The 55,293-nt window shown below is 59.6% G+C and carries 62 protein-coding genes and 2 tRNA genes (2 of these 64 cut by a window edge); 28 read left to right on the plus strand and 36 right to left on the minus strand.

What is annotated here, in order from left to right:
• From EV700_RS07705 to EV700_RS07735, 7 genes are all read right to left on the minus strand, one after another.
• Positions 1-77 carry the beginning of a hypothetical protein gene (locus tag EV700_RS07705; protein WP_130412405.1) on the minus strand. Its footprint begins 367 nt before the window's first position, so the window shows 77 of its 444 coding nt (coding positions 1-77); its start codon is at positions 75-77; the stop codon falls past the left edge of the window.
• A gap of 113 nt (positions 78-190) precedes the next feature.
• Positions 191-958, minus strand: coding sequence for an apurinic/apyrimidinic endonuclease family protein (locus EV700_RS16835; protein WP_165391376.1), 768 nt, complete (start codon positions 956-958; stop codon positions 191-193).
• Positions 948-1,292, minus strand: a complete 345-nt coding sequence (locus EV700_RS07715; RefSeq protein WP_130412407.1) for a DUF6878 family protein — start codon at positions 1,290-1,292, stop codon at positions 948-950. Before EV700_RS07715 ends, EV700_RS16835 begins: the two co-directional genes overlap by 11 nt.
• A gap of 218 nt (positions 1,293-1,510) precedes the next feature.
• Entirely contained in the window at positions 1,511-2,470 is a 960-nt protein-coding gene (locus EV700_RS07720; protein ID WP_130412409.1) for a DUF932 domain-containing protein, read from the minus strand.
• Positions 2,471-2,537: 67 nt separating this feature from the next.
• Positions 2,538-2,744, minus strand: coding sequence for a hypothetical protein (locus EV700_RS07725; RefSeq protein ID WP_242610214.1), 207 nt, complete (start codon positions 2,742-2,744; stop codon positions 2,538-2,540).
• A gap of 157 nt (positions 2,745-2,901) precedes the next feature.
• Positions 2,902-3,156, minus strand: coding sequence for a hypothetical protein (locus tag EV700_RS07730; RefSeq protein ID WP_130412412.1), 255 nt, complete (start codon positions 3,154-3,156; stop codon positions 2,902-2,904).
• 18 nt (positions 3,157-3,174) lie between these two features.
• Positions 3,175-3,552, minus strand: coding sequence for a hypothetical protein (locus EV700_RS07735; RefSeq protein WP_130412414.1), 378 nt, complete (start codon positions 3,550-3,552; stop codon positions 3,175-3,177).
• 187 nt (positions 3,553-3,739) lie between these two features.
• Between EV700_RS07735 and EV700_RS07740 the strand changes: the two genes are divergently transcribed.
• Positions 3,740-3,988, plus strand: a complete 249-nt coding sequence (locus EV700_RS07740; protein ID WP_130412416.1) for a helix-turn-helix domain-containing protein — start codon at positions 3,740-3,742, stop codon at positions 3,986-3,988.
• A gap of 111 nt (positions 3,989-4,099) precedes the next feature.
• Positions 4,100-4,438, plus strand: coding sequence for an H-NS histone family protein (locus EV700_RS07745; protein WP_130412418.1), 339 nt, complete (start codon positions 4,100-4,102; stop codon positions 4,436-4,438).
• A gap of 52 nt (positions 4,439-4,490) precedes the next feature.
• On the opposite strand, the gene EV700_RS07750 is transcribed toward EV700_RS07745, so the two are convergent.
• From EV700_RS07750 to EV700_RS07760, 3 genes are all read right to left on the minus strand, one after another.
• The gene (locus EV700_RS07750; RefSeq protein ID WP_130412420.1) at positions 4,491-5,717 is read right to left on the minus strand and encodes a tyrosine-type recombinase/integrase; all 1,227 of its coding nucleotides are present in this window, start codon (positions 5,715-5,717) and stop codon (positions 4,491-4,493) included.
• A gap of 536 nt (positions 5,718-6,253) precedes the next feature.
• A tRNA-Met gene (locus tag EV700_RS07755) sits at positions 6,254-6,330 on the minus strand.
• A 72-nt stretch (positions 6,331-6,402) separates the two neighbouring features.
• Entirely contained in the window at positions 6,403-7,629 is a 1,227-nt protein-coding gene (locus EV700_RS07760) for an alpha/beta hydrolase (RefSeq protein ID WP_130412422.1), read from the minus strand.
• A gap of 149 nt (positions 7,630-7,778) precedes the next feature.
• Between EV700_RS07760 and EV700_RS07765 the strand changes: the two genes are divergently transcribed.
• Genes EV700_RS07765 through EV700_RS07775 form a run of 3 tightly spaced genes read left to right on the plus strand, consistent with a single transcriptional unit; the run spans position 7,779 to position 10,802 of the window.
• Complete coding sequence (locus tag EV700_RS07765; protein WP_165391377.1) at positions 7,779-8,738, plus strand: HlyD family secretion protein; 960 nt, start codon at positions 7,779-7,781, stop codon at positions 8,736-8,738.
• Positions 8,735-9,673: an ABC transporter ATP-binding protein gene (locus tag EV700_RS07770; RefSeq protein WP_130412426.1), complete on the plus strand. Its 939-nt coding sequence runs from the start codon at positions 8,735-8,737 to the stop codon at positions 9,671-9,673. Before EV700_RS07765 ends, EV700_RS07770 begins: the two co-directional genes overlap by 4 nt.
• Entirely contained in the window at positions 9,660-10,802 is a 1,143-nt protein-coding gene (locus EV700_RS07775) for an ABC transporter permease (RefSeq protein ID WP_130412428.1), read from the plus strand. The genes EV700_RS07770 and EV700_RS07775 overlap by 14 nt, the downstream gene beginning before the upstream one ends.
• A gap of 18 nt (positions 10,803-10,820) precedes the next feature.
• Here the strand turns inward: EV700_RS07775 and EV700_RS07780 are convergent, their stop codons facing one another.
• The 6 genes from EV700_RS07780 to EV700_RS07805 are packed head-to-tail and all read right to left on the minus strand — an operon-like array spanning position 10,821 to position 13,451.
• On the minus strand, positions 10,821-11,027 hold the full coding sequence (locus EV700_RS07780) for a hypothetical protein (protein ID WP_130412430.1): 207 nt from the start codon (positions 11,025-11,027) through the stop codon (positions 10,821-10,823).
• A complete protein-coding gene (locus EV700_RS07785; RefSeq protein ID WP_130412432.1) occupies positions 11,024-11,596 on the minus strand; it encodes a sigma-70 family RNA polymerase sigma factor in 573 nt (190 codons plus the stop codon). The genes EV700_RS07780 and EV700_RS07785 overlap by 4 nt, the downstream gene beginning before the upstream one ends.
• 30 nt (positions 11,597-11,626) lie before the next feature.
• Positions 11,627-12,079: a DoxX family protein gene (locus tag EV700_RS07790; protein WP_130412434.1), complete on the minus strand. Its 453-nt coding sequence runs from the start codon at positions 12,077-12,079 to the stop codon at positions 11,627-11,629.
• Positions 12,080-12,083: 4 nt separating this feature from the next.
• Complete coding sequence (locus EV700_RS07795; RefSeq protein WP_130412436.1) at positions 12,084-12,353, minus strand: HvfC/BufC family peptide modification chaperone; 270 nt, start codon at positions 12,351-12,353, stop codon at positions 12,084-12,086.
• A complete protein-coding gene (locus EV700_RS07800) occupies positions 12,329-13,108 on the minus strand; it encodes an MbnB/TglH/ChrH family RiPP precursor modification enzyme (RefSeq protein ID WP_130412438.1) in 780 nt (259 codons plus the stop codon). Before EV700_RS07800 ends, EV700_RS07795 begins: the two co-directional genes overlap by 25 nt.
• A 10-nt stretch (positions 13,109-13,118) precedes the next feature.
• Positions 13,119-13,451: a hypothetical protein gene (locus tag EV700_RS07805; RefSeq protein WP_130412440.1), complete on the minus strand. Its 333-nt coding sequence runs from the start codon at positions 13,449-13,451 to the stop codon at positions 13,119-13,121.
• Between the two features lie 134 nt (positions 13,452-13,585).
• Here EV700_RS07805 and pxpB point away from each other — a divergent pair, with 134 nt between their 5' ends.
• From pxpB to EV700_RS07820, 3 genes are read left to right on the plus strand one after another with little or no spacing between them, the layout of a single operon-like run.
• Positions 13,586-14,251 (plus strand): 5-oxoprolinase subunit PxpB, encoded by a 666-nt coding sequence (gene pxpB, locus EV700_RS07810; RefSeq protein WP_130412442.1) that lies wholly within the window; start codon positions 13,586-13,588, stop codon positions 14,249-14,251.
• Complete coding sequence (locus EV700_RS07815) at positions 14,245-15,192, plus strand: 5-oxoprolinase subunit C family protein (RefSeq protein WP_130412444.1); 948 nt, start codon at positions 14,245-14,247, stop codon at positions 15,190-15,192. The genes pxpB and EV700_RS07815 overlap by 7 nt, the downstream gene beginning before the upstream one ends.
• The gene (locus EV700_RS07820) at positions 15,179-15,937 is read left to right on the plus strand and encodes a 5-oxoprolinase subunit PxpA (RefSeq protein WP_130412446.1); all 759 of its coding nucleotides are present in this window, start codon (positions 15,179-15,181) and stop codon (positions 15,935-15,937) included. The genes EV700_RS07815 and EV700_RS07820 overlap by 14 nt, the downstream gene beginning before the upstream one ends.
• A gap of 75 nt (positions 15,938-16,012) precedes the next feature.
• Here the strand turns inward: EV700_RS07820 and ychF are convergent, their stop codons facing one another.
• A complete protein-coding gene (gene ychF / locus EV700_RS07825; RefSeq protein ID WP_130412448.1) occupies positions 16,013-17,104 on the minus strand; it encodes a redox-regulated ATPase YchF in 1,092 nt (363 codons plus the stop codon).
• Between the two features lie 78 nt (positions 17,105-17,182).
• Between ychF and EV700_RS07830 the strand changes: the two genes are divergently transcribed.
• Positions 17,183-17,935, plus strand: coding sequence for a glutathione S-transferase family protein (locus tag EV700_RS07830; RefSeq protein WP_165391378.1), 753 nt, complete (start codon positions 17,183-17,185; stop codon positions 17,933-17,935).
• A 113-nt stretch (positions 17,936-18,048) separates the two neighbouring features.
• Complete coding sequence (locus EV700_RS07835) at positions 18,049-19,539, plus strand: flavin-containing monooxygenase (protein ID WP_130412452.1); 1,491 nt, start codon at positions 18,049-18,051, stop codon at positions 19,537-19,539.
• Between the two features lie 71 nt (positions 19,540-19,610).
• Here the strand turns inward: EV700_RS07835 and EV700_RS07840 are convergent, their stop codons facing one another.
• The 8 genes from EV700_RS07840 to EV700_RS07875 all read right to left on the minus strand — a co-directional run bounded on the left by EV700_RS07840 (position 19,611) and on the right by EV700_RS07875 (position 26,010).
• Positions 19,611-20,399: an oxygen-binding di-iron domain-containing protein gene (locus EV700_RS07840; protein ID WP_130412454.1), complete on the minus strand. Its 789-nt coding sequence runs from the start codon at positions 20,397-20,399 to the stop codon at positions 19,611-19,613.
• A gap of 117 nt (positions 20,400-20,516) precedes the next feature.
• Positions 20,517-21,101 (minus strand): aminoacyl-tRNA hydrolase, encoded by a 585-nt coding sequence (gene pth / locus EV700_RS07845; RefSeq protein WP_130412456.1) that lies wholly within the window; start codon positions 21,099-21,101, stop codon positions 20,517-20,519.
• An 8-nt stretch (positions 21,102-21,109) separates the two neighbouring features.
• Complete coding sequence (locus EV700_RS07850) at positions 21,110-21,691, minus strand: 50S ribosomal protein L25/general stress protein Ctc (RefSeq protein WP_130412458.1); 582 nt, start codon at positions 21,689-21,691, stop codon at positions 21,110-21,112.
• Between the two features lie 89 nt (positions 21,692-21,780).
• The gene (locus EV700_RS07855; protein WP_130412600.1) at positions 21,781-22,731 is read right to left on the minus strand and encodes a ribose-phosphate pyrophosphokinase; all 951 of its coding nucleotides are present in this window, start codon (positions 22,729-22,731) and stop codon (positions 21,781-21,783) included.
• A 22-nt stretch (positions 22,732-22,753) separates the two neighbouring features.
• Positions 22,754-22,828 (minus strand) — tRNA-Gln (locus tag EV700_RS07860).
• Between the two features lie 23 nt (positions 22,829-22,851).
• Complete coding sequence (gene ispE, locus EV700_RS07865; RefSeq protein WP_130412460.1) at positions 22,852-23,697, minus strand: 4-(cytidine 5'-diphospho)-2-C-methyl-D-erythritol kinase; 846 nt, start codon at positions 23,695-23,697, stop codon at positions 22,852-22,854.
• 7 nt (positions 23,698-23,704) lie between these two features.
• The gene (lolB, locus tag EV700_RS07870; RefSeq protein WP_130412462.1) at positions 23,705-24,334 is read right to left on the minus strand and encodes a lipoprotein insertase outer membrane protein LolB; all 630 of its coding nucleotides are present in this window, start codon (positions 24,332-24,334) and stop codon (positions 23,705-23,707) included.
• On the minus strand, positions 24,331-26,010 hold the full coding sequence (locus EV700_RS07875; protein ID WP_165391379.1) for a tetratricopeptide repeat protein: 1,680 nt from the start codon (positions 26,008-26,010) through the stop codon (positions 24,331-24,333). The genes lolB and EV700_RS07875 overlap by 4 nt, the downstream gene beginning before the upstream one ends.
• Positions 26,011-26,182: 172 nt before the next feature.
• Between EV700_RS07875 and hemA the strand changes: the two genes are divergently transcribed.
• From hemA to EV700_RS16840, 8 genes are all read left to right on the plus strand, one after another.
• The gene (gene hemA, locus EV700_RS07880) at positions 26,183-27,454 is read left to right on the plus strand and encodes a glutamyl-tRNA reductase (protein WP_130412466.1); all 1,272 of its coding nucleotides are present in this window, start codon (positions 26,183-26,185) and stop codon (positions 27,452-27,454) included.
• A complete protein-coding gene (prfA, locus tag EV700_RS07885; protein WP_130412468.1) occupies positions 27,451-28,542 on the plus strand; it encodes a peptide chain release factor 1 in 1,092 nt (363 codons plus the stop codon). Before hemA ends, prfA begins: the two co-directional genes overlap by 4 nt.
• A complete protein-coding gene (gene prmC, locus EV700_RS07890; RefSeq protein ID WP_130412470.1) occupies positions 28,542-29,354 on the plus strand; it encodes a peptide chain release factor N(5)-glutamine methyltransferase in 813 nt (270 codons plus the stop codon). Before prfA ends, prmC begins: the two co-directional genes overlap by 1 nt.
• A gap of 19 nt (positions 29,355-29,373) precedes the next feature.
• Positions 29,374-30,135, plus strand: a complete 762-nt coding sequence (locus tag EV700_RS07895; RefSeq protein ID WP_130412472.1) for a HesA/MoeB/ThiF family protein — start codon at positions 29,374-29,376, stop codon at positions 30,133-30,135.
• Entirely contained in the window at positions 30,132-31,445 is a 1,314-nt protein-coding gene (locus EV700_RS07900; protein WP_130412474.1) for an ABC1 kinase family protein, read from the plus strand. The genes EV700_RS07895 and EV700_RS07900 overlap by 4 nt, the downstream gene beginning before the upstream one ends.
• 231 nt (positions 31,446-31,676) lie before the next feature.
• Entirely contained in the window at positions 31,677-33,029 is a 1,353-nt protein-coding gene (locus EV700_RS07905) for an HD domain-containing phosphohydrolase (RefSeq protein WP_130412476.1), read from the plus strand.
• A gap of 118 nt (positions 33,030-33,147) precedes the next feature.
• Positions 33,148-35,481: a penicillin-binding protein 1B gene (gene mrcB, locus EV700_RS07910; protein WP_130412478.1), complete on the plus strand. Its 2,334-nt coding sequence runs from the start codon at positions 33,148-33,150 to the stop codon at positions 35,479-35,481.
• Positions 35,482-35,702: 221 nt separating this feature from the next.
• Positions 35,703-36,095 carry a tetratricopeptide repeat protein gene (locus tag EV700_RS16840; protein WP_165391380.1) on the plus strand — a complete coding sequence of 131 codons (393 nt, stop codon included), beginning with the start codon at positions 35,703-35,705 and terminating at the stop codon, positions 36,093-36,095.
• A 3-nt stretch (positions 36,096-36,098) separates the two neighbouring features.
• Here the strand turns inward: EV700_RS16840 and EV700_RS07920 are convergent, their stop codons facing one another.
• Genes EV700_RS07920 through ccoN form a run of 9 tightly spaced genes read right to left on the minus strand, consistent with a single transcriptional unit; the run spans position 36,099 to position 44,725 of the window.
• Positions 36,099-36,983, minus strand: coding sequence for a sulfite exporter TauE/SafE family protein (locus EV700_RS07920; RefSeq protein ID WP_130412482.1), 885 nt, complete (start codon positions 36,981-36,983; stop codon positions 36,099-36,101).
• A complete protein-coding gene (gene ccoS / locus EV700_RS07925) occupies positions 36,976-37,155 on the minus strand; it encodes a cbb3-type cytochrome oxidase assembly protein CcoS (RefSeq protein ID WP_130412484.1) in 180 nt (59 codons plus the stop codon). Before ccoS ends, EV700_RS07920 begins: the two co-directional genes overlap by 8 nt.
• A 7-nt stretch (positions 37,156-37,162) precedes the next feature.
• Positions 37,163-39,547, minus strand: coding sequence for a heavy metal translocating P-type ATPase (locus EV700_RS07930; protein ID WP_130412486.1), 2,385 nt, complete (start codon positions 39,545-39,547; stop codon positions 37,163-37,165).
• Between the two features lie 5 nt (positions 39,548-39,552).
• On the minus strand, positions 39,553-40,062 hold the full coding sequence (locus EV700_RS07935) for a FixH family protein (RefSeq protein WP_130412488.1): 510 nt from the start codon (positions 40,060-40,062) through the stop codon (positions 39,553-39,555).
• Between the two features lie 12 nt (positions 40,063-40,074).
• Positions 40,075-41,541 (minus strand): cytochrome c oxidase accessory protein CcoG, encoded by a 1,467-nt coding sequence (ccoG, locus tag EV700_RS07940; protein WP_341272938.1) that lies wholly within the window; start codon positions 41,539-41,541, stop codon positions 40,075-40,077.
• Between the two features lie 25 nt (positions 41,542-41,566).
• Positions 41,567-42,478: a cytochrome-c oxidase, cbb3-type subunit III gene (gene ccoP, locus EV700_RS07945; protein ID WP_130412492.1), complete on the minus strand. Its 912-nt coding sequence runs from the start codon at positions 42,476-42,478 to the stop codon at positions 41,567-41,569.
• The gene (locus EV700_RS07950; RefSeq protein WP_242610216.1) at positions 42,475-42,657 is read right to left on the minus strand and encodes a cbb3-type cytochrome oxidase subunit 3; all 183 of its coding nucleotides are present in this window, start codon (positions 42,655-42,657) and stop codon (positions 42,475-42,477) included. The genes ccoP and EV700_RS07950 overlap by 4 nt, the downstream gene beginning before the upstream one ends.
• Positions 42,658-42,661: 4 nt before the next feature.
• The gene (gene ccoO, locus EV700_RS07955; protein WP_130412494.1) at positions 42,662-43,282 is read right to left on the minus strand and encodes a cytochrome-c oxidase, cbb3-type subunit II; all 621 of its coding nucleotides are present in this window, start codon (positions 43,280-43,282) and stop codon (positions 42,662-42,664) included.
• 15 nt (positions 43,283-43,297) lie between these two features.
• Positions 43,298-44,725 carry a cytochrome-c oxidase, cbb3-type subunit I gene (ccoN, locus tag EV700_RS07960; RefSeq protein WP_130412496.1) on the minus strand — a complete coding sequence of 476 codons (1,428 nt, stop codon included), beginning with the start codon at positions 44,723-44,725 and terminating at the stop codon, positions 43,298-43,300.
• 375 nt (positions 44,726-45,100) lie between these two features.
• Here ccoN and EV700_RS07965 point away from each other — a divergent pair, with 375 nt between their 5' ends.
• The 7 genes from EV700_RS07965 to EV700_RS07995 all read left to right on the plus strand — a co-directional run bounded on the left by EV700_RS07965 (position 45,101) and on the right by EV700_RS07995 (position 50,331).
• Positions 45,101-45,484, plus strand: coding sequence for an SCP2 sterol-binding domain-containing protein (locus tag EV700_RS07965; protein WP_130412498.1), 384 nt, complete (start codon positions 45,101-45,103; stop codon positions 45,482-45,484).
• Positions 45,485-45,639: 155 nt separating this feature from the next.
• The gene (locus EV700_RS17040; RefSeq protein WP_242610217.1) at positions 45,640-46,092 is read left to right on the plus strand and encodes an HvfA family oxazolone/thioamide-modified RiPP metallophore; all 453 of its coding nucleotides are present in this window, start codon (positions 45,640-45,642) and stop codon (positions 46,090-46,092) included.
• Positions 46,093-46,102: 10 nt separating this feature from the next.
• On the plus strand, positions 46,103-46,945 hold the full coding sequence (locus EV700_RS07975) for an HvfB family MNIO-type RiPP peptide maturase (RefSeq protein ID WP_242610218.1): 843 nt from the start codon (positions 46,103-46,105) through the stop codon (positions 46,943-46,945).
• Positions 46,938-47,669, plus strand: a complete 732-nt coding sequence (locus EV700_RS07980) for an HvfC family RiPP maturation protein (RefSeq protein ID WP_165391381.1) — start codon at positions 46,938-46,940, stop codon at positions 47,667-47,669. The genes EV700_RS07975 and EV700_RS07980 overlap by 8 nt, the downstream gene beginning before the upstream one ends.
• A 113-nt stretch (positions 47,670-47,782) precedes the next feature.
• Positions 47,783-48,508 carry an MlaA family lipoprotein gene (locus tag EV700_RS07985; protein WP_130412504.1) on the plus strand — a complete coding sequence of 242 codons (726 nt, stop codon included), beginning with the start codon at positions 47,783-47,785 and terminating at the stop codon, positions 48,506-48,508.
• A 128-nt stretch (positions 48,509-48,636) separates the two neighbouring features.
• On the plus strand, positions 48,637-49,821 hold the full coding sequence (locus EV700_RS07990; RefSeq protein ID WP_130412506.1) for a SpoIIE family protein phosphatase: 1,185 nt from the start codon (positions 48,637-48,639) through the stop codon (positions 49,819-49,821).
• 3 nt (positions 49,822-49,824) lie between these two features.
• Positions 49,825-50,331 (plus strand): STAS domain-containing protein, encoded by a 507-nt coding sequence (locus tag EV700_RS07995; RefSeq protein ID WP_130412508.1) that lies wholly within the window; start codon positions 49,825-49,827, stop codon positions 50,329-50,331.
• A 57-nt stretch (positions 50,332-50,388) separates the two neighbouring features.
• Here the strand turns inward: EV700_RS07995 and tal are convergent, their stop codons facing one another.
• On the minus strand, positions 50,389-51,336 hold the full coding sequence (gene tal, locus EV700_RS08000; protein WP_130412510.1) for a transaldolase: 948 nt from the start codon (positions 51,334-51,336) through the stop codon (positions 50,389-50,391).
• Positions 51,333-52,325, minus strand: coding sequence for a tRNA dihydrouridine(20/20a) synthase DusA (dusA, locus tag EV700_RS08005; protein ID WP_130412512.1), 993 nt, complete (start codon positions 52,323-52,325; stop codon positions 51,333-51,335). Before dusA ends, tal begins: the two co-directional genes overlap by 4 nt.
• Positions 52,326-52,566: 241 nt before the next feature.
• Here dusA and EV700_RS08010 point away from each other — a divergent pair, with 241 nt between their 5' ends.
• The 3 genes from EV700_RS08010 to EV700_RS08020 all read left to right on the plus strand — a co-directional run.
• Entirely contained in the window at positions 52,567-53,010 is a 444-nt protein-coding gene (locus EV700_RS08010; RefSeq protein ID WP_130412515.1) for a hypothetical protein, read from the plus strand.
• Positions 53,011-53,078: 68 nt separating this feature from the next.
• Positions 53,079-54,152, plus strand: a complete 1,074-nt coding sequence (locus EV700_RS08015; RefSeq protein WP_130412517.1) for an efflux RND transporter periplasmic adaptor subunit — start codon at positions 53,079-53,081, stop codon at positions 54,150-54,152.
• Between the two features lies 1 nt (position 54,153).
• Positions 54,154-55,293: the start of an efflux RND transporter permease subunit gene (locus EV700_RS08020; RefSeq protein ID WP_130412519.1), read on the plus strand. The gene runs 1,926 nt beyond the window's last position; only the first 1,140 of its 3,066 coding nucleotides appear in the window; it begins with the start codon at positions 54,154-54,156; the stop codon falls past the right edge of the window.

The raw sequence follows: 55,293 nt of genomic DNA on the forward strand, positions 1-55,293 counted from the left end.
AGAAAGCCGCCCCAGACGGCGGCGACATTCACCGGCAACGGATTACCCGCGACCGGAGTTGATGCAATGCAGACCATGACAGTCTCCTGGGCCGAAAAGGCCATGACTTGAAAGGAAGATGAAATTGGAAATGCCTTAACTAGGGGGAAGGGCGACGTACAAGCAGAGGGCAGGGAGTAGGCTGTAGCTGTCAGTGAAACCCCACCGACTGCTTGCCCTCGTAGAAGATCACCGCGTCCGGATGCGCCTCGGCCAGCAGTGGCAGCCACCAGGCCGGACCCGTCAGCGGCTCATGCCGGTCGGCCGAACCGTCATTGGCGCTGACATGGATTTCCAGACAGTTCGGACTGGCCACCATCTCCCGCAGCAGGCCCCACTCAATCCGCCCGGACTGAACAGCCAGGATGTGCAGGTGCGACAGGTCCAGCGCATATCGGACGCCAGATTCAAACAGGGTCCGGTATTCCGCCCAGCAGCCGAACAGCCAAATCCCGCTCGGCGTCGGATAATGGCCTTCCACCCCGACGGGAATGCCTAGCATCTCCTCGACCTCGCGGGCATGACGCAACACCTGCGCCACCGTCGTCTGATCCCGCCGCCCGGCATGGGCGGTATAGGCCGGAGCCTTCAGCGCCGCCGAAACCCGCGCCAGCCGCTCGAACCAGTCCCGCTCCTGCGGCCAGTGCGCCAGATCCACCACCCGCTGCGCCGACTCCAGCTGCACGTTGGCATGCAGCCGCCACTCGATGCCGGGGTAGGCCTTCACCAGCTCAGAGGCGAAGTCGGCATCCAGCCGTCCCCGTCCTTGCGGGCACAATTGCAGACGTTGCGCCGACAAAAGCCCCAGCACCGGATCGGATGGGGTGTGATGCACCGCCTTCGACACCGCAAGGCCGTGCGGCATCCGGCCGTAGGCTCCCAGCGACACATGCACCGGGCGGTCGCTCTTACAGTTCATGGACATAATCCTGACTCTCCGTGAAATACTCGGTGTGCTCCAGCTTCAGCGTCCCCGCCACGACATCGAGGGTGACGCAGCCGCTGCCGCCCTCGTTGTTCTCCCAGCCGCCGTGCGTATCCCCCACCCAGTCCAGGGTGAATTCGGAGGCGGCCTGGTGCAGGCTCATTGGCTGATCCGCCGTGCGGTACTGATAGCGCCCGTCCTCGAACTCTCCGATCCGGCAACGCAATTCGATCATCTCGGTGCTCAGCGTGGGCAACAGCTCTGGCGGCTCCACTGAGACCTCGCAGATATCCCCGGAGTCACCGCCTCCCTCGTATGCGACTACCACCTGCCGGACACCGAGCCCGGCCAGCGCCCCGAGCAGACGGTCCCGGTTCAAGGTCCGGGAATCCTCCGCCGGTAATTGAAACTCCAGCATGACAAACACTCCCGCCCCGGATACGGGGCATAAAGAAAAAATCCGACGCTGCGAATCGCAGGTCGGGCGAGGGGTTGATGGATAAAGAAGAATGAACTGAAAGAAATTGCGGAATGAATGCAATGCACTCAAGCTACCATCTCCAGCGCCTTGTCCAGGGCGCGCTGCTTGATGGTCGCCCCCTGACCGAACCATGCCGAATCCAGCCGGTAATCGGTACTGCGCGCCCGACGCTCGTGATCCACGAACTGCGTGACCGCGTTGAGCAAACCGAAGGCTGTTCCCCGCGACGACTCCAGGTTCGACCCCATGCCGTTGCCTTCGAACAGTTCCATGGCCTTCGCCATCGCCCGTTCGTTGGTCGCCGCTCCGGGCTTGCTGTTGTCCTGCGCGAAGACATTCCAAAAGAAGTTCTGCGCCTCCACGTTCTTCACCTTGCGGTCGCTGAGCGTCTTCAGGCTGTACATGAACTGGTCCCAGGCCGAGACGGAAATGCCCAATTGCTTCTTCACCGCCTCCGGATCGAAGCGGGTGGAATGTGGCACTTTCACCGCGTTGGTTGCGCCGTTCAACGCCACCGTCAGCGTGTTATTGCAGACAACGCGGATACTGGTCATCTGCGCTGTCGTCGCCAGAGTGCCGTCGCAGGCAGTCGCCAGCAGCACATAGCCGTTGATCTGGTCATCGCCCTTGATCACGCCGTCCTTGCCAGTCCGTGCCAGAGCCCAGAACTTGCGTCCGCCCTTGAGTACCCCGGCGGTTTCCAGTTCGAAGCCCGACATCTCGGTCAGATCCCGGTAGAACTCCAGAATCTCGCGAGGCTGCACCACCTGATAACGCTGGCTGACCACCGACAGCGGTTCGTGGTTGTCCGAGCGGAACAGCACCTTGTTGTCCGGGAAGGACATGATTGCCCCGAGGTTGCCGCCGCATTCGGTGAAGTAGCGGACGGAAGCCTCCTTGATGTTCCAGTCCATCCCGGCCTGGCGTGCCCAGACCTCAATGGGTTGGTGGGGAGAGAGTTGATTGCCGAGGCCGTGCCACGGGGTTTCGCCGACAAAGGCCATGGATTCGACTTGATGAGCCATGATGATTCTCCAGAAATGAAAAAAGGGCCAAAGCCCTGTGGTTTGTGCGTGAAAAATGGGAAAACGGTTAAATACAGCCGTCGCTGAACAGGTAGCCGCAACGCAGGCATTGGTAGTTATCCAGCAGGTTCTGATCGACGAACTCGCCAAGCCGGGCACCGGCGATTCCGACTGCCAATCCGGCGGCCATGCCACCGATAACGGCCGCCGCCAGATTGTCGGACTCACCGCCGTCCTGGGCGCAGGCCACCACGCCTCCGACGACGCCACTCACGGCACCAATGGTTCCGACAGCTTTGCGGGCCAGATTTCGTTTTGCGACAAGATTGGAATGACATCGCGGGCAGATATGAGGCATGAAAAGACTCCTTGAGGCATAAAAAAACCTGCCAATCCACAGGAAGGGCAGGTCGATTGAAGCAAGTGGTCAACTACCGCATGCATTCCATTCGGGCTTGGCCGGTGAACTCCAGCATTGAAATGGGCGGGTTCTGGGTTTTCTGAAAGTGCTCTATCTTTTCCTTGCCATAGTGCTTCTCCACCTTGTCGAAGGTGCAGTTGCACACGTATTCCGTGCCGCCGGAGCGTTCACAGCCATCCATGAAGTCACTCTTGAACTGTGCGAAGTCACTTCGTGAGCAGGCAGAAAGCAGCAAGGCTCCGGTAATCAGAAGAAGCTTGTACATGATGTCTCCTTGAATGAATTAACCCAACACCAATGCCGCGCCAATGGCAATGCCCAGGAACAAGCCGATTAACTGAGGGCCGATTTTCCAGAACAGCTTGGCCTTGATGGTTTCGCCCATTCCTGAAGTCAGCATGGCATCCGGCATGGCGAACTTGCGGATACCGTCACCGATCAGTGCGCCAATGGTTCCCATACCGGTAGCCACGATGACGGAGAAGGCTTTGGCGAAGAATCCGGCATGCCGAACCATGTAAGAGGTGTTGAAGATGTGAAAGAAGACTGCAAAGCCGAATGCCAGGATGGCCCAGTTCAAAGCGGTCTTCTGCCCCGGCGTGAGCTCGGTGGAGGATTCGGGTGCAGGGTTTGGATTGGTGTTGGGATTGTCGGGATCCATGAAGTTCTCCTTTTGAGTGTAGTAAATCCATCAAGTAGCCCAGTGCCTTGCTATTGATCCAATAAGTCCTGAGGATTCATCAATATGGGGCGATGCAGTGGTTCGCTCTTGGTGATGGCAGAAAGACAGGGTTCGATGGAATGTACTCATTTTGAGTACATCGGTCAACGTGCCGTAAAACGCGGCCATGACCAGAAGCATTAACACTGTTGAAATGAACGCCTTGAGGGCGTGGCTCAAGACTGCGAGGGAGTCGCAGGGCCTTTCCATGCGTGCGTTGGCTGACCGTCTGGATCAACCGCACAGCTATGTGCAGCGGGTAGAGGAGGGTGAGCGCAGACTGGATGTTGTTGAATTCATCTGGTACTGCCGAGCGCTTGGACTGGATGCACTTGATGGTGTCAGGGAAATACTGAAAGCTTCGGAACAAGCCTGATTTTCAACCCGGTTTTCCGTCTAATAGCTTCCTTTGGGTGATATGTATCTGAATTACCTTGGGATCGGTTATTATTTTGATCCTTATTGAGATTTTGATTGGTTTTCTCTCATGCCCATTGATTTAAGCGGCCTGTCCGCTATTGAGTTGAATGAAGTCATCACCGAAGCCAAGGCCAGAATCGCCGACTTGCAGCGCGAAGGGGTCAAGAATGCCTACTTCAAAGTTGTGCAGATTGCCAATGAGGTAGGCCTGACCGTGGATGAATTGATTGCCCAAGGGCGCGGCAATGCAGCCAAGCCCGCAGGCAGAGGAATTGTGCCCCCTCGCTATCGCGACCCACTGGTTCCCGCCAATACCTGGACAGGTAGAGGCAAGCGTCCGCGTTGGGTGGAGGAAAGGATTGCGAAGGGTATTCAGTTGGAAGACATGCTGATAAAGCATGTCTGAGTATTGAAACCAAGGCCGTGATGAAGTCATGGCCTTGGTCATGGAGCTGCCGTCAGGCGGCCTGTGCATCTTGATTCTTGACCGGAATGATATCCTTCCCCTCGCGAAGATTATCGAGATAATCAGCCCATTGCTGCATCATCACTTGTCGGTCTTCGAGAAAGGTCGTCCGGTTGTAGGCGTATCCGTGAACATCGCGGACTTGATGCGCCAACTGATGTTCGATGATGGCATCCGGGTAGCGGAGCCGTTCCGACAGCAGTGTTCTTGCCATCGCGCGGAACCCATGACCCGTCATCTCATCCTTGCCGATACCCATACGCCGGAAAGCTGCGAGAATGGCATTGTTGCTCATCGGCCGCTCATCACTCCTCTGGCACGGGAACACATACCTGCCATGCCCCGTCAAAGGGAAAATATCTTTGAAAATATCAACTGCCTGCCGGCTCAAAGGGACAATGTGGCCTTGATGGGTTTTGCTGGCCCTGAAGCGCCATTCGGCAGTGTCAAGGTTGATATCTTTCCATTCCGCCTGACGCAGCTCTCCAGGTCGTACAAACACCAAAGGAGCCAGCAGAAGTGCGCAGCGTACCGTGAAGGTTCCCTGAAAAGAGTCAATTTGCCTAAGCAGTTCGCCAACTCCGGCGGGCTCAGTCACTGCCGCCATGTGCTTTTCTTTCGGCTTTTTCAGAAGAATTACAAGATCAGGTGCAGGGTTGAGGTCGGCCCGATCCGTTGCTTTGGCGTATTTGAAAACCTGGCTGATGTTTTGCAATGCCCGCCTGGCTGTTTCAATCGCATCGCGCTCTTCGATACGGCGCAGCACTTTCAAAATATCCGAGGCTTTCACATCCCGGATAGTGGTGTTTCCGAGCCAAGGCAAGACATCCCGGTGCATCCGAGCCTCAACCTTGCTGTAATGTGACTTCACCCACTTGTCCTTTTGTATGGCAAGCCATTCCAGCGCGATAACTTTGAAGCTGTCAGTGACCTCCCCAGACTGAGCAGATTTCACGGCTTTCCGGTTTGCAGATGGGTCGATTCCGGAAGCGATCATTTTCCGTGCATCATCCCGCTTTTCCCGTGCCTCTTTCAGAGAGGTCTCCGGATACGTTCCCATCGAAAGGGTTTTCCTCTTACCGGCAAAAGAGAACGAGAAGCGCCACCATTTTGCGCCGGTGGTTTTAACCAGCAGACTCAGTCCCTTTTCATCGGCAACCTTGTAATCTGCATCTTTTTTGGGTTTATACGATTTACATGCAACTTCAGTTAGCGGCATGGCTGTGTCCTCCGTATGAGAAAAAATAGGGCATGTCGAGTCTATTTCTTAATTTTCATATTAAAAACAATGGGGTATTGGATCGTAGTGGGCTTTGTTGTGATGCGCTGACGCCAGTTGGATCGCATCGTTGCTACGTTGGAGTGGATGAAATTACAAAAAATTACACAATGATTGTGCCGAGGCAAAAGTGACATTGCCCTGGAGCGATGGGAAAAGTAGTGATGTGTTCGGAGCTGGATGTTGTGGTGTATAGCGGTTTCGGTTGTAGATAGCCCTGTGAGCGGAACAGTCCCAGGGACAAAGAGGCTGCAAGAAGTCAGGCTAGCTTTGGGGAAAGGGGATGGGCGTTGTAGCTTGTTGGAGGAACGCATGTCGGTAACTCGTTTTGCCGGAGGTGTGTTACCGACGAAGTTACTGCATGCGCTCTTTGGATTCCAATGTGGTCCATTGGATTCAGTGGAACAACAAAAAACCGGCAAGTGCCGGTTTTTGTTGAAGTTTCAGGGCTTATTGGATCACCTTGAAACGGAATCTGGTGGCTATGACGGGACTCGAACCTGTGACCCCAGCATTATGAGTGCTGTGCTCTAACCAACTGAGCTACATAGCCGACGAGCTCTACAAGAGAGGCGCACATTTTCTTGTTCTGACGCCTGCTTGTCAACACTTTCCGCCCAAAAAACTAGCGGTCGAAACCCGTATCGCGCAAGAATTGAGCCATATCCTTCAAATACTTGCCCTGATCCAGATGGATGATGTGATTCCCCGGAAACCAGTGCAACCGGCAGCGCCCCCAATGTTCCCACAACAGCCGGGTATGCTTCGGCGGCGCCAGCCGGTCGCCCGCGCCGCTGATGATCATCAGCTTTTCCTTGGGCAGCAATGGCTTGTAGGTCAGCGGACACGACACCGCCATGGTGTGCCGCGCTTCGTGGATATTGATGCCGCCAATGCGCAGGCCCGCCTTCAGGATCGGCGACACCGGAAACCATTCATAGAGCAGGTCCACCAGGCTCACGACCGGCACATTCGGCAAGGCGAAGGACAGACGGTCTTCCACCGCCGCCAGCACGCCGGTGGTGTAACCGCCCAGGGAAATGCCGGTGACGCCCGCCTTGGGCACGCCGATGCGGAACAGGTAATCCAGAAACAGCCGGAAATCATGCACCGCGTGCGCCATGCATTCGTTCACGTGCAAGATGCCGTGCGCGAAGTAACCGTAGCCGCTGAACGGCGAACCGATGCTCTGGCGGCGGCCGTGGAAGGGCAGGGTCATCAGCAGCACATCGTAACCCTGCTTGTAGAACCACGGCAGCGCCAGGAAGCGGCTGTTGACCCAGTAAGGGTCGGCCATGAAGCCGTGGATCACGCAGATGGTAGGGCGCGGCTCACCGGGATGACGCCAATGCTCGGCCCAGGCGATGCGGTTGCGCTTGTGGCTGGCGTAGGAAGCGCGCAGATTCGGGTTCACCGCTTCAAACGGGCTTTCAAAAGACAGCAGTTCGCAGGTGCCGCCATCCTCCGGCTTGAAGTCCAGCGGGCCGGGCTTGCCCTTGCGGATGGTCACGTCCTTTTCCGGCTTGCGATAGAACTGGGCCGGGTCCTGCCGGTCAGCCAGTTCCTGATAGAAATAACGGTCGCGGGAGTCGCGCATCAGTTGCGCGGGCCAGAGGGTGGTGGGCAGGCAGCAGGCGGCGGCGTATCCGGCCATCACCGTGCGCAGGCCGATGTCAACCACGGCGGTGCTTTCCACCAGCGTCTGGGTGCGGAAGTCGAGGTAGAAGTCATCGGGGAACTTGTGGAAGCTCGGTTCCAGGTTCTGCCACCACGGTTGCGGCGGCATGAAGTTGCGGCTGTGGCCGTAGGTCTGGTTGGCCACGCGGGAGACGATCGACGACAGGGCTTCCATCGGAGTTCTCGGTTTATAGTTATTGTACGAATGTACGGTAAGATAGCGGTTGCACTTTTTTCCGGCAAGCCTTTTGACGGGTGCTTTCTGAAATCGGCTATGCCAGTATCGGTATGAAAGGCACAGCCGCCGCAAGGATACTGCTTGTCATGAATTGCCGTCGTTTACCCTTGACCCTGTGGATGCTGTCATCCGCCCTGTTGGCCGGGTGTTCCCGTCCGGCGCCGGACCATCTGGACGGCTATGTCGAAACCGAACCGGTGCGGCTGGCGGCTCCGGTGGCGGGACGCTTGGTCGAACTGAAAGCCGATGCCGGTCAGACGCTCAACCCCGGTGATATTGCCTACCGGCTCGACACTGACAACGAACAACTCTCCGTCGCCGAGGCGCAGGCGCGCATCCGGCAAGCGGAAGCGCAGGCGCGAGACCTGCAAAGCGGCAAGCGTCCGGTGGAGCTGGCGGTATACGAAGCCAATGTCCGCGCCGCCGAAGCCTCGTTGCAGGCGACCGAAGTCGATCTCAGGCGTCAGCGGGAAATGAACGCGCAGGGCTATGTCTCCAATTCCACCTTGGATGTGCTGAAGGCCCGCCGCGATGCCGAGGCGGCGCAACTGGAGCAAATGAAGGCGCAACTGGCCTCCGCCCGCCTGGCCGCGCGAGAGCAGACGCAGGCAGCGGCGCAGGCCGGTGTCGATGTCGCCAAGGAGCAGCAGGCGCAACGCAGCTGGCTGCTGGGCCAGAAAATGGTGCTGTCGCCGATAGCGGGGCGGGTGGAGCAGGTCTATTTCCGGCCGGGCGAATGGGTGCCTGCCGGCAGTCCGGTGCTTAGCCTGCTGGGGCCGCAGGCGGTGAAAGTCCGTTTCTACATCCCCGAGCCGCTGCTGGCGAAGTTGCCGCAGGGGCAGAAAGTGAAGGTGCGGTGCGATGGTTGCGCGCAGCCGCTGGATGCGACGCTGACCTATGTCGCCCGCGAGGCCGAGTTCACGCCGCCGGTGATTTACAACAAGGACAATCGTGTGCGGCTGGTGTTCATGGCGGAAGCAAAGCCGCTGCCGGAGCAGGCCAAAAACCTGCGCCCCGGCCAGCCGGTCGAGGTGGTCTTGCCATGAGCGTTGATGGCGACTGGGTGATCGACGTCCGCGACCTGACCAAGCGCTACGGCGACAAGACGGTGGTTGATCGTCTGGATATGAAGGTGCGGCGGGGGGAAATCTACGGTTTCCTCGGCCCCAACGGTTCCGGCAAGACCACCTCCATCCGCATGATGTGCGGCCTGCTGACGCCGGACGGCGGCAGCGGCCACACGCTGGGTTATGACGTGCTGAAGGATGCTGCCGCCATCAAGCGCGAAGTCGGCTACATGACGCAGCGTTTCGGCCTCTATGACGACCTGAGCATCCGCGAAAACCTTGATTTCATCGCCCGCGTTTATGGCATGCCGGACCGTCGGATACGGGTTGATCACGCGCTGGAACGCCTCGGGCTGGTCGGTCGGCAGAAGCAACTGGCCGGGTCGCTGTCCGGCGGCTGGAAACAGCGGCTGGCGCTGGCCGCCTGCATGCTGCATGAGCCGAAATTGTTGCTGCTGGATGAGCCGACCGCCGGCGTTGATCCCAAGGCGCGCCGCGAATTCTGGGATGAAATACACCAACTGGCGCATGAGGGTATCACCGTGCTGGTGTCCACACATTACATGGACGAGGCCGAACGTTGTCACCGGCTGGGCTATATCGCCTATGGCCGATTACTGGCCACCGGTACGCCGTCGGAGCTGGTGCAGCAGTCCGGACTACATACCTGGCGGGTCAGCGGCGATGATGTCAGTCTGCTGGCGAAAGCCCTGGAGCAGCAGCCCGGCGTCGAGCTGGTGACGCGCTTCGGCAATGCGCTGCATGTCTGCGGCCGCGATGCCGACCGGCTGGCGCAGGCCATCGCCCCCTATCGCCACGATCCCGACCTGCGCTGGCACGAAGCCGCGCCGCAACTGGAGGACGTGTTCATCCACCTGATGCAGCAATCGGCGGACAACTATGCCCCGGCCTGACGGTTTCAACGTCCGCCGTTTGCTGGCGGTAATCATCAAGGAGTTCATCCAGCTTGGCCGCGACCGGCTCACCTTCGCCATGATGGTCGGCATCCCGATCATGCAGCTGGTGCTGTTCGGCTTCGCCATCAACGGCGATCCCAAGCATTTGCCGACGGTGGTGGTGGCGCACGAGCAGGGACCGTTTACCCGCTCGCTGGTGGCGGCTCTGGAAACCAGCGGTTACTTCAAGCTGCTGGCGACGGATCTGGGGGACCAGGAAGCCGGGCAGATGCTGGCGGAAGGCGAAGCGCAGTTCGCGCTGACCATTCCCGCCGGTTTCGAGGTGAAGGTGGTGCGTGGCGAACGCCCGGCCATCCTGCTGGAAGCTGATGCCACCGACCCGTCCGCGACCGGCAACGCCATCGCCGCGATTCAGCAATTGGGCGTCACGGCCCTGCGCCACGACCTGCACGGTCCCTTGCAGGCGCTGAACGCCGCGCCTGCGCCGTTCGAGGTGCGCATTCACCGCCGCTACAATCCGGAAGGCATCACCCAGTACAACATCGTGCCCGGCCTGATGGGCGTCATCCTCACCATGACCATGATCATGATGACCGCGCTGGGCATCACCCGCGAGGTGGAGCGCGGCACCATGGAAAACCTGCTGGCGACGCCGGTGCGGCCGCTGGAGGTGATGCTGGGCAAGATCACGCCCTACATCCTGATCGGCTATGTGCAGGTGACGGTGATCCTGCTGGCGGCGAAGTTCATTTTCGGCGTGCCATTTGTCGGTAGTCTGCCTGTGCTGCTGGGCTGCATCTTCCTGTTCATCCTTGCCAACCTGACGGTGGGCATCACCATTTCCAGCGTGGCGCGCAACCAGACGCAGGCCATGCAGATGACCTTCTTTTTTTTCCTGCCCAGCATGCTGCTGACCGGCTTCATGTTCCCGTTCCGGGGCATGCCCGACTGGGCGCAGGTGATCGGCGAGGCGCTGCCGCTGACGCATTTCCTGCGTCTGATCCGGGGGGTGATGCTGAAGGGGAACAGCGTAGCGGAGTTGTGGCCGAATGTCTGGCCGCTGCTGCTGTTCATGGGGGTGGTGCTGGCGGTGGGGCTGAAACGGTTCAGGAAGACGCTGGATTAATACCCGTGCGCTCCAGTGTCAGGGATTTTTCCCCGCATCCTCCGGCTGCTGCAACGATTCGCGATACCCCGCCAGCACCTTGTCCAGCGTCGCATCGTTGCGGGTAAACGTCCGGCAGTATTTGCAAATCATCCGGTGCATCGCCGCTTCCAGACGCAAGGCTTTTGGCGCGTCACGCAGCTGTCCGGAGGTCAGTTGGAAGATGTATTCCCGGCACTTCATCATAGTGTTTCCCCTTCAAAACCGTTCTGGTTGAGGCACAGATGCAACTGCTTGCGCGCGCGGCTCAGGCATTGCCAGTAGTCCGGCTTGCTGATGGCCAGCGTGGCACAGATTTCCTCGGGGTCGCATTCCAGGAACTCCTTCATGCTGAACACCCGCGCCGGTTTGGCGGGCAGGTTGTTGACGCACAGATCCAGCACCTTGAAGAACTGATCGCTCGCGGTGCGGCTTTCCGGCGTTTGCCACAAGGCTGGCGTGACGCCTCGCATCCAGTGATCACGGCTGTCGAAGAGCAGTTCATCCAGGTTTTCGTCATCTTCCCGCGCCTGGGTTTCCGGGCTGCGATAGCGTTGGCGCAGCTTGTCCATCACCTTGTTCCGCAAGATGCCGAACAGGTAGCGGCGCGGCTCGACCCCGGCCAGCGTGGCGGCATCGGCCATCAGCACGGCGGCAAAGGTTTCCTGAACCGCATCCTCGGCATCGGCGTGGTGTGACAAATGCAGCCGGGCAAAGCGCAGCATCGGGGCGCGCCACTGCCGCACCCAGCTGTCCAGTTCACGTCGAATATCCACAAACTCTCCCGATTCTCCCGGCGCGGCGCGTTATCCCGGCGCACGTCCCCGCTTGGCCAGCCAGGCGTCCGCCGACCACGCGCCCATGCCCTTGGCCAGCAGCGCGAACAGCATCAATGCGATCATCAGCGGCACCTTGAACCCCTGACCGTCGTCCGTTTCGATCTGGTTCCAGCCCACCCAGCCCAGATCGAAGTGCACACTGTACACCGCCACCCAGGTCACGAACAGCAAGCCCAGTGCCGCCAGTCGGCCGAACAGTCCGGCCAGCAGCAGCAGGCCCAACCCGGTTTCCAATACGCCCGCTGTTATCCAGTTCAGGTCGGCGGACAACCAGCTGACCGGCATCGGGAAGCTCAGCTCGCGGAACCAGTCCGGGGCGCTCAGGCCGCCGGACAGCTTGATCCAGCCCGCCTGGATGAATTCCTGCGCCAGCCACAGGCGCAGCAGCAGCAGGCCCAGCGGGGCGGTTGTTTGGTCCATCCGTTCATCCAGCCTGTTCTTCAAGGAAAGCCAGGAATTCATCGGTCAAGTCTCCATAGTAGTGTGATTGCCAGCGCGACGAGCGCACAAAGGCTTCAATCAGTTCGCGCCAGTCCGGCTCATCCAGCGTGCTGCGCAAGGCCGGATACGCCGCCTCCAGCATTTGCGAGGCGCCCAGATAGACCAGATGCCGGTACAGCCGCATGCCCGGCTCGGCATAGCCGTCGGGGACGGTATTGGTGAGGCCCCTTACGTAGTCATGGAACGCAGGCATGTCAGCTCCCGGTTGAGGGTCTCGGCGTCGGGCAGGTCGTTGTCCCATTCCAGCAGGATCGGCAGGCCGCGGCGTTGGTGCAGGTCGAGTGCGGCGCGGCGGGTGTCGCTTTCCACCGGCTGGCTGTGCGTGTCCACATACAGGCCGAAACGGTCGTCAAACTCGTGTCCGGCCACGTGCAGGTAGGTCACCCGCGACAGGTCGATCCGTGTCAGGAACTCCGGCACATCCATCAGGCCGTGATTCTTGAAGTTGACTGCAATGTTGTTGATATCCAGCAGGATGCCGCAGTCCGCGCGCTCGACCACGGCGCTGAGGAAATCCGGCTCCGGCATATCGCCGATATTGGTGTACCAGGTGCTGTTCTCGATGGCGATGCGCCGCCCCAGCACGTCCTGCACCGCGCGGATGCGGTCAGCGACGCGGGTCGCTTCGGCCTCCGTGAACGGAATGGGGAACAGGTCGTAAAGCTGGTGCGCGTCGCCGCTGGCGGCCAGATGGTCGGAGTAATGCTCCGCGCCCAGATCATCAATCAGTTCCCGCAATTCATACAGGAAGCCCGAGTTGAGGGGAGACGTTCCCCCCAGGTTCAGGGATACCCCGTGCAACTGCACCGGACGCCCGGATGCGATCAGGCGGTGCAGCGGCGCGCGGTCGCGGCGGGTCCAGTTTTCCGGCACCACCTCAAAGAAATCGGCGTCGATCCGCGACATGTCCCAATCCGACATCTCGCGGCGGTATCCCAGACCGGCCATGGCGCGCTCCTTACTTCTTGCTGCAGGAGGCGTCTTTCTTGGAGCAGGAAGCGTCCTTCGCGGGCATTTCCATCTTTGCAGCGGCGTTGTCCATCGCGGGCATGTCTTTCTTGGAACAGGAGGCCTCCTTTACCGAGACGCCGGCGACATCTTTCTTCGAGCACGAGGCTTCCTTGGCGCCCTTGGCTTCTTTCTTCGAGCAGGAGCCGTCATGCTTGACGGTTTTGTGGGCTCCCTTCTTGCTGCAGGAACCGGCCCCGCACTTGCGCTCGCCGCCTTCGGCGGCCAGGGCGGAGGAGGTGATGACGGTCAGGGCCAGAGCGGCGAGGGTACGAATGGACATGGTGTAACTCCTTGGGTTTAATGATCGGCACAAGAGGTGCTCAACCAAGTAGTCGTCACCGGCGGCCGATTCCTGACAAACTTTTTCAAAAATATTTTCAGCCGGGCGGGAAAGCCGCGTTAACCTTCGGTTCCATGAATACGCATACCTTCACACCCTTGGGTCAGACCGCCTTGCAAATCACTTTTGGTGAGGCCATTGACCGCGCCGTCAACCACCGCGTCCACGCTGCCTGGCGCGCGCTGCGCGACGCCGATTTGCCGGGCGTGGTCAATCTGGTTCCGGCCTACGCCACGTTGACAGTACTGCTTGACCCGCTGGCGGTGCTGTTGGGTACGGCCTCGTTGCTGGCCATCCAGTCGCAATTGCCGTCCCTGCTGGCTGCGGCGGACGCGCACCGCTTCACCCCGCGACAGATCGAACTGCCCGTGCGTTATGACGGCCCCGATCTCGCCCGCGTCAGCACGCATACCGGCCTCAGCGAGGCGGAAGTGATCCGCCGTCACAGCGCCGGGGTCTATGACGTGTACTTTCTGGGATTCTCCCCGGGCTTTGCCTATCTGGGCGGCCTCGACCCGCAACTGGCCACGCCGCGTCTGGATACCCCGCGCGTGCAGGTTGCGGCGGGCAGCGTCGCCATTGGCGCTTCCCAGACGGCGGTCTATCCGCAAGCCACCCCCGGCGGCTGGAACCTGATCGGCCATTGCGACGAAGTCCTGTTTGATCCCCTGTCGGCAGAGCCCTGCCGCCTGCAACCCGGCGATCAGGTCGTGTTCGTGCCGGTGGAGGCGTCATGCTGATCCTGGAACAACCGGCGCTGTACAGCAGCATCCAGGATCAGGGACGTTTCGGCCAGGCGCATCTGGGCATCTCGCCCGGCGGCGCGAATGACAGTCTGGCCGCATGGCTGGCCAACCGTATTGTCGGTAATGCGGAAAACGCCGCCGTGCTGGAGTTGATCGAGCCGCCCGCATGCCTGCTGATGGTGGATGGTGCGCATGCCGTTTTCAGCGGCGCGGATGCGAATATCCGCTGCAACGGCCGACCGGTGCCGCTGTACGCCCGTTGCTGGATTCCCGCCGGCGCGCATATCGAGATCGACCGGCCCAAGGCGGGCAGTACGGTTTATATGGCCGTGGAAGGCGGTTTGGAAACGCCGGTGATCCTGGGTTCCCGCAGCACCGACATCCGGTTGGGCATGTCTCCGTTGACCCGGGATGCCTTCCTGCCGGTCGCCATTCGCACACAAGCGCCGCGTTCCGGCCACCTGATCGTCCCGCCGGCTTATATCAACGGCTTCCGGCTGTGCCAGCTGTACAGTTCCGAGCTGGATGTCATACCCGGCCCGCATTTTGACTGGCTGGACGCCGATACCCAGCGCCGCTTGGGCGATCGCGGCTTTACGGTCAGCAGCCAGAGCAGCCGCATGGGCATCCGCTTGCAGGGCGAACCGCTGGCTGCTCCCGAGCGACAGTGCCTTAGCGCCGGGGTCTGTCGCGGTGCGGTGCAGTTGCCGCCGCAAGGCCTGCCGATCCTGCTGGCGGCCGAGCACCAGACCACCGGCGGCTATCCGCTGGTGTTGCAGGTTTGCGCGCATCACCTCAGCCGCATGGCGCAGTTGCGGGCCGGGGAACGCATCCGCTTCCGCATTTTGAACGAAGCTGACGTCGCCGATCGTCTGGCGCAATGGCAGGCTGTATTCCAGCGCACCTTGAAACGGATTTCCCATGAAGAGCATTGATCTGAACGCTGACGTCGGCGAGTTGCCGGAAGACGTCAATGTCGATGCCGAACTGATGTCGTGGATCACCTCGTGCAACATCGCCTGCGGCGCGCATGCCGGTTCCGAAGCACAGATGCGGCGCACCGTGCGGCTGGCGAAACAGCATTGCGTACAGATAGGCGCGCATCCGGGCTATGCCGATCGTGAAAACATGGGACGGGTGGCGCAGCAGCTGGAGGATTCCGCGCTCCGGCAACTGATTCTCGATCAGGTTGGTCTGTTAGGGAGAATCTGCGTGGAGGAGGGAGCGGTGCTGGTGCATGTCAAAACGCATGGCGCGCTGTATAACCAGTCCGCCCGTGATCCGCACATGGCGCGGGTAATCAGCGCCGCGATCCGGGAGATTTCGCCGGAGCTGGTAGTGGTGGGGCTGGCGGGCAGTGAACATGTCCGGGCTGCGCGGGAGCATGGCCTGCGAGTGGTGGAGGAAGTCTTTGCCGACCGGCGTTATGAAGCGGATGGCAGCCTGACGCCGCGCACGCATCCGCAGGCCTTGATCACGGATGAACAGGAGGCGCTGCAACAGGTGTTGGGCTTGGCAAAGGAGGGCAGGGTAAGGGCGCGGCAAGGGGGCTGGATTGATGTGAAGGCTGACACGGTTTGCCTGCATGGCGACGGGCCGCATGCGGTGGCGTTTTCCCGCTTGCTGAGCGCATCGCTGGCAGGGCAGGGAGTCAGCATCAGGCCATTCTTAAAAATGTAAGGGCGCACTGCGTGCGCCCTTGTTCGCCAGACAGTCCTTTCATTTCAGCGAAGGACAGGTCCGGCTTCAACCGGTTCAGACATTAAACCGGAAATGCACCACATCCCCGTCCTTCATCACATAGGCCTTGCCTTCCAGACGCCATTTTCCGGCATCCTTCGCGCCTTGCTCGCCCTTGTAGTTGATGAAGTCGTCGTAGGAAATCACTTCCGCGCGGATAAAGCCCTTCTCGAAGTCGGTGTGAATCACGCCCGCCGCTTGCGGCGCGGTGTCACCCACCTTGATGGTCCAGGCGCGTACTTCCTTCACCCCGGCGGTGAAATAGGTTTGCAGGCCCAGCAGTTCATAACCGGCGCGGATCACGCGGTTCAGGCCTGGTTCTTCCATGCCCAGCGTTTCCAGGAACTCGGCCTTGTCGGCGTCGTCCAGTTCGGCAATCTCGGCTTCGATCTTGTTGCAGATCGGCACCACTACCGCCTTCTCGGCATTGGCGTAGGCGACCACGGCGTCCAGGAAGGCGTTGTTTTCAAAGCCGTCTTCCGCCACGTTGGCGATGTACATCACCGGCTTGGTGGTGATCAGGCACAGCGGCTTCAGCGTCAGCAGTTCTTCCGGGCTCAGGTCCAGCGTGCGGGCGCGCTTGCCTTCGGACAGCGTCGGCAGGATCTTCTCGATCACGGCCTTCAACGCCTGGGCTTCCTTGTCGCCGCCCTTGGCCTGCTTCTCCACGCGCTTCAGCGCCTTTTCGGCGGTGTCCAAGTCGGCCAGCGCCAGTTCCATGTTGATGATTTCAATGTCATCGACCGGATGAATGCGGTTGGCGACGTGAATGACGTTTTCATCTTCAAAGCAGCGCACCACGTGGGCGATGGCATCGGTTTCACGGATATTGGCCAGGAACTGGTTGCCCAGGCCTTCGCCCTTGGACGCGCCCGCCACCAGACCGGCGATGTCCACGAACTCCATGCTGGTCGGCACCACACGTTCCGGCTTCACGATTTCAGCCAGCGCATCCAGACGCGAATCGGGCATCGGCACAATGCCGGTGTTCGGTTCGATGGTACAGAACGGGAAGTTTTCGGCGGCGATGCCTGCTTTGGTCAAGGCATTAAATAGGGTAGATTTGCCAACATTCGGCAGGCCCACAATGCCACAATTGAACCCCATGTCTGTTTCCTCGTCTGTCTGTTCGCAATGGCGCGCATCGTACACGAAAACGACCCGTTTTGCTCAGGTGAAGGCCCCATGAACCGTATTCTCTACCAGTTCCCGCTCTCCCATTATTGCGAGAAGGCCCGCTGGATGCTCGACTTCAAACATCTTGCATACGATGTCCGTAACCTGTTTCCCGGCGCCCACCGCCTGCTGAGCTGGTGGCGCGCCCACGGCACCACCGTGCCGCTGCTGAAGGATGGCCGGGAATGGATCGGAGACTCCACGGAAATGGCCTTCTGGTTGGATGCGCGCTACCCGCAGCATCCCTTGCTGCCCAACGATCCGCTGAAGCGTGGCAAGGTGGCGATGCTGGAAGAGATGGCGGACGAGGGCGGCGTGCACTTGCGGCGCTGGTTATATGGCGAAATCCTCGACCAGGACGCCGTCATGAACGTGATGCTGGACAGCTATGCTTGGGCGGTCCCGGTCAAGGAATACCTGTGGCCGTTCCTGCAACAGGGCATTCGCCGCCTGTACCGCGTTACCCCGGAAAAGACGCCCAAGGCCCTGGAAAACATGCTGGCGGTGATGACCCGGCTGGAGCAGACGCTGGTCGACAACGGCGGCCGCTATCTGGTCGGAGAGCAGCTGACGCTGGCTGATATCGCCGCCGCCTCGCTGTACGCCCCTTTGCTGGCCATTCCCGGCACGCCCTGGGAAAGCTTTACCATCCGTTCGCCCGTTTTCCAGCAGGTCTATGAAGATACCCTGCGTCGTCCCTTCGGCCGCTGGATCCTCCGGTTGTACGCCGAAGAGCGGAATTCACGCAACAACTGGAAATAATCCGGCGCGGGGCGGTTGGCCGTACTTCCCTGAAAAACATTTTTCCGGCACATTGCTGGTACGCCCGTGCCACGCTAAAACACGACCAGACCATAATAATTACGGAGTCCGCCATGCTTGAACAGAAATACATCCGTCACCCGCAGGCTGATGCCCTCATCGGCATCATGGGGGCGGGCTTTGCCGGCATCTGCATGGGCATCCGGTTGAAACAGGCGGGCATTCACGATTTCGTCATCGTGGAAAAGGCGGGTGATGTCGGCGGCACCTGGCGCGACAACACGTATCCCGGCGCCGCCTGTGATGTGCCTTCCCATCTGTATTGCTATTCCTTCGAACCGAACCCGGACTGGAGCCGCAGTTATGCGCCGCAGGAGGAAATCCAGGACTACATCCGCCGCTGCGTCGACAAGTACGATCTGCGGCCGCATATCCGCTTCAACACCGAAATCGTCTCCGCCCGCTACAACGAAAAGATGGCCTTGTGGGAAGTCCGTGACGCCACAGGCATGATGGCACGGGTGCACATCGTCATTTCCGCCAAGGGCGCGCTGCAAATCCCTTCGTTGCCGGCCATTCCCGGCATTGACTCGTTCAAGGGTGATGCCTTCCACTCCGCGCAGTGGCGCCACGATGTCGACTTGACCGGCAAGGAAGTGGCGGTGATCGGCACCGGTGCCAGCGCCATCCAGATTGTTCCGGCCATTGCCGGGCAGGTCAAAAAGCTGAACCTGTTCCAGCGTACGCCGCCCTGGGTGATGCCGAAGATGGATCGCGATTACCTGGGCATCGAGAAGTTCCTGTTCAAGCGCTTCCCGCGCCTCAATCGTCTGCACCGCAACAGCCTGTACTGGATGTTTGAAAGCCGCGCCTTGGGCTTCGTCGTGGACCCGCGCCTGATGAAACTGGGCGAAGCCGTGGCGCGCAACTTCATCCGCCGAACCATCGACGATCCGGAATTGCAGCGCAAGGTGACCCCGACTTATACGATGGGCTGCAAGCGCGTACTGATGTCGAATGAGTATTATCCGGCGCTGAACCGGTCCAATGTCGAACTGGTCAATACCGGCATTCAGGAAATCCGTGAGCACGCCATCGTTACCACGGATGGCGTCGAGCATCCGGTAGACGCGATCATCTACTCCACCGGTTTCCACGTCACTGATTCGCTGCTGGGGCTCAGTATTACCGGCAAGGATGGCCTGAACCTGGCCGACGCCTGGCAAAAGGGCATGGAGGCTTACTACGGCATCACCATCAACAAGTTTCCCAACCTGTTCATGCTGCTGGGGCCGAACACCGGTCTCGGCCATAACTCGATCATCTTCATGATCGAGGCGCAGGTGAATTACGTGATGCAGGCGATCACCCGCATGCTGAAGAAAGGGTACCAGCAGGTGGAAGTGCGCCGCGCCATCCAGAAGGCCTTTGTCGAGGAAATGCAGCGCCGCTCCAAGAACACGGTCTGGAAGGCGGGCTGCGCCAGTTGGTATCTGGATGAGAACGGCAAGAATACGACGCTGTGGCCGGGCTTTACCGTGCAGTACTGGCTGGAAACGAGGAAGTTTGATGAACGGGATTACCGTCTGGTGAAAACCGCCTGACCCGGTGGGTCAGGCTTCAGTCCGACATTCCCCACCCGATTGAACTCAGTTCCCGGGCGGGGTTTGGCGCGTCACGGAGCCTTGTAGCTCGACTGCGTCAGCAGATCAATGCCGCAATCCAGCTCGCTGATCCAGTCCAGGAAACGGTTGATCATTTCCGGGCCCTTGAACGGGCTGCCGTGCTGCGGGACGATCATCGATACATCCATGTCCCGGACCATGTTCGCCCAGAACCGCGTCACCTTCCGCGAGCACATGTAACGCTGGTGGAATCCCTTCATGTGCGGAATGTGACGATCGAAATCGGTCACGAACTCCCCGGCGTCATCCACCATCGACGCGCCCATGTCCCCCGAGAACAGGATCTTGGAAATCGGATCATAGAACTGGAAGTTGCCGACCGAATGCAGGAAATGCGCGGGCACGGCCTTGATCACGGTATCGCCAAACGGAATGTCCTGACCCTGGTCCGGCAGCTCGATCAGGCGGTCCGAGAAATCATCGCGGATGCGGTCGGCCATGAACGCCGAGGTCAGGTGCGGCAGGAAGCGCGCCCACAGCTTCGAGGCAACGATGGTGCAGGGCGTATGCGCCAGCCAGCGCGGCATCGAGGCGATGATGTCCGGATCCTGGTGCGAGGCGATCACGTAGTCCAGTTCCTGCAAACGCACATACTTCAGCACTTCAATGGTCAGCGGGGTGTAGGTCAGGTCTCCGCCCGGATCAATGATGGCGGCGTGCTTGCCATGAATGATCAGAAACTGGTTCGCCTGAACGCCTTCTCCCTTGACCAGATGCGTGAAGCTCACACACTTGTGTTCGCCATTATCAAACAGTACTTGAGAGGAGGAGATACTCATTCGGGAAACCTGCCATTGTAAAGATGGCGTATGGTAGCAAATAGCCACAATTAAATCATGGTTATGATTCTGACAATCAGAAAAATGTGAGGCAATCGACAAAAAGTTGGGCTGAGGTCAGGCTTTGAAGCCGTTGAGTTGGCTCATGGCTTTGGCGATATCGCCGCCAATGAAGGTATCGGACACACGCAACGCTTCATCCAGCGCCAGGTCAATCTTGTCCTGTTCGGAAGCCGGGGCTTTGCCCAGCACAAAATTGGAGACCAGCCGCGCTTCGCCGGGGTGGCCGATGCCGATGCGCAGGCGGTGGAAGCCGTTGTTGTTGCCGAGGCAGGCAATCATGTCGCGCAGGCCATTGTGACCGCCGTGACCGCCGCCGGTTTTCAGGCGGATATGACCGGGAAGCAGGTCGAGTTCGTCGTGGGCCGCCAGGATGGCGGTGGGGGGAATCTTGAAGAACGTGGCCATGGCGCCAACGGCCAGACCCGAACGGTTCATGTAGGTAGTGGGGATCAGCAGGCGGACTTCGTGACCGGCAATGGTGCCGCGTCCGGTGAAGCCATGAAACTTGGGTTCGGAAACAAGCCGGATGCCGTGGTTTGCCGCCAGACGGCTGACAAACCACGCACCCGCATTGTGGCGGGTCTGCTCGTATTCCGGTCCGGGATTTCCCAGGCCGACAATCAGTTGCAAACCCGCCATGACGACACTTAGGCCTTGTGCACGTTGGCAATCGGCTGGTCGTAGTCGTGGCCCTGGGCCAGCGAGGGGATTTCCACGCCTTCCGGCAGCTTGATGTCCGACAGGTGCAGGGTGGTGCCGATGTGTACGCCCAGCAGGTCAACTGTCAGGTATTCCGGCAGGTTGTTCGGCAAGCAGGCGATTTCGACTTCGGTGGCGATGATGGAAATGGAGCCGCCTTCGGTCTTCACGCCAACACAGGCTTCCTGGTTGGTGTAGTGCAGGGGCACCTTCATGGTCAGCTTCTGGGCCGCGTCAACGCGCAGGAAGTCAGCGTGCAGCGGGGTGTTCTTGGCCGGGTGACGTTGCATGGCCTTGATCACGGCTTGCTGGGGCTGGCCGTCGATGATCAGGGTCAGCACGTGCGAGTAGAAGGCTTCGTTTTCGATGGCTTTCACCAGCTCGCGCAGTTCGATGCTGATCGACTGGGCGTCTTTGCCGCCGCCGTAAATAACGGCGGGGATCTTCTTTTCCAGACGGCGAAGGCGGCGGCTCGCACCTTTCCCTTCGTCGGTCCGGTTGGTGGCATTCAGAGTGAAGTTAACGGACATGATTGTCTCCGGTTACGCCGTATTTCGCGACCAAATACGGCTGTTGCTAAAAAGGGCGGCTAAAAGGCCGCCCCGGGGTATCAGCGTGTTCAGAACAGCTCGAACATGGCGCTGATGGATTCTTCGTTGTTGATGCGGCGCAGCGTTTCCGCCAGCAGCGACGACATCGACATCTGGCGGATGCGGCCGCAGTTCTGGGCCTCTTCCGACAGGGGAATGGTATCGGTCACCACCAGTTCATCCAGCGCCGAGCCGGTAATGTTCTGGATGGCGGCGCCGGACAGTACCGGATGGGTACAGTAGGCGACGACGCGGCGGGCACCATGCTCCTTGAGCGCGGCGGCGGCCTTGCAGAGCGTGCCGGCGGTGTCGACCATGTCGTCGACAATCACGCAGTCACGACCGGCGACTTCGCCGATGATGTGCATGACCTGGGATTCATTGGCCTTCGGACGGCGCTTGTCGATGATGGCCAGGTCCACGTCGCCCAGTTGCTTGGCGATGGCGCGGGCGCGAACCACACCGCCGATGTCGGGAGAGACCACCACGAGGTTGTCATAGTGCTGCTTTTGCAGGGCGGTCAACAGCACGGGCGAACCGTAGATGTTGTCCACCGGGATGTCAAAGAAGCCCTGGATCTGGTCGGCGTGCAGGTCGACGGTCAGAACGCGGTCAATGCCGACGCTGGTGATCATGTCCGCAACCACCTTGGCGGTGATGGGTACACGGGCCGAGCGCGGGCGGCGGTCCTGACGGGCATAGCCGAAGTAGGGGATCACCGCGGTGATGCGACCGGCGCTGGCGCGACGCAGTGCGTCAGCCATCACAATCAGTTCCATCAGGTTATCGTTGGTCGGCGCGCAGGTGGACTGGATGATGAACACATCCTTGCCGCGCACGTTCTCGTTGATTTCCACGGCGATTTCGCCGTCGGAAAAACGCGAAACCTCGGCGGAACCGAGCGGAATATGCAGATGACTAACGACTTTCTTGGCTAGCTGCGGGTTGGCGTTACCCGTAAAGACGACCAGATTAGGCATGGCAATGAACACATTGTAGAGATGGCAGGGGCGGCTGGATTCGAACCAACGCATGGCGGGATCAAAACCCGCTGCCTTACCGCTTGGCGACGCCCCTATAGCGTGTGCGATCGTAAATCGCTAATTTTTGAGTGCTTCCCGCAATTCCCGGTGAGCCGGGGATTCGTTGACTGCTTTGGCAATAAACCCTTGGAAGGGCGACTGCTTCAAGATTTTTTCCGCCAGATCGCGACTTTCGCATTCCAGAAAAACACAGGAACCGGTTCCGGTCAATCTGCCTTTCCCAAAATTCTCAAGCCATTCAAGGGCTTTGTCAACTTCGCCGTACTGCTTTCTAACGATGCCTTCGCAATCGTTTTTGCAGTACTGCGTTTGCGAGGCCGCTAATTTAATCGGGGGCGTATCCCTTGTCAACGCTGGATCCGAAAAAATCTCACGAGTGCTTATTTCACAGTCAGGTTTTAGCACCAGATACCAGTTTTCAGCGATTTTTGCCGGGAAAATGATCTCGCCGACACCTTCGGCGTAGGCGCTGCACCCCCGCACGAAGACCGGCACATCCGCCCCTAGCGTCAGGCCGAGTTCGGCCAGTTGATCCAGTGAAAGGTTCAGATTCCAAAGCACATTCAAGGCCAGTAGCGTGGTGGCGGCATCCGAAGAGCCTCCGCCAATGCCGCCGCCCATGGGCAGGCGTTTTTCAATCCGGATATCCGCGCCCAGTCGGCATGAGGTGGCTTGCTGCAAGGCGACCGCAGCTTTGTAAATGAGGTTTTGTTCGTTCGGTACGCCCGGCAAGACTGGCGAAATACCAATGTCGGGGCCGGAGGTGCGCTGGAAGTGCAGGGTGTCGCCATGGTCCAGCAACGCAAAAAGGGTTTGCAGCGTATGGTAGCCGTCTGCCCGTCGGCCGGTGATATGCAGAAACAGGTTCAGTTTCGCCGGTGCGGGCAGGGTCAACGTATCCATCGGTTGTTCAGGGCGTTTGCCACTGGCTGACAAGAACGGTCAGGCGGGTGTTGGGGCCGGTAATGACGAACTTCTCCGGCAGGGTGCGGTCGTTGACGGTGGTCCAGCTCTTGTAATCGGCCTGCCAATCCTGTTCCAGCACGCTCTTGAGGAGACCATTTTCATCGGTAATGGATTCCGCGCCCGGGGTGGCCGTTCTGCCCTGGAACCATTTCGGCAACAGCGAGACCGGAGCGGTCCAGCCCAAGGCTTCCTGCATCAGGGCTTCGGGTGAGGCAGCCTCCACATGGCCGGTGCGGGCGCTGTCCAGCGTCACTTTTTCCGGGCTGCCTTCCAGTACGGTGCGGCCTTGCCCCAGCGGTCCGTTGAGGGTAATCCGGTAGAGGTTACCGTGCTGCTGCCAGACGTAATAGGCCGTGGCGGCGCTCTCGTGGCCGTCTGGCTGCAAGACGCGGATGGACATCTTGCCGCTTGCGGTCCAGATCAACAGATGGTCATTCTTGACGACCATGTCGAGCGGGGTGGCGATGCCGCCATCGGGTAACGGCGGAACAGCAGCGGACAGCAACGGCGGGATGGCGGGTTGTGATGCGCATCCTGCCAGCATCACGGGCAACAGCAGAGTAGGGAGTCTCACGGTTTTCGCTCGAATTTGGCCTTGTGTTTCAATACCAGTTCACTATCGGGATTTGCTTTCAGCAACTGCTGCCAGACCTTGCCGGCTTCAGCATGTTTCCCGGTTACCCAGAGAATTTCAGCCAGATGGGTGCCGATTTCCTCGTCGGGGAAAAGATTAAAGGCTTTCTGGACATATTCCAGTGCCTCGTTCACGTTTCCCACCCGGTAATACAACCATCCCATGCTGTCGATGATGGCCGGGTCTTCCGGCTTCAGTCGAAATGCCTTGCGAAGATAAACTTCGGCTTCGCCAAAACGTTGGGTCTGGTCCGCCAGAGTGTAGCCCAGGGCATTGAGGTAACTGAAATTATCCGGATCGCGGGATAGCAATTCTTGCATATCTTTCTCGAACTGGGGGAGATTTTTCAGCTTGTCGGCGGTTAATGCGCGTGAAAACAGCAGCAAATTGTCATGCGGATGTTTTTCCAGTCCATCATTGAGCAGCGCGATGGAGTCCGCGTACCGGTTTTGCTTGTTCAGCAGTTCCGCCTCCATGGCGTAAAGGGTTGTGGCTTGTTCCGGCAGGTTCTGTCGAGCCGCCGCGAGATTGCGCCGGGCTTCATCCAGTCGGCCAGAGCTGGCCAGCATATCCGAGAGTTCCCCCAAGGCGGGCAGGAAATGCGGGCCTTCGCCCACGGCTTCGAGGTGGGATTCGGCGGAGTCGGTGTTACCGCCACGACGGGCGATAAGCCCCAGGTAAAAATGCGCTTCGTCCGTGTGCTCGCCAGTCAGCACTAGTTGCTCCAGGCTGTGTCGGGACTCCTCGTCATGACGGTTGTTGAAAGCCAGTAAACCGTGCATCAGCAGGATTTCGCCGTCGGCGGGAAATTTGTCCAGCAGCTGTTTCAACCGCGACTCTGCCTGGAAGGAATGCCCTGCCTTGATCAGCGCGCGAGCATAATGCAGCGTCACTTGCCGGCTGTTGGGATACTTCATGACGGCGCTGGACAGGATGTCGAGGGCTTCATCGTTCCGGTTATCCATGCCGAGGATGCGGGCGTGAAGCAGCAGCGCGGGGATATTGTCCGGATTGATGGCCTGGGCGCGCCGGATATAGTCAATCGCCATTGAGTACTGGCCATTTTCCCCGGCCAGCAGCGCGTGCGCAAAATACAGCTGGCTGTTGCGGGGAAAGCGCTGTTCAAGCCGGTTGATGGACTCCAGCAATTTGTTCCTTCCTTCCGGAGTAGAAGGATAGGCGCTTAGAAAGAGAGCCTCCAGTTCCGCTTCGGGATTCAGGGCGATCAGCTTTTCCAGCGCATCCATCACGGCGTCCGCCTGTTGCAGGCGCAAGGCATGGTAGGCCTTCTGGTACCAGGCGGTGGTATTGTCGGGGTTATTGCGGCTGAACCGCTCCGCCAGTTCGAGGCCTGCCTGGCTGTCCTGCAGGTAGTTGGCGATTTGCAGCGCGCGTTCCAGCACGGCGGGATCATTGGTCGCCAGCGCTTCCTCGCGATAGGGAGCCATGGCCTCGGTCGGCCGGTTGCGGGCGACGGCAAACTCGGCGCTTAACAGACGGAAAAGGCCGTCGTGACTGAAGCCGGAACCGGCGACAGACGCCGTCGGAACCGACAGGGCGATCGCGGGAGTGGCCAGTCCCAGCGCCAGGACAACATATGCGGGAATACGGGGCATGATCGGGCAGTAATCCATGGAAATCGCGGCCAAACAGGCCAAGTCATGGCGAGCAAGTGTCTCAGGGAGCGTCGGTCAAGTCGAGTAACTTTGCGTTGCACACAAGCCGATTTGAAAAGAAGGCCTCTATCCCGCAAAATACCCGCTCTCAGTTCGGGGATATCCTCATCTTATGGGCCTGGTTGCGCTCGGCATCAATCACAAAACGGCTTCGGTGGATACGCGGGAAAAAGTTGCCTTCCTGCCTGAAACCCTGCCCCAGTCCCTGCAGGAAGCCTGTGCCGCTACCGGCATGCCCGAACTCGCCATTTTGTCCACCTGTAATCGCACCGAATTCTACGGGTTCATCGACAATCCTGAACAGCTGGTGCGCTGGTTGCAGGACGTGCGCAAGCTGGCCCCGCATGAGCTGGGCGGCAGTCTGTATGAGTTCAAGGACGCCGCCGCCGTCAGGCACCTGATGCGCGTGGCTTCCGGGCTGGACTCGATGATCCTGGGCGAACCGCAGATATTCGGTCAGGTCAAAACTGCCTATCAGCACGCCCAACAGGCGGGCACGGTGGGGCAGGGACTCGACCGCGTTTTCCAGCAAGTGTTTGCGGCCGTCAAGCGTGTCCGTACCGAGACGGCCATTGGCGCGAATCCGGTTTCCGTCGGTTTCGCCGCCGTGCAGCTGGCGCGACAGATTTTTGCTGACCTGGGTAAAACGACCGCGCTGCTGGTCGGCGCCGGGGAAATGATCGAGCTGGTTGGCAAGCATCTGAAAGAGCAGGGGGTGGCGAAGATCATCATCGCCAACCGCACGCTGGCGCGCGCCGAGAATCTGGCGGCGGAACTGGGCAATGCCCGCGCCGTGCTGCTGGCCGATCTGCATGAAGTGCTGCCGCAAGCCGATATTGTCATCAGTTGTACCGGTAGCGCCCTGCCCATCATCGGCAAGGGCATGGTTGAAAGCGCCTTGCGCAAGCGCCGCCGCCAGCCGATGTTCATGGTCGATATTGCCGTACCGCGCGACATCGAGCCGGAAGTGGATCGTCTCAATGACGTGTACTTGTATACCGTTGATGATCTGGAAGAGGTCATCGCGGAAAACCGGCGCGCCCGTCAGGATGCCGCCACCGAGGCCGAGAACCTGATTATCGCCTGCACTGCCCGCTACGAGGCGGATCAGCGCGTTCAGGCCGCCACCGGACTGGTAACCGCCTATCGTACCCAGGTGGAAGCATTGCGCCAGGAAGAGGTCGCCAAGGCCGCGCAGATGCTGGCCAAGGGCATGAGCGCCGAGGAGGTGCTGGAACGGGTGACCCGCAATCTGGCCAACAAGTTGATGCATGCCCCGACGATCAGCCTGAAGGAGGCTGCCGCCGAGCGCGATACCGACAAGCTGGCCTGGGCGACGAAGCTGTTGGGTATCAAAGACCAAAACTCCGGGGAGAATGAATGAAGCCGTCCTTGCGCGCACGTCTGGAACAACTGACCGAGCGTCTGGAGGAAGTCACCGCGCTGCTCGCGGACGGCTCCGTGATCAGCGATAACGATCGATTCCGCAAGCTGTCGCGCGAACATGCCGAGCTGGAGGAGGTGGTCGGCGTCTGGAAAGCCTATCGCCAGAGCGAGGAAGACCTGGAAACGGCGGAATCACTACGCAACGACCCTGAGTTCAAGGATATTGCCGAGGACGAGATCGCCGACGCCAAGCAGCGCCTGATCTCGCTGGATGAGCAGCTGGGCGTGTTGATGATTCCCAAGGATCCCAACGACACCTTGCCGGTTTATCTGGAAGTGCGCGCCGGCACCGGCGGCGACGAGGCCGCCATTTTTGCCGGCGACCTGTTCCGCATGTACAGCCGCTATGCCGAACGGCAGGGCTGGCAGGTGGAAATCCTGTCCAGCAACGATGGCGAGCACGGCGGTTACAAGGAAATCATCAGTCGCGTCATTGGCGACGGCGTTTATGGCCGGATGAAGTTCGAGTCCGGCGTGCATCGCGTGCAGCGCGTGCCCGCCACCGAAGCCCAGGGCCGGGTGCATACTTCGGCCTGCACGGTTGCCATCATGCCCGAGCGCGAGGATATCGGCACGGTGGAAATCAATCCCGCCGACTTGCGCGTTGATACTTACCGTTCCAGCGGCGCGGGCGGCCAGCACGTCAACAAGACCGACTCCGCCATCCGCCTGACCCATATTCCCACCGGCATTGTCGTGGCCTGCCAGGAAGAGCGTTCGCAGCACAAGAACCGCGCCAAGGCCATGGCGCTGCTGGCCGCCAAGATCGAGGACATGCAGCGCAGCGCGCAACAGACCGCCACCGCTGACATGCGCCGCGACCTGGTCGGTTCGGGTGACCGTTCCGAGCGCATCCGCACCTACAATTTTCCCCAGGGCCGTTTGACCGACCATCGCATCAACCTGACGCTGTACAAGCTGGATGCGGTCATGGAGGGCGATCTGGACGAAATCCTGTCCTCACTGGCCCGCGAGTACCAGGCCGACCAGCTGGCGGCCCTGGGCAGCGAAGACTCCCTGGCCTGATGGTCACCGTCGGCGATCTGAAAGCCGCCCCTCTGTGGCGCGAGCCGCTGGACCGCGAGGCGCTCTACCGCTTGCTGTCGCGCGTCACCGGCAAAACCCCGACCATACTCACCGCCTTCCCGGAAACGGCGTTGTCCGCCGACCAGCAGGCGGCATTCAACGCCTTGGCGGATCGATACCGCCAAGGAGAGCCATTGGCCTACATCCTGGGCGAGCAGGCTTTCTGGACCCTCAACCTGACGGTCACCCCTGATGTGCTGATTCCCCGTCCGGATACCGAATGCGTGGTCGAAGCCGTGCTGGAGTCGGGTAAAGGGCAGGTGTGGCGGGTAGCTGATCTCGGCACCGGCAGCGGCGCTATCGCGCTCAGCCTGGCGCAAGAGCATCCGGAATGGTCGGTGGTGGCTACGGATGCCAGTGCGGCGGCCTTGGCGGTGGCGCGCGGCAATGCGGCTGCACTGCCGCGGTGCAATATCGATTTCCGTCTAGGGAGCTGGTTCGAACCGCTGGACGGCCGTTTTCATTGCATTGTCAGCAATCCGCCCTATATAGCGGATGATGACCCGCACATGACCGCCCTGGCCCATGAGCCGCGCAGTGCGCTGGTTGCTCCGTTACAGGGACTGGCCGATATCGATTGGTTGACGGCGCATGCGGCGCAGTACTTGCATCCTGATGGATGGCTGGTCATCGAGCATGGCTGGCGGCAGGGGGAAGCAGTGCGTGAACTGTTCCGTCGGTCAGGTTTCCGTGACGTCACGACCGGCTATGATTACGGCGGCAATCCGCGCTACACGCGCGGCCAACTCTGATTTTTCCCGGAATCCCGCCATGCTGACCGATGCCGAACTGATGCGCTACAACCGCCAGATCCTGATGCCGCAGTGGGACATCGCCGCGCAGGAGAAAATCCGCGCCGCCCGGGTGCTGATCGTCGGTATGGGCGGTTTGGGCTGCCCGGTATCGCTGTATCTGGCCAGCGCCGGGGTGGGTGAACTGTGGCTGGCGGACTTTGACACGGTGGAGGAGAGCAACCTGCAACGGCAGGTGCTGTTCCGCGAAGAGGATATTGGTTGTCCGAAAGCGGAAGCGGCGGCTCGGCAACTGGCGAAGGTCAACCCGCACGTCACCCTCAAGCCGCTGGTGCGGGCGCTGGATGCCGACAGCCTGCCGGCGCTGTTGGCGGACGTGGATCTGGTGCTGGACTGCACCGACAATTTTTCCACGCGCGACGCCGTCAACCGGGCTTGCGTTATGGCAGGCAAGCCGTTAGTGTCCGCCGCGGCGATCGGGATGAGCGGACAACTGTCGGTTTTCCACGGTCAGGGCGACCGTCCCTGCTACCGCTGCCTCTATCCCGAGGGTGATGCCGGATCGGCCACCTGCAGTGAATCGGGAGTGCTGGCCACGGTCGTCGGCGTCATGGGAACCTTGCAAGCGCACGAGGCGTTGAAATGTTTGAGCGGAGTCGGTGTACCGTTGTTCGGCAAGTTGGTGGTTTGGGAAGGCGAGTCGTCGATGTGGCGAACGCTGGCGTTTCGCAGGGATCCCGCCTGCTCCGTCTGCGGAAATCCGGAGGTAAGCAAGTCATGAATCGTTACGCCACCTGGGGCAACGCCCTGAAAGGCTTGATGCGGCTGGGAGAAACCGGCGTGGTGCTGGCCGAGACCGGTATTGACTGGATGCGCGGCAAGCGCCCGCCGACACCGCGCCTGATGCGCCAGACCTTCGAGCGTCTGGGCGCGACCTACGTGAAGCTTGGTCAGTTCATCGCCAGTTCGCCGTCGCTGTTCCCGCCCGAGTTCGTCAACGAGTTCCAGCATTGCCTCGACCGGACTTCTCCCTTGCCGTTCCATGTGGTGCGCGAGGTTCTTCAGGAAGAACTCAAACAGCCGCTCAGCGCGATTTTTGCTGAAATCGATGAAAGTCCGCTGGCCTCCGCCTCCATTGCGCAGGTCCATGCCGCCAAACTGGTCACCGGCGAGCATGTCGTGATCAAGATCCAGCGTCCGGGTGTCGAGAACATCCTGCTGACTGATCTCAATTTCATTTACTGGGCGACGGCGCTGTTCGAGAAATCTTTCCCCAAGCTGAAGTTCGCCTCGTTGTCGGCGATTGTCACCGAAATCCAGGCCTGCATGATGGAAGAGGTGGATTTCTACAAGGAAGCCGCCAACATCGCCCAGTTCACCGAGTTCCTGCAGGCTACCGGCAACCAGTTGGCGGTCGCTCCGAAGGTCTATCCGCATGCTTCCGGCCTGCGTGTGCTGACGATGGAGCGCTTCTACGGCGTGCCGCTCACCGATCTGGAAACCATCCGCAAGTACACCCGTGATCCCGCCAATACGCTGGTGTCGGCCATGAATACCTGGTTCGCCAGCCTGATGTACTGCGAATCCTTCCACGCTGACCTGCACGCGGGCAACCTGATGGTGCTGACCGACGGTCGTATCGGCTTCATCGATTTCGGGATTGTTGGTCGCATCGCGCCCGATACCTGGGCGGCCACGATGGGCTTCATGGAGTCTATCGGCGAGGGCAATTTCGAGAAGATGGCCGACAGCATGGTCCGCATCGGCATGACCGGCAAGAAAGTGGACACCGCGCTGTTGGCGAAGGACTTGCAGGGCATGTACCAGACCATGACCGTGGTGGACCCGGCGCATGTGCTGAACGGCGCCATTAACGACAGTGAAATCAACAAGTTGATGATGGATGTTGTGGCGGTGGGTGAACGTCACGGCATCCGCTTCCCGCGCGCCTTTGCGCTGCTGTTCAAGCAGATTCTCTACTTCGACCGTTACATCAAGATCCTGGCGCCGGACATGGAGCTGTTCGCCGATGACCGCTTGCAGATGTTCGGCAAGCCGGACATGGAAAACAAGCTGAAGCGCCTCCATTAAAAATGGAGAGCGCCAGCAACCGGGGTTGGCCAAAGCTGCTGCCCCGGTTGCGGATCGGTCGCCGTATTTCTGCAATTAATCCCTTCGAAAACCCCTCGATTGGTTGAGTCGCCAAGACTTGAACGGTATCCTTATACCCCTTCAAAAAATAGGTTATTGGGCGGCGCTGTGTCGACCTGATGCCTGACGGCTGCAGACATCCTCTGAACACTCACCCAGGTAACTTTCGGCATGACATCTGCCCATCCCAACGGGTTCTACCAATCCGTTTTTGAACACAGTATGGAGGCTGTGTTTCTGACTTCTCCGGATGGAACCATTTTTGCCGCTAATCCTGCTGCCTGCTCGCTCTTTGGTTACAGCGAATCGGAGATGCTGCTGCTGGGACGTTCCGCCCTGATTGACAGCAGCGGCCCCGCCTTCGCCGGGTTTCTGGAGCAGCGTCGCCATTCAGGGCGCGCCCGGGGTGAGTTCGAAGGCATTCGTGCTGATGGCGGACGTTTCCCGGTCGAGGTCAGCTCCGAGCAGTTCTCGGATGATCAGGATTCACCCCGGACGATCATGATTGTCCGGGATTTGACCGAACGGAAGCGGACTGAGCAGGAGCTGATTGAGTCTCAGGTCTTGCTGGGCGCCATCATCAACAGTACTGCGGATCTTATCTGGTCGGTGGATGCCGAGACCTTGACGCTGGTCTGGTTCAATCGCGCTTTCAGCGAATATTTCTGGGCCCACCATGGCGTTCGCGTATGGCATGGCATGGGGGCGGAAGATTTGTTCCTGCAGCAACGGGAGGTGCTGGTCTGGCGCGGCCTGTTTCTCAAGGTGTTGGAGGACGGGGTGCTTTCGACCGAATATACCTCGCCGATCAATGGCATTGTCCTGCAGTTGAACCTCTCCCTATTGAAACGGGACGGCAAGGTATTCGGCATTTCCGCTTTTGGACGCGACATCACGGAGTTGCGGCGGTCGGAACAGAAAATCGCCGATTATGTCCGCCAGCTGGAAAACTCGATGCAGCAGACTTTGCTGGCGGTCGCGAACATGGTGGAAATGCGCGATCCCTACACCTCGGGCCACGAACGCAGGGTCGGAATTATTGCCGGCGATATTGCCCGCGAACTTGGCTGGCCCGAGGAGAAGTGCCGCAACCTCGAATTGATCGCTACCGTCCATGACATCGGCAAGATTGCCATTCCCGGCGATATCCTCACGAAGCCGTCGCGATTGACGCCGATTGAATACAAGCTGGTGCAGTCGCACGTGGAGCGCGGTTACGAAATCCTCAAGGATGTCGATTTTCCGCTCCCGATCGCCGAGATCATTTATGAGCACCACGAACGCATGGATGGCAGCGGTTACCCGCGCGGCCTGAAAGGCGATCAGATCCGGCCAGAGGCACGGATACTGGCTGTGGCGGATGTGCTTGAATCCATGGCTTCCCACCGTCCTTACCGGCCTGCGCTGGGTATGGATACGGCAATCCGCGAGATTGAAGAACATCGCGGCACCTGGTTCGATCCGGTCGTTGTAGACGCCATCCTGCGCATGATCCGCGAAAAAGGGTACAGCCTGCCCACATGAGTGGGGCAAGGCTTGGCGCAGCCTGATTGTTGAATCTTGGTTGCCATACCGAAAAGCCTCTCGTTTGCGGGAATGCCACGCGTTACAATGCAGCGACTTTAGCTCTTTGTAACAAGTTATGATTCCTGCCGAATCATCCCCTCCGGGCCAGCGTGGTTTTATCCTGACAGCGCTGCTGCTGATACTGACGCTGGTGCTGGTCGCCATTGTCGGCTTGGCTATTTACGCGCTCAGCCTGGACGGGCAGGTACGTTCAAAGTTCGAGGGCAAGCGTTGGGCGATTCCGGCCAAGGTCTACAGCCGTCCCCTCGAACTCTATACCGGCGCGCCCGTGAGTCGTGATGACGTTTTGGCGGAACTGGAGTTGCTGCATTACAACCCGGGGACCTCGTGGGAAAGTCCCGGTGTCTACACCGAACGTGACGGTGCGCTGTATGTTCACACCCGGGGTTTTGTGTTCAGTGATGAAACGGAAAAATCCCAGGTTCTCAAACTCAAATTCAGCGGCCGCGCACTGTCGGAACTTGCCAGTACGGAACAGAACGGTCGCGGGCTGGTTCGCCTTGAGCCTCTGGTCATCGGGGGTATTTACCCCAGCCAGAATGAAGACCGCGTCCTGATGCAACTCAAGGACAGCCCGAAATTCCTGATCGACGCCCTTATCGCTACCGAAGACCGTGATTTCTATCATCATTTCGGTATCTCCGTGCGCGGTATCCTGCGCGCCATTGCCGTTAACATCATGAATGGTGAGTTGCGTCAGGGGGGGAGTACGCTGACCCAGCAACTGGTAAAGAATTTCTACCTGACGGATGAACGTTCCCTGAAGCGCAAGCTGAACGAAGCCCTGATGGCGATGTTGCTGGAAACCCATTACAGCAAGAACGAAATCCTGGAGTGCTATCTGAACGAGGTGAATCTCGGTCAGAACGGAAATCGCTCCATTAACGGCTTTGGTTTGGCCTCGCAGTTCTATTTCGGCCAGCCGATCAGCGAATTGTCCCTGAGCCAGGTTGCCCTGCTGGTCGGCCTCGTCAAAGGCCCGTCATTTTACAATCCGTGGCGTAACCCCGACCGCGCCCTGGCCCGTCGCAACACCGTGCTGGACAACATGCTGGTACAGGGGCGCATTACCCGCGCCCAGTACGACAAGGCCCATGCCAAGTCCCTGGGCATCCTGATCCAGCCCACGGCCGGCTTGAGCCTGTATCCGGCTTTCATGGATGTCGTGCGTCGCCAGTTGAAGACGGAATACAAGGAGGAAGACCTCAGCTCCGAAGGTTTGCGGATTTTCACGACCCTCGATCCGCGTGTGCAAAACGCCGCCGGCAAGGCCTTCAACCAGACGTTGGGGCAATTGCGCGCCCGCAGCAGCAAGATGCAGGATTTACAGGGCAGCGTGGTGGTCGCCAACCCGGAAAACGGCGAGTTATTGGCAGTGATCGGCGGTTACGGCAGCTTTACCGGTTTCAACCGCGCCCTTGACGCCAACCGTCAGGTTGGCTCCTTGCTGAAGCCGGCGGTCTATCTCACGGCGTTGGCCAGCGGCCAGTACAATCTGCTCAGTCCCCTCGACGATAGCGCCGTAGAGGTGGCCGGGCAGAGCGGTTCGGTCTGGCGACCGGAAAATTATGACCATCAGGATCACGGCATCATTCCGCTTTATGACGCCTTGGCGCATTCCTACAATCAGGCCACCATTCGGCTGGGCATGACCATGGGAATCCCGACCGTCATCAAGACGTTGAAGGATCTCGGCGTAACCGAGGATCTGCCGAATTATCCTTCCCTGTTGCTGGGTACGGTCGATATGTCGCCAATGGAAGTTCTGCGTCTGTATCAACCCTTTGCGGCCAACGGTTTTCAGACCACTCCCCGGGCCATCCGTGAAGTCGTGAACACGCACGGTAAGCGTTTGACCCGTTACGGGCTCGACGTCAAGCAGGTCTATGATCCGGCCGCACTGTATCAGGTCAATTACGCCATGCAGCAGGTCATGCGCAGCGGCACGGCCTCGGCTGCCTATGCCCGCTTGCCCGGCAACCTGGTCATGGCCGGGAAGACCGGCACCACCAATGATTTGCGTGATGCCTGGTTTGCAGGCTATACCGGTAATTATCTGGCGGTTGTCTGGGTCGGGAATGATGACAATCGTTCCACCGGCCTTTCCGGTGCGTCCGGCGCGCTGCCGGTATGGGTGGATATCATGACCCGCCTGCATCCGGTTTCGCTGGAGCCCGCGCAACCCGATACCGTTTCGTGGGTCTGGGCTGACCGCAGCACCGGCAAGCTCAGCGCCGAGGGTTGTCCCGGCGCGTTGTATGTCCCGATGCTGACAACCGCTATTCCGGTGGAAAAGACGTTTTGCGCCGCCGGTAAGGGCGGGGATGCAGATCCGGTCAGCCGGGTGATCAATGGCACCGTCAACAAATTTCTGGATATCTTCCGATGAGTGTGCAACCGGTACGTTTTTCGCTGCTGTTACCCCTGATGATCCTGGCCGGTTGCCAATCAGCACCGCAACATGCGCCCAAGCGGTCACATCCAGCCGGGAACACAATCATCCGCCCGTTGCCATCGACTTCCGCATCAGCAACCGTTCTTCCGCCGACATCGACGCCCAATGTCAGTCAGATGCCGACCCAGCCGGCTGTTCCGTCATCTCCGATGATCATGAAACAGCCCGCACCGACCGGAACATCGGCTCACAGGTTGGCGGACGGACGTGACGTACCCGCCGTGCAAGGCTTGTTGGTTGCCGCCGATGCACATTTGCAGCAAGGCGCTCTTGAAGAGGCCGTGACCAGCCTTGAGCGGGCCCAGCGTCTCGCGCCACAGTCGGCGTCGGTGTATCTCAAGCTGGCGGAAACCCGGTTGCGGCAGGGGCGGGCGGTTGAAGCGGAGCAGCTGGCGCGCAAGGGGCTGGGCTTTTCACGTTCGGGAGCGCAACAGGCGGCTTTATGGCGTCTGATCAGCTTGGCGGCCGAAAAGCAGGGCAAGGCCGATGCCGCCCAGCAGGCTCGCCAGCGGGCAGATCAACTGGAAGCCATCGGCGATCGTAGCTGACTTTCAAGGCATTTGATGCTGGCTGTGGTCCATGCCTTCCATTCCCTCCATCCCGTCCATTGAATGCATGTCCATGTCTGGCTGATGCTGATGTCCGGCGGGCATGGTTTCAGTCCCGGCGGCAGAAGCGGGTGCGGCGCCATTCGGCTCTGCGGGTGAAGGTTTGGCGGCAGTGGCCGGCGCGGTCGCGGATATTTCGTGGTGATGATGTCCGCCAGCGTTGTGTGTCAGCGCCTGCAACAATGTCCACAGACCAAATGCCACGACCAGCAGTCCATTCGCCGTGCGCCATCCTTGCTGCTGCAGCTTGTTCTTGAGTTCGGCGGCAGCGCTTCCGGTCATCAGCATCATTGGCAGCGTGCCCAGGCCGAATGCCAGCATGGCGGCGCCGGCGGTCAGCGCGTTGGCGCTGGTCATGGCCAGGGCCAACGCGCTGTAAACCAGCCCGCAAGGCAGAAATCCCCAGAGCATTCCGGCGGCCAGGGCGCGTGGCATGGTGTTGATCGGGATGAAGCGCTTGCGCAACGGAGCCATAGCCTGCCATAAGCGCGCACCGGCGGCTTCCAGGCGGTCCAGTCCGCGCCACCAGCCCGTCAGGTAAAGGCCAAACAGGATCATCATGGCGGCGGTCAGCACGTAGGGCCAGCGCGAATTGACCAGCGGGGCCAGTATTCCCTTGCCCAACAGGCCCACCAGCACACCCAGCAGGCTGTAAGAAAGCAGTCTTCCCAGATGATAAAGCGACTGCAGCAGCAAACGCCGACCCGGAGTTTGTGACTGCAGGGCGAAGCCCAAGGCGCTGACGATACCGCCACACATGCCCAAGCAATGCGGAGAGCCGAAAAAACCGGCCGCCAGCGCCGTCGCCAGCAGGAGCAGATCATTCATCCTTCAGTCGTTCCTTTTGTTCCCGGCGGGCTTCGTTGTCATCAATGATGATGCGGTGCGCCGGGCCGACCAGATCGTCGAACTGATTGGTTTTGACGGCCCAGGTCAGGGCCCATATTGCGCCGGCGAGGAACATGACGCTGAGCGGAATCAGCAGGTAGACGACTTCCACGATAACCTCACAAAGCGTAACGCTTGATTCTCAGGGCATTCAGCACGACCAGCAGCGAGCTGGCCGACATGCCGATGGTGGCCAGCAAGGGCGAGATGTAGCCCATGGCGGCCGGAGGGACAATAGCCAGATTATAGACCAGCGCCCAGTACAGATTCTGGCGGATGATGCGACGGGTCTGCTGCGCCAGCCGGAAAGCGCTGTCCAGCGAACCGATACGATCGCCCAGCAGCACCACATCGGAGTGCAACTGGGCGAGGTCGGCTCCCGAGCCCATGGCGATGGAAATGTGCGCCTTGCCCAGCACCGGCGCATCATTGATGCCGTCGCCGACCATGACGACAATGCCGCCCTTGGCCTGAATGGTTTCCACTTCACGGATCTTGTCTTCCGGACTGAGCCCGCCGTGGATGATGTCAATTCCCAAGGCTTGGCCCAGGCTTGCGGGCAGTCCGGAGTGATCTCCGGACAGCAGCATGGTTATGACTCCACGGGCGCGCAGGGCGGCGATCAGTGCCCTGGCTTCCGGTCTGACCCGGTCCTCAAAGTCAAAGCGCGCGACCGGCGCCTGGTTGCATGTCAGCCAGATGCGCAAACGGCCTTCAGGAATCGGATCGGTTTCCGGAGACAGGAGTGCAAAGCGGGCGTGGCCGATTCGCCATTGTTGTCCGTCAATCAGCGCGGACAACCCTTGTCCGGGATGATTACGGCGATCGGCGGCCTCCGGCAAGTCGCCCGCGACCATCTGGCGGAAGGCGACGGCAACCGGGTGTTCCGAACCGGACTCCAGTGCTGCGGCAATACGAATCACCGTTGCAGGGTCCTGACCGGATTGCAGTATCACGGTTTCGACCAAGGTCAGCTTACCCTCGGTCAGGGTGCCGGTCTTGTCAAATACCACATGCGTGGCCGCCGACAGGGTCTCGAAAACATGTCCGCGGGTAATCAGGAATCCCGCCCGGGCCAGGCGATGGGTGCTCAGCGTGAGGGCGACCGGGGTAGCCAGCGATAAGGCGCACGGACAGGTGGCCACCAGAACCGCCAAGGTGGCCCACAGGGCCCGGTGGGGATCAATAAAATGCCAGCCCAGATAAACGCCTGCCGCGAGCACCAGTACCAGCCCGGAGAACCAGCGGGCGATACGATCCGCTTTCTGGGCCAACACCGGTTTTTCCGACAAGGCACGATTGATCAGGTGATTCAGGGTGGCCAACGTGCTGCCCGAACTGGGGCGCAAGACCTCGACCAGCAGCGGGCCGTCATGGTTCTGACTGCCGCCGGACAGCGTGTCGCCGGGAGCTTTGTCGATGGGCAAGGGTTCGCCGGTCAACAAGGCCTCGGACACCTGACTCTGGCCTTCAATGACCCGGCCGTCGCAGGGGATGCTTTCGCCCGGGCGAATCATGACTCGATCGCCTGGCTGTAGTTGTGTAACCGGAACATCTTCGCTGCCGCCGGGAAGCTGCAGGTGCGCCAGTTCCGGCATGACCGGACTCAGGTCATTGGCGGTCTCACCGGCCTGTTGCCGCGCCCGTGTTTCCAGGAATCTTCCGGTCAGCAGCAAGAAAATGAACATGCTGACCGAGTCGAAGTAGATGTCGCCGGTTGAAGTGATGGTGGCGTAAACGCTGATCAGGAAGGTGCTGATCAGGGCGATCGAAACCGGTACGTCCATGTTCAGGCTGCGGTTGCGCAATGAAATCCACGCGGACCGATAGAAGGGATAGCCTGAATAGAAAAAAACGGGAATGGTTACGACCAGGCAGGTCCAGCGGAAGAAGTCGCGGAAATCCGCTTCCTCAATGCCCAGATAAAGGCTTCCGGCATACATCATGACCTGCATGGAGCCCAGCGCGGCAACGCCCAGCTGTTTCAGCATCAGGCGTGACTCTCGCCGCAATTGTCCGGCATGAGTATCCTGGCGGAAGGGGCGGGCGCGATAACCGAGGCGGTCCAGGTCAGCCAACAGCGTGCTGAGCGGGGTGCGGACGTCATCCCAGAGCACACGCAGGCGATGGTTGCTGAGGTTCACCGAGGCTTGCCTGACCGCCGGTTCCTGCTGCAGACGGCGTTCGATCAGCCAGGCGCAGGCGGCGCAGCTAAGTCCTTCCACCGTCAGCTCGGCGCAAGCCAGATCATCTTCACGATGGACGAACTGGGCCTGCGTTTCCGGATGATCGTAACCCGCCAACCGCTCCAGCTTGTCGGGAAGGGGAGCGGTCGGACTGATCTCCGTCCGCTCCAGATAATAGTTTTCCAGACCCGAATCGACGATGGCGGATGCAACCGCTTGGCAGCCGACGCAGCACATGGGGCGCGCCTCGCCCAGAATGGTCACCTGCAACGGACGGGCGGGAAGCGGTTCACCGCAGTGATAACAGGTCACTGGCATGCGTATCAGGGACTCTTGGCGGAAATCGTCAGGGTGTCGGTCGGGAGTGCAACCACATCCTTCAAGCGCCAGTCCTTGCAGCCGATCTCGATATAGTAGCGTCCGACAGGAATGGCGGGAAGGTTGCCTACGTACACTTCACCCTGACGCACCAGTTCGGCCTTCAGATCCTTCTTGATATCGGTTGGATGTGAAAGCACCAGTTGCAGTTTCTCAGGCGTTGCGGCAGGCGGCAGGGGGCCGGGCGAGCGCAGTTGCACCCGGAGCGATTTGCCTGTCACTGTGATCTCGGTTGAAATCGCCAGGGCGGTCGCCAGGTTGTCCCGGGAGAAGTCCTGGCGGATGGCCTTTTTCTGGCTGTACCAGTCATCCTTGACTTCGCTGTCCTTGTTCTGCACGGCTACATACAGCATCGAGAAGCTGAGTCCGACCGTGAACACCGGAATAAAGATGATCAGCCACACCCAGGGGTTGGTGTACCAGATGTTTGCCTTCTTTTGGGGTTCAACGGTCATGTTGCTTCTCTCTTAGCTGTGGGGCGCCAGGAAAACAGTCTTGGTTTCCTTGCTGATGTCCGAAGCATTCACGGCTTCCACCTTGAACTCGACCTCATACTTGCTCTTGTGCAATTCAGCCGGGTTGGCCTGCAAGGTGACCGGAACACTGACCACTTCACCAGGTTTGACCACGACACCCGGAACCGGCAGCAGCTTGATGTCGTCATTACTTTCCACGGATACCTGATAAGTATAGGGAACTTGCGCTTTGTTCAGGATGCGCAGCGTATATGCGTTCTCGATCAGGCCTTCGCTGCTTTCCCGATACATCGAACTGCGGTCGCGCAGGGCTTCAACTGTCAACGGCACGCGGGTCGCCAGGGCATAGACGAACAGCACGAAGACGGCCAGGAAAACGGTGGTATAGCCTATCAGGCGCGGCCGCATCCAGTGGTACGGTTTGTGTTCTTCCAGAATGTGTTCGGTGGTATAGCGCACCAGGCCGCGCGGCTTGTTGAGCTTGTCCATGACGGAATCACAGGCGTCCACGCAAGCGGCGCACTGGATGCACTGGAACTGCAGACCGTCGCGAATGTCGATGCCGGTGGGGCAGACCTGAACACACAGGCTGCAATCCACGCAGTCGCCCAGCGGATTTTCAGCTGTGGATTGTTTCAGGGCACCGCGCGGCTCACCGCGTTCGTGATCATAGGAAATGATCAGGGTGTCCTTGTCGAACATCACGCTCTGGAAGCGGCCGTAGGGGCACATGTAGAAACAGACCTGTTCCCGCAGCCAGCCGGCATTCATGTAGGTGAAAACGGTGAACAAGCCGATAAAGAAGTAGCCCCAGACATCCAGGCTGCCATTGGTGAAGTCCCAGGCCAGATCACGGATTGGCGTAAAGTAGCCGACAAAGGAGAAGCCGGTGGCGAAGGCGACCAGCATCCACAGGGTATGCTTGGCCAGACGACGGCCGATCTTGCCGGCCGACAGATCGGCCTTGTCCAGCTTGATCCGGGCGTTGCGCTCGCCTTCCGTAATCTTCTCGATCCACATGAACACCCGCGTCCAGGTTGTTTGCGGGCAGACGTAACCGCAAAAGACGCGGCCTGCGAAAACCGTCACTACGAACAGGCCGAAGGCGCCCATGATCAGCATCCAGGACAGGAAGAAGAAGTCCTGGGGCGCGAAGGAGAAACCGAAAATGTTGAACTGACGGTGGGGCAGGTCGAACAGCAGAGCCTGATGGCCCTTCCACATCACCCAGGGCAGGGCGAAATAGGCCAGCAACATGCCAGCCATAGTGACGTTGCGAATACTTTGGAATATCCCCTTGATGGTGCGGGGGTGGATTTTTTTTCGTTTGGCGTAGAGTTCGAATTCTTCGGTGGGATTTACTTTGACAGGATCTGGCGAGCGGTCTTGCGTGGGTATTTTCTGACTCATGAGGGTGAACCTCGTATACGGGTGGGGGTACTGTCCGCAGTATAACATACCTGCGGACAGACCAGAGAACGACTTACTTTCCTAGCGACAGCGAGTATACGTAAGCAGCCACCAGGTGAATCTTTTCTTCACCCAGCGTGTCCTTCCAGGCAGGCATGTGACCATTGCGACCATGGGTAATGGTCTCAACAATCGCTTCCTTGTTACCGCCATACAGCCAGACCGTATCAGTCAGGTTCGGCGCGCCGACAGCGATGTTGCCGCGACCTTCCGGACCGTGACAGGCGGCGCACTGAACGAACTTGCCAGCGCCGGCGTCAGCCAGCTTCTGGTCGGCATCGGACAGCTTGCGGCCGGACAGGGTCAGCACGTAGTTGGCCACTTCCTGGACACCCTGAGCGCCGAGCACTTCACCCCAGGCCGGCATCTTGGTGCCGCCCTGCACGGACAGACGTCCGTTGGTGATGGTTTCAACGATCTGGGCAGGCTCGCCGCCGTACAGCCAGTCATTGTCCGTCAGGTTGGGGAAGCCGCGGGAACCGTGGGCATCCGCACCATGACAGGCAGCGCAGTTGTCAGCGAAGATACGACCGCCGATCTTCATGGCGGCGGCATCCTTGGCCAGTTCCGGAATCTCGACCTTGGCGTACGCCTGGAACTTCGGCATGTACTTGGCGTCATAAGCCGCCTTGTCCTTGTCGTGTTCGCCGTGCGAGGTCCAGTTCAGGAAGCCCTTGTAGGAACCCAGACCCGGATAGGCGGCCAGATAGAACAGGGCGAAGAAGATGGTCAGCCAGAAAGTCATCAACCACCAGCGGGGCAGGGGGTTGTCGTATTCCTTGATGCCATCGTATTCGTGACCCGTGGTGCCGTCTTCTTCCTTGTGGTGCAACTCGATCTTGCGGGTCCAGGTAACCAACCATGCGCAGCCGACAACGACGGCCATGGAAAGCACGATAATGTACAAACTCCAGAATGCGCTCATTCTGTTTTATCTCCCGATTGGTGTCGGTTTTGATAGACGGGGTCTGTGTCCAGAACCAGGTTCGCGTCCTGCTCGAAACGTTCCTTATTGACGGGGGTGTAAGCCCACCAGCAAATCAGGCCAAACGCGAACATGGCGGAAAACAGCCCAAACATGTACAGCAGGACGGTACCGTTCATCGTCTTATCTCCGTTCTTTGACAGCCAGGCCCAGTTGCTGCAGGTAGGCGATCAGGGCTTCCAGTTCGGTCTTGCCCTGAACGGCCGCCTTGGCGCCCTGGATATCGGCATCGGTATACGGCACGCCGAAGTGATCCCGGAACAGCGCCAGCTTCTTGCCGGTCAGCTCACCATCCAGCTTGTTGGTGGCCAGCCACGGGAAGCCGGGCATGTTGGACTCGGGCACGACATCGCGCGGGTTCATCAGGTGAACGCGGTGCCATTCATCCGAATACTTCGCGCCGACACGGGCCAGATCGGGACCGGTACGCTTGGAACCCCACAGGAACGGGTGATCCCAAACCGATTCCTGGGCCATGGAGTAGTGACCATAGCGTTCGGTTTCGGCGCGCAGCGGACGGATCATCTGGGTGTGGCAGACGTGGCAGCCTTCACGGATGTAGATGTCCCGGCCTTCGAACTGCAGGGCAGTCCAGGGCTTCATGTTCGGCAGAGGCTCGCGCAGTTCCTTCTGGAAGAACAGCGGCACGATTTCCACCAGTGTTGCAAAGCTGATCGAGACACAGATCAGCACGATCAAGAGGCCGAGGTTCTTCTCGACTAACTCATGGGATTTACCAGCCATAAGAATCTCCTCCGCTTACAGGGTGTCAGAACCGACAGGTTTCTTGTTCGAAACGGTCATGACGACGTTGTAGGCCATCACCAGCATGCCGGTGAGGTACAGCGCGCCACCCAGAACACGACCTGCCCAGTACGGGTAGGAGGCGGACACGGCTTCGATGAAGCTGTAGGTCAGGGAGCCGTCATCGTTGACCGCACGCCACATCAGGCCCTGCGTAATGCCGGAAACCCACATGGAGGCGATGTAGAACACCGTGCCGATCGTGGCCAGCCAGAAGTGCAGGTTGATCAGGCTGATGCTGTACATGCGCTGGCGGTCGAAGACCCGCGGAATGAGCACGTAGATCGAAGCGATGGAGATCATGGCAACCCAACCCAACGCGCCGGAATGCACGTGACCAATCGTCCAGTCGGTATCGTGGGACAGTGCGTTCACCGTCTTGATCGACATCATCGGGCCTTCGAAGGTCGACATGCCATAGAACGACAGTGCGACGATCATGAAGCGGATGATCGGGTCGGTGCGCAGCTTGTCCCAGCTGCCGGACAGGGTCATGATGCCGTTGATCATGCCGCCCCAGCTGGGTGCGAACAGGATCAGCGAGAAGATCATGGCCAGGGACTGGGTCCAGTCAGGCAGGGCGGAGTAGTGCAGGTGGTGGCCGCCGGCCCACATGTAGACCGAGATCAGCGCCCAGAAGTGCACGATCGACAGGCGGTAGGAGTACACCGGACGACCAACCTGGATGGGGATGAAGTAGTACATCATGCCCAGGAAGGCGGCGGTCAGGAAGAAACCCACGGCGTTGTGGCCGTACCACCACTGGATCATCGCGTCCTGCACGCCGCCGTACATGGAGTACGACTTGGTCAGCGTCAGCGGGACTTCCATGCTGTTGATGATGTGCAGCAGGGCGACCGTGATGATGAACGCGCCGAAGAACCAGTTGGCCACATAGATGTGGGAAGTCTGGCGCTTGGCGATCGTTCCGAAGAACACGAGCGCGTAAGCTACCCAAACCACGGTGATCAACAGGTCAATGGGCCACTCCAGCTCGGCGTATTCCTTGGCCGAGGTATAACCCAGCGGCAAGGTGATGGCGGCGAGCAGGATCACCAGTTGCCAGCCCCAGAAGGTGAACTTGGCCAGACCGGGCATGAACAGCGAGGTTTGGCAGGTTCTCTGGACAACATAGTAGGAAGTGGCGAAGAGAGCACACCCGCCGAACGCAAAAATCACGGCATTGGTGTGAAGCGGACGCAGATGACTGAAGGTAAGCCAGGGGATGTCGAAGTTGAGGGCGGGCCATACCAGCTGGGCTGCGATGAACACCCCGACTGCCATGCCGACAATTCCCCAGACAACCGTCATCAGGGTGAATAGCCGGATTACCCCTAACTCATACGTCACCGGCTGAGCGACGTTAGTGTGGTTGTGACTCATGCATTTAGCTCCTTAAACCACAAGGTTAATAAGGGAATACGTCTGCCTGTCGCCATCAGGTCCACACCCGAAAAAAGAGGCTTCCAGCGAGGACATCGGATGGGTACCCGGTAGCGGCAGACAGACACACTCCCCGGTCTTCCACATTTTATTGGAAATTATGTATCTCTGCATCTGTCGTGTAGCTTTTTGTGTAAAACGACGGAAAAAAGGTTGAATTTTCCCCAGGTGAATTGATGTCGGGCAAGGTGGGAAGTTTGTTTGCGCGGCACAAGTTGCCAAACGAGCGTCCAATAGGTTAGGTTACGGGGGTCCTGACGACCACCTCCAAGGCGTCCCTGGCGCCCATATCAACAGCTACCGTAGGAGCTACAAATGACTGCATTCCTGTCCGACGCCTGGTTCGACAAAGTTGCCGAGCTGACCGCCGCCGCCGGTGACCTGAACACGCCCGCCACGCTGGCGAACATCGTCCTTAATATCACTGTGACCGGCACCGCACAAGGCAATGTTGACCTGGCCATTAATGGCGGCAAGCTGGAGAAGGGCCACAACGCAGGCGCTTCCACCACCTTGACCATGCCGGGCGATGTGCTGCGCAAGGTCTTCCTGGAGTTCGACATGAATGCCGCCATGCAGGCCTTCATGAGCGGCCAGATCAAGGCTGCCGGCGACATGACCAAGCTGATGGCCCTGCAGACTGCACGTCCCAGCGCCGAACAGAAGGCCCTGTTCCAGCAGGTCCTGGCGATCAGCTAAACCGGATTCCGGTGCGGCTGAACCCAAGGGCGCACATGGTGCGCCCTTTTTCATTTTGACGTAAACCGGCGCCGCCCGGTAACAAAACCGGTATTTCATCCCTCAGTGATCCGTGCAACATGGTGTATCGCTTCTATTCCAACCGGAGAATGAAAATGAAACTGTCCTCAATGACGCCGATCGCCGCTGCGCTGGCCATGTCCGTGTCCACAATCGCCTTGGCGGAGACGCTGCCCCAACCGCCAGCCAAACCGGCCGGTGAGCCCATGATGTCGGAAGGCAAGTGCGGCGGCATGATGGGCGGGATGAACAAGCCCGAAAAAGGCGAACATGAAGGCAAATGCGGGGCTAAAAAGGAAGAAAGGCACGAAGGTAAGTGCGGCGCTGACAAGATGAAGTCAGGTGTCAAGGAAGGCAAGTGCGGCGGCGACAAGATGAAAACCATGATGGATCCGGGCGGCAAGCCCGCTGATGCCAAGGCTGATGCCGGCGCCCCATCCGCCAAGGGCGGCAAGGAGGGTAAGTGCGGTGAAGGCAAGTGCGGGGCGAAGCGCAAGAAAGAAATGATGAAGGATGCCGAAGCCGCCAAGGCTCCCAAGGCCAAATAAGGACCGTTCCGTGCATGTTCCCCCCATTGGCGGCGCCGGGCTTGGCCTGCGTCGCACCTTTCTGGATGAGTTGCTGCAAACGGATTTTCGGCCATTGCCCGATTTTCTGGAAATTGCACCTGAAAACTGGATGGGAATGGGGGGCGCGTATGCGGAAAAGCTGCAGGCAGTGAGTGAGCGCTTTCCGCTGGTTTGCCATGGTCTGTCCTTATCCATTGGAGGTCCGCAGCCGCTGGACCGGGAATTCCTGCGCCGGTTGCGCGGCTTCCTTGATCAATACGGTATCCGCGCCTATTCCGAACACTTGAGCTATTCCGGCGATCAAGGCCATCTTTATGATTTGCTGCCGCTGCCGTTTACCGAGGCGGCGGCCCGCTATGTCGCCGAACGGGTCCGCCAGGTTCAGGATGCTCTCGGTCGGAACATGGCGCTGGAAAATGTTTCCTATTACGCCGCACCCGGGGCAGAAATGACCGAGCTGGATTTCCTGCTGCGGGTGCTGGAACTGGCGGATTGCGAGCTGTTGCTGGACGTTAACAATGTCTTCGTCAATGCCGTGAACCACGGCTATGATCCGGCTGCCTTTATCATGGCGCTTCCGCCGGAACGCATAACCTGTCTGCATGTAGCCGGCCATCTTGTGGAAGCGGAGGACTTGCGGATTGATACGCACGGTGACGCCGTGATTGAGGATGTCTGGCAATTGCTGGCGCAGACCTATCGCCGGTTTGGTGTACTGCCGACATTGCTGGAACGGGATTTCAATATTCCCCCGCTATCCGGGCTGCTGGCGGAAGTCGGTATCATCCGGAAATTGCAAGCGGATGCGGTTGCGAGTCCGGTTCATGGCTGATTTCCGTGACATCCAGGCCGGATTCACCGATTGGATCCGCCACCCGGGGCATGCCGCTCTTCCGGAAGGCGTGACGTTGCAACGGATGCGGATTTATCGCGAATTGTTGTTCAATAACATTGCCGGCTTTGTCGAAAGCGCTTTTCCCGTGTTGCGGTCGAAGTTGCCCGCCGCGTTATGGAATCAGCTCGTTGAAGACTTCTTCAGCCGGCATAACTGTCGCAGCCCTTATTTCCGTGATATTTCCCGTGAGTTCCTGAACTATCTGCAAGCGCGTGAGCGGCAGGAATATCCGTGGATGCTGGAGCTGGCGCACTTCGAATGGGCGGAAATCGCCGCCGAGGTCGCGGAGGAAGACTGGCCCGCATTCGCTACGGGGGATGTAGACCAAGGTACACCTGTGCTGTCACCCTTTGTCTGGCCTTTGCTCTACGCATGGCCGGTACACCGGTTTGTCGAGGATATGCCCGATCATAAGCCAGTGACGCCAACGGCGTTGCTGTTGCACCGTAGCCGCGAGCATCGGGTGTATTGCCGCGAAATTCCGCTGCCGGCGGCGGCGTTACTGGAAAGCCTTCAACACAATCCCGAACCGCTTCCCGATGCCGTACGGCGGCTTGCCTCCGCACACGGTATCGACGTCGCCATTCTGAGGCAACATGCCAAGTCGTGGGCGGCGGAGTGGTTGGCGAACGGGATTATTCTGGGTGTCAGACCGGCATGATGCCGTTCCACCCGCGACCTTTTGCCGCAAAACTGTAAGCGTCAGCGAATGTCTGTTTCACAATCGAGTCGGCCATGCTTAGAATGCCCGCACGTACCAGTACCGAGACGGGCATGAAACAACAACCAAAAAGAATCCTGGCGGCGCTGCTGCTGGCCGCCAGCGTACCGGTGGCGGCATTCGCGGATGCCGCGCCTGCACCCGCACCCGCCAATCCGGATCCCTGGCAGGGCATGAACCGCAAGGTATACGCCTTTAATAAAAGCGTGGATACCTGGTTCTTCAAACCTGTGGCCAAGGGCTATCGTGCGGTCACGCCGCAACTGGTGGACGACTCCATCACGCGTTTTTTCCTGAATCTGGAAGAACCCTTGCATATGGTCAATAACGGCTTGCAGGGGAAGGCCAAGGCGTCCGTGCAGGACCTGGGAAGGTTGGTGGTCAATACCGCGACTTCGCTGGGCTTTGCCGATCTGGCGTCACGCATGGGGCTGCCCCGTCATGATGAGGACTTTGGACAGACCCTGGGCTATTGGGGCGTCAAGCCCGGCCCGTATGTCGTGCTGCCTTTCCTGGGCCCCAGCGATATTCGCGACGGCGCTTCGCTGCCGCTGGACGCGGTGGTGAATCCGCGCAATCTGGTCGAATCCAACAGCGCCAACGCCGGGCTGTTCGTGCTGGACAAGGTGGACTTTCGGGCCGATCTCATTCCGTTCGAAAAAATCATTGAAGGCGACGAATATCTGTTGATGCGAGACCTTTATCTGCAGCGTCGTGATTTTCTGGTACATGACGGCAAGGTCAAGGATGATTTCCTTGACGATGTTCCCGAGGAATAACGCGGACACCCCCTGAACGGAGGCCGTCCCGTCGGCCTCCTTCTTTGTTTCAGGGTGTTCGGAACGGCTTGCATGTTGCCCGGCCTTTGACTATTGTCCGCAGGTATATTCTGTAATTGACCCTCACAATGCCCAAACCAGACCAAGAACACGGCTACATTCTTGTCATCGAACAAGAAACCGCCATGCGCCATTGGCTGGTAACACAACTGTCGGGGCAGGGTCATACCGTTGATGCCTGTGATGTCCTCAGTGTCGGTCTGGAATGTTTCCGCGCGGGGAATCATGATGTCGTCATCGCCGATTACCTCAGTCTGAAAGCCCAGAACTCCACCTTTCTGAAGACCTTGGCCGAAGAGGCTCCCGACACGCCGGTCATTACCGTTTGCAGCGGCGATGACATCAACAACGCGATCGGCGCCTTGCAAAACGGGGCAGTGGATCATCTTTTTCCCCAGCATCTGAATCCCGAGGTATTGGGGCTGCGCGTGCAAAAAGCGCTGGAGCGCAGTCTGCTGCTGCGTCAGAACCGTCAGTACCGGCAACAGCTGGAGGCCGCCAACACCGAGCTGGAACGCAGCCTGGAGCTTCTGCAGGAAGATCAGGAGGCCGGTCGCCGCGTGCAGTTCCGCCTGCTGCCCCCCAGTCCGTTCGAAATCATGGACTGTGTCGTCACCCACCGCATTTTCCCGTCGTTGTATCTGTCCGGCGATTTCGTCGAATATTTCAAGGTCGGTGAAAACAAGCTCGGCTTCTATCTGGCGGACGTTTCCGGTCACGGCGCCGCCAGCGCCTTTGTGACCGTATTTCTGAAAGCGGTCACCAACCGTCTGCAGCGTCATTACGAGAAGAAGACCCAGGTCAATTATGTGTCACCCTCGCGGGTGCTGGCGGACATTAACGCCGAATTGAACGCCATGCACATGGGCAAGCATCTGGCCATGTTTTGCGGCGTGGTCGACCTTGTGAACAACCGGCTGACCTACAGCGTCGCTGCGCATTATCCGCCGCCTTTACTGATTAATGACGGAGACGTGCTATCATTGGCAGGTAAAGGGTTGCCTCTGGGCCTCTTCAAAGAAGTCAATTACGAAGAACACGTTGTTTCGCTGGGTGAGCGTTTCACGCTGATGGCCGCCTCGGACGGGGTGCTGGATGTGTTGCCAAAGGGTTCCGCCAGTGAAAAAGAAAAACAGTTACAAGAGATAGCCATGCATGTAAACAGTGTGGATGACCTGGTCAGCGCCCTCCAACTCAGCAAGGACGCCGCCTTGCCGGATGATGTAGCCCTGCTGGTTATCAAGCGAGCCTGATACATGCCCACCGGTCATATCCTCTATGCCTCGCATGGTGGAACGTATGTTCTCAAGTTTACCGGCGAGATTCGCGCCCCCATGTGCGCCACGCTCGACAACTTTCTTGAAAAATCCTTTCTCGACCCCGGCATCACCGGCATCCTGATCGACTTGACCCAGACCGAGTATGTGGACAGCACCGCATTGGGCCTGATTGCGAAGACGGCGGTTTTCCTGCAACTGCACAATGGCCGCAAGCCGATCATCCTGTCGTCCAATCCGGATATCAGCCGCGTGCTGGAAAGCATGGGGTTTGATCAGGTGTTCCTGATTCTGGACGGTTGTTGTGACGAGATTGGCCTGAGCGAACTGCCGGAAGTGGAGCCCTCCGAGCAGGAAATGATGTCCAAGGTGATTTCAGCACACCGCGTGTTGATGGGGCTCAGCGAAAAGAATCAGGAAACCTTCAAGAATCTGGTGGATATCCTCGAAATGGAGCAGCAGGCGCAAGGAGAGTCGGGGCACTGACCCCTAGCAGCATTTCAAACAGGGCTCCCGCAAGCACGGGAACCCTGATCGTCCTCCTCAAAACATCCCTTCAATCCGGGTTTCCAGCGTCCGCAAGTCGGCTGAGAACAACCGTATTCCTTCCGCCAGTTTCTCCGTCGCCATGGCGTCTTCATTCATGGCCCAGCGGAATCCGGCTTCGGTCAGTTCCGTTTGGCGGGCCTCCAGCTTTCCGGCCGCCGGGCTCAGGGCCCGATCCAGATGGGCGTGGTTTTCCGCCAGCGCATCCAGCAGGGCGGGGCTGATGGTCAGCTTGTCGCAACCCGCCAGCGCCACGATTTCACCGGTATTGCGGAAACTGGCGGCCATCACCACGGTGCGGTAGTCGCAGGCTTTGTAATAGTCATAGATGCGCTTGACGGATTGCACGCCGGGGTCTTGCTGGGCGGTATAGTCTTGGCCGGTGCTTTTCTTATACCAGTCCAGAATGCGACCGACAAACGGAGAAATCAGCGTTACACCAGCTTCCGCGCAGGCTTGCGCCTGGGCGAAGCTGAACAGCAGGGTCAGGTTGCAATGGATGCCTTCCTGCTCCAGCAGTCGCGCCGCCTGAATACCCTCCCACGTACTGGCAATCTTGACCAGCACGCGGTCGCGGTCAATACCGGCCTGTTCATAACGGCGGATGACGCGACGGGCCTGTTCAACCGTGGCGCGCAAATCGAAAGAGGCGCGGGCATCGACTTCGGTCGAAACGACGCCGGGAATGCTTTGCAGGATTTCAACTCCGAAGCCGACGGCAATGCTTTCGATGGCGGCTTGCAAGCGACTGCGAGCATCAGGCTGGCGGCGGGCGCTGTCCAGGCCTTGGCGGATAATGTGCTCATATTCCGGCTGGGACGCCGCCTTGAGAATCAGGGAGGGGTTGGTTGTGGCGTCAACCGGCTTGAGGCGGCGGATACTGGCGATGTCGCCGGTGTCGGCAACGATGGTGCTGAATTGCTGCAGTTGTTCCAACTGGTTCATGCCGTGGCTTCCTGGCGGTTCTTGTCGAGAATGAATCCGGCTGCTTCTTGCACCAGATCGAGGCCGCGATGCTTGAGATGGGCGTGGGTGCTGAGGTGCTGACGCCAGCGCCGCGCGCCGGGCAGCCCCTGAAACAGGCCGAGAATGTGTCGGGTCATTTGATTCAAGGGTACACCATTTGCAAGTTCCTGCGCCATAAACGGCAGGTAGGACTGGAGGATATCCATGCGGTCCGGCGGCGTCTGGCCCCACAGCGTCATGGCTTCGGCCAGAATCCAGGGATTATGGTAAGCCTCGCGCCCGATCATGACGCCGTCCGCATGCCGCCAGTGCTCCGCAATTTCCCCGACGGTCTTGATGCCGCCATTGATGTGAATGGTGAGGTGAGGAAAATCCTGTTTCAGACGATAGACTTCCGGGTAGCGCAACGGAGGAATCTCGCGATTTTCCTTGGGGGACAAACCCTTCAGGATGGCGATGCGGGCATGGACGATAAACTCGCGGCAACCGGCGGCGGCGATCGTGCTGACGAAATGGTGCAGGTGCTCGTAACTGTCGAGGTCATCGATGCCGATGCGGTGCTTGATGGTGACCGGCACCCGGCTTGCCGCCTGCATGGCGGCGAAGCAGTCGGCGACGTGCTGCGGTTCGGCCATCAGACAGGCTCCGATACGATTGTTCTGTACGCGGTCGGAAGGACAACCGACATTAAGGTTGACCTCGTCGTAACCGTAATCGGCGGCGAGAGCGGTGCAGCGCGCCAGTTCCTGAATATCCGAACCGCCCAGCTGCAGCGCAATCGGATGCTCCTGCGGGGCATAACGCAGGAAGCGTGCAGTATCGCCGTGCAGCAGTGCACCGGTGGTGACCATCTCGGTATAAAGGCGTACATGCGGGTTGAAAAGGCGCAGGAACACGCGACAGTGGTGGTCGGTCCAGTCCATCATCGGGGCCACGGACAAGACTTTCGGGGGGTTCAGCGGATCCATCAAGAGGCATACCTCGAAGCAGCCGCCCGGATTCAGGCGCAAGGGCTTGGGGGTGGTATTGTACACCAGTCATCAAGCTGCGTTGCCGACGGCACGCGACTGTGCCGGCTTTCATCCGGAACGATTAACATACGTCTTCTATGGTTAATATTGATGAAAATCAATTTCTTAAGCCGTTCTTAAGACTCCGGATACTGTGCGGCGTTAGAATACGCGCACCACTAATGTCCCGGATAACCCTGTGCTGTCTTCCGTCCTTTGCCGCCAACCTGTTTCCCTGACCCGGCTCGCCCGGATCATGGTGTTGGTGTATATGGGCTGGATACTCCTCACCGTCGCGGTCAGCCTGCTGGGTTCCAATGACCGGCAGCATGTGACGATGACCGCGCAAGAGTTGGTGATCCTGACGCATCATCATGCCAAGGATGCCGGTTGCCAAAGTTCGGACAGCGCCTCCGTGGCTTGCGGCGGTGAACACCACCATGCCGAAGTTTCGCTGAAGCTGGATACGGCTGGCAGCGCCCTCTATCTGGTTCTGCTGGCGGCCGCCATGGTCCTGACGCAGCTGCCATATCCACGCCAGCTTTCGTCATCGCTGCTCAATCGTTGTAATCGTATCAACCCCCACGCACCCCTGCGCCATTACGCCAGTTACCAGATTTCTACCCTCAAGCTGCTGGTTTGACCCCTCCGCCCGAATCGGGCCGCCTTAAGCCGACCTAATTTCCGACTTCAGGTTTCAGGAACAACATCATGAATTTATTATTGAAACTGGCCTTGGTCAGCCCATGCTGGCTGTCCATGGCTTTTGCCGCCGATCTCAATCTGACCCCGGCCCAGATGCAGGCGCTGGGCGTACGTCTGGAGCCCCTGCAAGCGGCTTCCTCCACGCTGCAGTCCGCCTATCCTGCCCGTTTCATGCCTGCTCCCGGGCAGGAACGGGTCATCAGTACGATGCAGGAGGGACTGGTCAGCCGGGTATTGGTGGTGGAAGGGCAGTCCGTCAAAGCCGGTCAGGGATTGCTGGAGCTTCAGGTTCCTGCCCTGCTGGATCAGCAATTGGCCTTGCTGAAGGCGAACAGTCGCGCGCAATTGGCCAAAGCCGCCTTGCTGCGCTATCGGCAGTTGTTGGCGGAAGGTTTGATTGCCGGGAAGAAGGTGATCGAGGCCGAGGCCGAGGCGGCCACCGCGGAAGCCGAGGAGCGGGCGGCATCGACCGCCCTGCGTTTGTCGGGACTGAGCGCCGCCCAGCAGCAGCGGCTGTTGTCCCGTCAGCAGGTGGATTCCGGATTGGTCATTCAGGCCACGCAATCCGGACAGGTGGCCGGTCTGAAGGTAACGCCGGGCCAGCGGGTACAAGCGGCCGAGGAGTTGCTGCGCTTGATTTCGGCATCGTCGTTATGGGTGGAGGCTGATGTCCCCGCAGCGGCGGCAGGGATTTTCCGGAGCGGACAATCGGTGCCGGTCGGGAACGGTGCAGCGGAGGCTGTGGTGGTAAGCGTGGCGGCTCAGTCCGGTAATGCCCAGTCCGTGAAGGTCAGGGCGCGGCTGAAGTCATCGCTGCCGGGAGCCTTGCCGGGAATGACGACCACGCTGGGTGAAGCATCGGCCCAATCGGCCAGCTGGCAGTTGCCGCAAACCGCCGTGACGCGGCTGGATGGAAAGACCGTGGTTTTTCTGAAAGCCGCCACGGGCTTTGCGCCGGTGGAAGTTCAGGCGATCGGCGACGGGCGCACGGTTCGGGTGAGCGGGGCGTTCAAAGGTGGAGAGCTGATTGCGGTCAGTGGCGTTACGGCCCTGAGAAACGCCTGGCAGGCGGAGCGCTGACATGATCGATTGGCTGATACGATTTTCCTTGGCCCAGCGGTTGCTGATGGCTGTGTTGATGGCCGTACTGACCGGGGGCGGATGGCTGGCTTTCCGCTCGCTGCCGATTGACGCCTTCCCCGATGTTTCGCCGACCCAGGTGAAAATCATCATGAAGGCTCCCGGCATGACCCCGGAAGAAGTCGAGAGCCGTATTGCGGTTCCGATCGAGGTCGAGATGCTGGGGATTCCCCATCAGCAGATGCTTCGTTCCACCAGCAAGTATGCCCTGGTGGACATCACCATCAACTTTGATGAAGGCACCGATATCTATTGGGCCCGGCAGCAGGTAGCCGAGCGTCTTGGCGGCATTTCCGACCAACTGCCGGAAGGTATCACCGGCGGTCTGGCGCCGATTACCACGCCCTTGGGCGAGATGTTCATGTTCACGGTTGATGGGCCGCAAAGCCTGCGCGAACGCCGTGAATTGCTGGACTGGGTGATTCGTCCGGCGTTGCGGACCGTGCCCGGCGTGGCTGACGTGAACGCCTTGGGAGGAGAAGTCCGCAGCTTTGAAGTGGCGCCGGATCCGGCGGCCATGGCGGCGCTGGGCGTGGACGTGCGCCAGTTGCGGCAGGTGATTCTGGAAAATAACCGTAATGACGGGGCAGGCCGTATCCAGGATGGCGAAGATGTCCTGTTGGTGCGAGAGGCCGGCGCTGTTCAGGGCATCGATGATCTGAAAAGCATGGTCGTGACGGTCAAGGACGGCGTGCCAGTCACTGTCGGCCAGATCGCCGATGTGCGTCTGGGTGCCTTGACACGCTACGGCGCGGTCACCAAGGACGGGCGGGGTGAGGCCGTGGAAGGGCTGGTGCTGGGATTGGCCGGAGCCAATGCGCGCTCGGTGGTGGATGGTGTCCGGGCGCGTTTGAAGGAGGTTGGGCCTTCACTGCCGCCCGGTGTGAAGATCAATGTTTTTTATGATCGCGCCGGTCTGGTGAACAAGGCGGTCGGAACGGTGGCCAAGGCGTTGATTGAGGCAACCGTGCTGGTGGTGGTGCTGCTGGGTCTATTTCTGGGCAATCTCCGGGCGGCCCTGACCGTGGCCCTGGTGCTGCCGATGTCCGCCCTGATCACGTTTATCCTGATGCGCCGATTC

The sequence above is a fragment of the Fluviicoccus keumensis genome, assembly GCF_004217445.1.
Lineage (GTDB): Bacteria > Pseudomonadota > Gammaproteobacteria > Pseudomonadales > Moraxellaceae > Fluviicoccus > Fluviicoccus keumensis.

Coding starts and splice junctions, on each gene's coding strand:
- EV700_RS07760 (WP_130412422.1), bottom strand. CDS start 7,629: ATGGAAGCCCTGTCGTCGATCGTCTCCCGCGTGGCCAACCAGACCTAC.
- EV700_RS07790 (WP_130412434.1), bottom strand. CDS start 12,079: ATGGACCAAACAACCGCCCCGCTGGGCCTGCTGCTGCTGCGCCTGTGG.
- EV700_RS07830 (WP_165391378.1), top strand. CDS start 17,183: ATGAACCGTATTCTCTACCAGTTCCCGCTCTCCCATTATTGCGAGAAG.
- EV700_RS17040 (WP_242610217.1), top strand. CDS start 45,640: ATGAAACTGTCCTCAATGACGCCGATCGCCGCTGCGCTGGCCATGTCC.
- EV700_RS07840 (WP_130412454.1), bottom strand. CDS start 20,399: ATGAGTATCTCCTCCTCTCAAGTACTGTTTGATAATGGCGAACACAAG.
- EV700_RS07920 (WP_130412482.1), bottom strand. CDS start 36,983: ATGAATGATCTGCTCCTGCTGGCGACGGCGCTGGCGGCCGGTTTTTTC.
- ispE (WP_130412460.1), bottom strand. CDS start 23,697: ATGGATACGTTGACCCTGCCCGCACCGGCGAAACTGAACCTGTTTCTG.
- prmC (WP_130412470.1), top strand. CDS start 28,542: ATGGTCACCGTCGGCGATCTGAAAGCCGCCCCTCTGTGGCGCGAGCCG.
- EV700_RS07875 (WP_165391379.1), bottom strand. CDS start 26,010: ATGCCCCGTATTCCCGCATATGTTGTCCTGGCGCTGGGACTGGCCACT.
- EV700_RS07835 (WP_130412452.1), top strand. CDS start 18,049: ATGCTTGAACAGAAATACATCCGTCACCCGCAGGCTGATGCCCTCATC.
- prfA (WP_130412468.1), top strand. CDS start 27,451: ATGAAGCCGTCCTTGCGCGCACGTCTGGAACAACTGACCGAGCGTCTG.
- ccoP (WP_130412492.1), bottom strand. CDS start 42,478: ATGAGCGCATTCTGGAGTTTGTACATTATCGTGCTTTCCATGGCCGTC.
- EV700_RS07745 (WP_130412418.1), top strand. CDS start 4,100: ATGCCCATTGATTTAAGCGGCCTGTCCGCTATTGAGTTGAATGAAGTC.
- EV700_RS07980 (WP_165391381.1), top strand. CDS start 46,938: ATGGCTGATTTCCGTGACATCCAGGCCGGATTCACCGATTGGATCCGC.
- EV700_RS16840 (WP_165391380.1), top strand. CDS start 35,703: ATGAAACAGCCCGCACCGACCGGAACATCGGCTCACAGGTTGGCGGAC.
- EV700_RS07815 (WP_130412444.1), top strand. CDS start 14,245: ATGCTGATCCTGGAACAACCGGCGCTGTACAGCAGCATCCAGGATCAG.
- EV700_RS07800 (WP_130412438.1), bottom strand. CDS start 13,108: ATGGCCGGTCTGGGATACCGCCGCGAGATGTCGGATTGGGACATGTCG.
- EV700_RS07735 (WP_130412414.1), bottom strand. CDS start 3,552: ATGGATCCCGACAATCCCAACACCAATCCAAACCCTGCACCCGAATCC.
- EV700_RS07770 (WP_130412426.1), top strand. CDS start 8,735: ATGAGCGTTGATGGCGACTGGGTGATCGACGTCCGCGACCTGACCAAG.
- EV700_RS07930 (WP_130412486.1), bottom strand. CDS start 39,547: ATGCCAGTGACCTGTTATCACTGCGGTGAACCGCTTCCCGCCCGTCCG.
- EV700_RS07900 (WP_130412474.1), top strand. CDS start 30,132: ATGAATCGTTACGCCACCTGGGGCAACGCCCTGAAAGGCTTGATGCGG.
- EV700_RS07820 (WP_130412446.1), top strand. CDS start 15,179: ATGAAGAGCATTGATCTGAACGCTGACGTCGGCGAGTTGCCGGAAGAC.
- ccoO (WP_130412494.1), bottom strand. CDS start 43,282: ATGGCTGGTAAATCCCATGAGTTAGTCGAGAAGAACCTCGGCCTCTTG.
- mrcB (WP_130412478.1), top strand. CDS start 33,148: ATGATTCCTGCCGAATCATCCCCTCCGGGCCAGCGTGGTTTTATCCTG.
- pxpB (WP_130412442.1), top strand. CDS start 13,586: ATGAATACGCATACCTTCACACCCTTGGGTCAGACCGCCTTGCAAATC.
- EV700_RS07950 (WP_242610216.1), bottom strand. CDS start 42,657: ATGAACGGTACCGTCCTGCTGTACATGTTTGGGCTGTTTTCCGCCATG.
- EV700_RS07985 (WP_130412504.1), top strand. CDS start 47,783: ATGAAACAACAACCAAAAAGAATCCTGGCGGCGCTGCTGCTGGCCGCC.
- EV700_RS07730 (WP_130412412.1), bottom strand. CDS start 3,156: ATGTACAAGCTTCTTCTGATTACCGGAGCCTTGCTGCTTTCTGCCTGC.
- EV700_RS07805 (WP_130412440.1), bottom strand. CDS start 13,451: ATGTCCATTCGTACCCTCGCCGCTCTGGCCCTGACCGTCATCACCTCC.
- EV700_RS07780 (WP_130412430.1), bottom strand. CDS start 11,027: ATGATGAAGTGCCGGGAATACATCTTCCAACTGACCTCCGGACAGCTG.
- EV700_RS07905 (WP_130412476.1), top strand. CDS start 31,677: ATGACATCTGCCCATCCCAACGGGTTCTACCAATCCGTTTTTGAACAC.
- tal (WP_130412510.1), bottom strand. CDS start 51,336: ATGAACCAGTTGGAACAACTGCAGCAATTCAGCACCATCGTTGCCGAC.
- EV700_RS07775 (WP_130412428.1), top strand. CDS start 9,660: ATGCCCCGGCCTGACGGTTTCAACGTCCGCCGTTTGCTGGCGGTAATC.
- EV700_RS07740 (WP_130412416.1), top strand. CDS start 3,740: ATGACCAGAAGCATTAACACTGTTGAAATGAACGCCTTGAGGGCGTGG.
- EV700_RS07750 (WP_130412420.1), bottom strand. CDS start 5,717: ATGCCGCTAACTGAAGTTGCATGTAAATCGTATAAACCCAAAAAAGAT.
- EV700_RS07795 (WP_130412436.1), bottom strand. CDS start 12,353: ATGCCTGCGTTCCATGACTACGTAAGGGGCCTCACCAATACCGTCCCC.
- EV700_RS07935 (WP_130412488.1), bottom strand. CDS start 40,062: ATGACCGTTGAACCCCAAAAGAAGGCAAACATCTGGTACACCAACCCC.
- EV700_RS07895 (WP_130412472.1), top strand. CDS start 29,374: ATGCTGACCGATGCCGAACTGATGCGCTACAACCGCCAGATCCTGATG.
- EV700_RS16835 (WP_165391376.1), bottom strand. CDS start 958: ATGAACTGTAAGAGCGACCGCCCGGTGCATGTGTCGCTGGGAGCCTAC.
- ychF (WP_130412448.1), bottom strand. CDS start 17,104: ATGGGGTTCAATTGTGGCATTGTGGGCCTGCCGAATGTTGGCAAATCT.
- EV700_RS07965 (WP_130412498.1), top strand. CDS start 45,101: ATGACTGCATTCCTGTCCGACGCCTGGTTCGACAAAGTTGCCGAGCTG.
- EV700_RS07850 (WP_130412458.1), bottom strand. CDS start 21,691: ATGTCCGTTAACTTCACTCTGAATGCCACCAACCGGACCGACGAAGGG.
- EV700_RS07995 (WP_130412508.1), top strand. CDS start 49,825: ATGCCCACCGGTCATATCCTCTATGCCTCGCATGGTGGAACGTATGTT.
- ccoG (WP_341272938.1), bottom strand. CDS start 41,541: ATGTTATACTGCGGACAGTACCCCCACCCGTATACGAGGTTCACCCTC.
- EV700_RS08015 (WP_130412517.1), top strand. CDS start 53,079: ATGAATTTATTATTGAAACTGGCCTTGGTCAGCCCATGCTGGCTGTCC.
- EV700_RS07765 (WP_165391377.1), top strand. CDS start 7,779: ATGAATTGCCGTCGTTTACCCTTGACCCTGTGGATGCTGTCATCCGCC.
- hemA (WP_130412466.1), top strand. CDS start 26,183: ATGGGCCTGGTTGCGCTCGGCATCAATCACAAAACGGCTTCGGTGGAT.
- dusA (WP_130412512.1), bottom strand. CDS start 52,325: ATGGATCCGCTGAACCCCCCGAAAGTCTTGTCCGTGGCCCCGATGATG.
- ccoN (WP_130412496.1), bottom strand. CDS start 44,725: ATGAGTCACAACCACACTAACGTCGCTCAGCCGGTGACGTATGAGTTA.
- EV700_RS07855 (WP_130412600.1), bottom strand. CDS start 22,731: ATGCCTAATCTGGTCGTCTTTACGGGTAACGCCAACCCGCAGCTAGCC.
- EV700_RS07990 (WP_130412506.1), top strand. CDS start 48,637: ATGCCCAAACCAGACCAAGAACACGGCTACATTCTTGTCATCGAACAA.
- pth (WP_130412456.1), bottom strand. CDS start 21,101: ATGGCGGGTTTGCAACTGATTGTCGGCCTGGGAAATCCCGGACCGGAA.
- EV700_RS07720 (WP_130412409.1), bottom strand. CDS start 2,470: ATGGCTCATCAAGTCGAATCCATGGCCTTTGTCGGCGAAACCCCGTGG.